The organism is Brevibacillus halotolerans, assembly GCF_026891775.1.
Taxonomy (GTDB): domain Bacteria; phylum Bacillota; class Bacilli; order Brevibacillales; family Brevibacillaceae; genus Brevibacillus_B; species Brevibacillus_B halotolerans.
In genome coordinates this window covers 173,015-230,685 of the sequence record NZ_JAPTNK010000007.1, presented here as the reverse complement: position 1 = coordinate 230,685, position 57,671 = coordinate 173,015, and the positions used below count along the sequence as shown (strand labels likewise).

46 protein-coding genes and 1 riboswitch (2 of these 47 running past the window's edge) are annotated in these 57,671 nt (G+C 40.4%); of the genes, 39 read left to right on the top strand and 7 right to left on the bottom strand.

Annotated elements, in window-relative coordinates; all coding sequences use genetic code 11:
* From O0550_RS11680 to O0550_RS11630, 11 genes are all read left to right on the top strand, one after another.
* Positions 1-3,519, top strand: partial view of a non-ribosomal peptide synthetase gene (locus O0550_RS11680; RefSeq protein WP_258426379.1) — the 3' end only. Its footprint begins 10,782 nt before the window's first position; the window shows 3,519 of its 14,301 coding nt (coding positions 10,783-14,301); its start codon lies beyond the left edge, outside the window; its stop codon occupies positions 3,517-3,519.
* Between the two features lie 77 nt (positions 3,520-3,596).
* Positions 3,597-3,971, top strand: coding sequence for an S-adenosylmethionine decarboxylase (gene speD / locus O0550_RS11675; RefSeq protein WP_022585162.1), 375 nt, complete (start codon positions 3,597-3,599; stop codon positions 3,969-3,971).
* Between the two features lie 112 nt (positions 3,972-4,083).
* Positions 4,084-5,151 carry a hypothetical protein gene (locus tag O0550_RS11670; protein WP_258426378.1) on the top strand — a complete coding sequence of 356 codons (1,068 nt, stop codon included), beginning with the start codon at positions 4,084-4,086 and terminating at the stop codon, positions 5,149-5,151.
* 1,126 nt (positions 5,152-6,277) lie between these two features.
* Positions 6,278-7,663, top strand: a complete 1,386-nt coding sequence (locus O0550_RS11665) for an APC family permease (RefSeq protein ID WP_003339437.1) — start codon at positions 6,278-6,280, stop codon at positions 7,661-7,663.
* Positions 7,664-7,999: 336 nt separating this feature from the next.
* The gene (locus O0550_RS11660) at positions 8,000-9,610 is read left to right on the top strand and encodes a multicopper oxidase family protein (RefSeq protein WP_035318043.1); all 1,611 of its coding nucleotides are present in this window, start codon (positions 8,000-8,002) and stop codon (positions 9,608-9,610) included.
* A 374-nt stretch (positions 9,611-9,984) separates the two neighbouring features.
* Positions 9,985-10,746 carry a response regulator transcription factor gene (locus O0550_RS11655; protein WP_258426377.1) on the top strand — a complete coding sequence of 254 codons (762 nt, stop codon included), beginning with the start codon at positions 9,985-9,987 and terminating at the stop codon, positions 10,744-10,746.
* Complete coding sequence (locus O0550_RS11650) at positions 10,743-12,143, top strand: sensor histidine kinase (protein WP_258426376.1); 1,401 nt, start codon at positions 10,743-10,745, stop codon at positions 12,141-12,143. The genes O0550_RS11655 and O0550_RS11650 overlap by 4 nt, the downstream gene beginning before the upstream one ends.
* Before the next feature lie 2 nt (positions 12,144-12,145).
* Entirely contained in the window at positions 12,146-12,337 is a 192-nt protein-coding gene (locus O0550_RS11645) for a hypothetical protein (protein WP_258426375.1), read from the top strand.
* A 930-nt stretch (positions 12,338-13,267) separates the two neighbouring features.
* Positions 13,268-13,816 carry a sigma-70 family RNA polymerase sigma factor gene (locus tag O0550_RS11640; RefSeq protein ID WP_096885924.1) on the top strand — a complete coding sequence of 183 codons (549 nt, stop codon included), beginning with the start codon at positions 13,268-13,270 and terminating at the stop codon, positions 13,814-13,816.
* Positions 13,779-14,015: a helix-turn-helix domain-containing protein gene (locus O0550_RS11635; RefSeq protein ID WP_003339429.1), complete on the top strand. Its 237-nt coding sequence runs from the start codon at positions 13,779-13,781 to the stop codon at positions 14,013-14,015. Before O0550_RS11640 ends, O0550_RS11635 begins: the two co-directional genes overlap by 38 nt.
* A 126-nt stretch (positions 14,016-14,141) precedes the next feature.
* Positions 14,142-14,681 carry a DUF3238 domain-containing protein gene (locus O0550_RS11630; RefSeq protein WP_258426374.1) on the top strand — a complete coding sequence of 180 codons (540 nt, stop codon included), beginning with the start codon at positions 14,142-14,144 and terminating at the stop codon, positions 14,679-14,681.
* An 81-nt stretch (positions 14,682-14,762) separates the two neighbouring features.
* Here the strand turns inward: O0550_RS11630 and O0550_RS11625 are convergent, their stop codons facing one another.
* Positions 14,763-15,941 carry an RCC1 domain-containing protein gene (locus O0550_RS11625; protein WP_258426373.1) on the bottom strand — a complete coding sequence of 393 codons (1,179 nt, stop codon included), beginning with the start codon at positions 15,939-15,941 and terminating at the stop codon, positions 14,763-14,765.
* A gap of 352 nt (positions 15,942-16,293) precedes the next feature.
* Between O0550_RS11625 and O0550_RS11620 the strand changes: the two genes are divergently transcribed.
* Together O0550_RS11620 and O0550_RS11615 are read left to right on the top strand one after the other, a co-directional pair.
* Positions 16,294-17,034, top strand: coding sequence for a PepSY-associated TM helix domain-containing protein (locus O0550_RS11620; RefSeq protein ID WP_258426372.1), 741 nt, complete (start codon positions 16,294-16,296; stop codon positions 17,032-17,034).
* 39 nt (positions 17,035-17,073) lie between these two features.
* Positions 17,074-17,604: a FixH family protein gene (locus O0550_RS11615; protein ID WP_258426387.1), complete on the top strand. Its 531-nt coding sequence runs from the start codon at positions 17,074-17,076 to the stop codon at positions 17,602-17,604.
* A 234-nt stretch (positions 17,605-17,838) separates the two neighbouring features.
* Here the strand turns inward: O0550_RS11615 and O0550_RS11610 are convergent, their stop codons facing one another.
* The gene (locus O0550_RS11610) at positions 17,839-18,318 is read right to left on the bottom strand and encodes a hypothetical protein (protein ID WP_003337698.1); all 480 of its coding nucleotides are present in this window, start codon (positions 18,316-18,318) and stop codon (positions 17,839-17,841) included.
* Between the two features lie 139 nt (positions 18,319-18,457).
* A complete protein-coding gene (locus tag O0550_RS11605) occupies positions 18,458-18,640 on the bottom strand; it encodes a cold-shock protein (RefSeq protein WP_003337697.1) in 183 nt (60 codons plus the stop codon).
* Between the two features lie 243 nt (positions 18,641-18,883).
* Here O0550_RS11605 and fni point away from each other — a divergent pair, with 243 nt between their 5' ends.
* Both fni and O0550_RS11595 read left to right on the top strand, forming a co-directional pair.
* The gene (gene fni, locus O0550_RS11600; protein WP_068793842.1) at positions 18,884-19,945 is read left to right on the top strand and encodes a type 2 isopentenyl-diphosphate Delta-isomerase; all 1,062 of its coding nucleotides are present in this window, start codon (positions 18,884-18,886) and stop codon (positions 19,943-19,945) included.
* A gap of 99 nt (positions 19,946-20,044) precedes the next feature.
* The gene (locus O0550_RS11595; RefSeq protein ID WP_181748409.1) at positions 20,045-21,283 is read left to right on the top strand and encodes an MDR family MFS transporter; all 1,239 of its coding nucleotides are present in this window, start codon (positions 20,045-20,047) and stop codon (positions 21,281-21,283) included.
* A gap of 157 nt (positions 21,284-21,440) precedes the next feature.
* On the opposite strand, the gene O0550_RS11590 is transcribed toward O0550_RS11595, so the two are convergent.
* Positions 21,441-21,812 carry a YxeA family protein gene (locus O0550_RS11590; protein WP_003339421.1) on the bottom strand — a complete coding sequence of 124 codons (372 nt, stop codon included), beginning with the start codon at positions 21,810-21,812 and terminating at the stop codon, positions 21,441-21,443.
* 175 nt (positions 21,813-21,987) lie between these two features.
* On the opposite strand from O0550_RS11590, the gene O0550_RS11585 reads away from it, so the two are divergent.
* The 5 genes from O0550_RS11585 to abc-f all read left to right on the top strand — a co-directional run bounded on the left by O0550_RS11585 (position 21,988) and on the right by abc-f (position 27,949).
* Positions 21,988-22,956 carry a YbgA family protein gene (locus O0550_RS11585; RefSeq protein ID WP_003339420.1) on the top strand — a complete coding sequence of 323 codons (969 nt, stop codon included), beginning with the start codon at positions 21,988-21,990 and terminating at the stop codon, positions 22,954-22,956.
* 375 nt (positions 22,957-23,331) lie between these two features.
* Complete coding sequence (locus O0550_RS11580) at positions 23,332-24,606, top strand: M20 family metallo-hydrolase (RefSeq protein WP_003339417.1); 1,275 nt, start codon at positions 23,332-23,334, stop codon at positions 24,604-24,606.
* A 46-nt stretch (positions 24,607-24,652) separates the two neighbouring features.
* The gene (locus tag O0550_RS11575) at positions 24,653-25,450 is read left to right on the top strand and encodes an EcsC family protein (RefSeq protein WP_258426371.1); all 798 of its coding nucleotides are present in this window, start codon (positions 24,653-24,655) and stop codon (positions 25,448-25,450) included.
* Positions 25,451-25,559: 109 nt separating this feature from the next.
* Entirely contained in the window at positions 25,560-25,703 is a 144-nt protein-coding gene (locus O0550_RS11570; RefSeq protein WP_003337687.1) for a hypothetical protein, read from the top strand.
* 194 nt (positions 25,704-25,897) lie between these two features.
* The gene (gene abc-f / locus O0550_RS11565; RefSeq protein WP_258426370.1) at positions 25,898-27,949 is read left to right on the top strand and encodes a ribosomal protection-like ABC-F family protein; all 2,052 of its coding nucleotides are present in this window, start codon (positions 25,898-25,900) and stop codon (positions 27,947-27,949) included.
* 169 nt (positions 27,950-28,118) lie between these two features.
* On the opposite strand, the gene xerS is transcribed toward abc-f, so the two are convergent.
* Positions 28,119-29,240 carry a tyrosine recombinase XerS gene (xerS, locus tag O0550_RS11560; protein ID WP_258426369.1) on the bottom strand — a complete coding sequence of 374 codons (1,122 nt, stop codon included), beginning with the start codon at positions 29,238-29,240 and terminating at the stop codon, positions 28,119-28,121.
* Between the two features lie 489 nt (positions 29,241-29,729).
* A riboswitch (cobalamin riboswitch) is annotated at positions 29,730-29,926 on the top strand.
* 199 nt (positions 29,927-30,125) lie between these two features.
* Between xerS and nrdI the strand changes: the two genes are divergently transcribed.
* From nrdI to O0550_RS11535, 5 genes are all read left to right on the top strand, one after another.
* Positions 30,126-30,551: a class Ib ribonucleoside-diphosphate reductase assembly flavoprotein NrdI gene (nrdI, locus tag O0550_RS11555; protein ID WP_003337683.1), complete on the top strand. Its 426-nt coding sequence runs from the start codon at positions 30,126-30,128 to the stop codon at positions 30,549-30,551.
* Positions 30,517-32,571, top strand: a complete 2,055-nt coding sequence (gene nrdE / locus O0550_RS11550; protein ID WP_258426386.1) for a class 1b ribonucleoside-diphosphate reductase subunit alpha — start codon at positions 30,517-30,519, stop codon at positions 32,569-32,571. The genes nrdI and nrdE overlap by 35 nt, the downstream gene beginning before the upstream one ends.
* Before the next feature lie 15 nt (positions 32,572-32,586).
* Entirely contained in the window at positions 32,587-33,579 is a 993-nt protein-coding gene (nrdF, locus tag O0550_RS11545; RefSeq protein WP_003339411.1) for a class 1b ribonucleoside-diphosphate reductase subunit beta, read from the top strand.
* Positions 33,580-33,790: 211 nt separating this feature from the next.
* Positions 33,791-34,465: a GntR family transcriptional regulator gene (locus tag O0550_RS11540; protein WP_258426368.1), complete on the top strand. Its 675-nt coding sequence runs from the start codon at positions 33,791-33,793 to the stop codon at positions 34,463-34,465.
* Positions 34,466-34,492: 27 nt separating this feature from the next.
* Entirely contained in the window at positions 34,493-35,449 is a 957-nt protein-coding gene (locus O0550_RS11535; RefSeq protein WP_003339409.1) for a bile acid:sodium symporter family protein, read from the top strand.
* A gap of 62 nt (positions 35,450-35,511) precedes the next feature.
* On the opposite strand, the gene O0550_RS11530 is transcribed toward O0550_RS11535, so the two are convergent.
* The gene (locus O0550_RS11530; RefSeq protein ID WP_176489388.1) at positions 35,512-35,838 is read right to left on the bottom strand and encodes a sigma-70 family RNA polymerase sigma factor family protein; all 327 of its coding nucleotides are present in this window, start codon (positions 35,836-35,838) and stop codon (positions 35,512-35,514) included.
* A 180-nt stretch (positions 35,839-36,018) separates the two neighbouring features.
* The gene (locus O0550_RS11525) at positions 36,019-36,342 is read right to left on the bottom strand and encodes an NAD-dependent epimerase/dehydratase family protein (RefSeq protein WP_246329060.1); all 324 of its coding nucleotides are present in this window, start codon (positions 36,340-36,342) and stop codon (positions 36,019-36,021) included.
* A gap of 93 nt (positions 36,343-36,435) precedes the next feature.
* On the opposite strand from O0550_RS11525, the gene O0550_RS11520 reads away from it, so the two are divergent.
* From O0550_RS11520 to O0550_RS11455, 14 genes are all read left to right on the top strand, one after another.
* A complete protein-coding gene (locus O0550_RS11520; protein ID WP_258426367.1) occupies positions 36,436-37,911 on the top strand; it encodes a spore germination protein in 1,476 nt (491 codons plus the stop codon).
* Positions 37,908-39,011 carry a GerAB/ArcD/ProY family transporter gene (locus O0550_RS11515; RefSeq protein ID WP_003339404.1) on the top strand — a complete coding sequence of 368 codons (1,104 nt, stop codon included), beginning with the start codon at positions 37,908-37,910 and terminating at the stop codon, positions 39,009-39,011. Before O0550_RS11520 ends, O0550_RS11515 begins: the two co-directional genes overlap by 4 nt.
* The gene (locus O0550_RS11510) at positions 39,008-40,129 is read left to right on the top strand and encodes a Ger(x)C family spore germination protein (protein WP_050816469.1); all 1,122 of its coding nucleotides are present in this window, start codon (positions 39,008-39,010) and stop codon (positions 40,127-40,129) included. The genes O0550_RS11515 and O0550_RS11510 overlap by 4 nt, the downstream gene beginning before the upstream one ends.
* 603 nt (positions 40,130-40,732) lie before the next feature.
* Positions 40,733-41,092, top strand: coding sequence for a PLAT/LH2 domain-containing protein (locus O0550_RS11505; RefSeq protein ID WP_258426366.1), 360 nt, complete (start codon positions 40,733-40,735; stop codon positions 41,090-41,092).
* Positions 41,093-41,492: 400 nt separating this feature from the next.
* A complete protein-coding gene (locus O0550_RS11500) occupies positions 41,493-42,128 on the top strand; it encodes a M23 family metallopeptidase (protein WP_096885776.1) in 636 nt (211 codons plus the stop codon).
* A gap of 117 nt (positions 42,129-42,245) precedes the next feature.
* Complete coding sequence (locus tag O0550_RS11495; protein ID WP_254068697.1) at positions 42,246-42,893, top strand: hypothetical protein; 648 nt, start codon at positions 42,246-42,248, stop codon at positions 42,891-42,893.
* A 486-nt stretch (positions 42,894-43,379) separates the two neighbouring features.
* Entirely contained in the window at positions 43,380-44,045 is a 666-nt protein-coding gene (locus O0550_RS11490; protein ID WP_258426365.1) for an MBL fold metallo-hydrolase, read from the top strand.
* A 368-nt stretch (positions 44,046-44,413) separates the two neighbouring features.
* A complete protein-coding gene (locus tag O0550_RS11485; protein ID WP_003337668.1) occupies positions 44,414-44,812 on the top strand; it encodes an Rrf2 family transcriptional regulator in 399 nt (132 codons plus the stop codon).
* Between the two features lie 419 nt (positions 44,813-45,231).
* Complete coding sequence (locus tag O0550_RS11480) at positions 45,232-45,831, top strand: class I SAM-dependent methyltransferase (protein WP_258426364.1); 600 nt, start codon at positions 45,232-45,234, stop codon at positions 45,829-45,831.
* A 619-nt stretch (positions 45,832-46,450) separates the two neighbouring features.
* Complete coding sequence (locus O0550_RS11475) at positions 46,451-46,780, top strand: thioredoxin family protein (protein WP_258426363.1); 330 nt, start codon at positions 46,451-46,453, stop codon at positions 46,778-46,780.
* 1,455 nt (positions 46,781-48,235) lie between these two features.
* Positions 48,236-49,351: an N-acetylmuramoyl-L-alanine amidase gene (locus O0550_RS11470; protein WP_258426362.1), complete on the top strand. Its 1,116-nt coding sequence runs from the start codon at positions 48,236-48,238 to the stop codon at positions 49,349-49,351.
* A 34-nt stretch (positions 49,352-49,385) separates the two neighbouring features.
* Positions 49,386-49,874: a hypothetical protein gene (locus O0550_RS11465; RefSeq protein ID WP_258426361.1), complete on the top strand. Its 489-nt coding sequence runs from the start codon at positions 49,386-49,388 to the stop codon at positions 49,872-49,874.
* 925 nt (positions 49,875-50,799) lie between these two features.
* Positions 50,800-51,834 (top strand): TauD/TfdA family dioxygenase, encoded by a 1,035-nt coding sequence (locus O0550_RS11460; RefSeq protein ID WP_258426360.1) that lies wholly within the window; start codon positions 50,800-50,802, stop codon positions 51,832-51,834.
* A 13-nt stretch (positions 51,835-51,847) separates the two neighbouring features.
* Positions 51,848-57,671, top strand: partial view of a non-ribosomal peptide synthetase gene (locus O0550_RS11455; RefSeq protein ID WP_258426359.1) — the 5' portion only. It continues 3,623 nt past the right edge of the window; 5,824 of the gene's 9,447 nt are visible here — the first part of the coding sequence; it begins with the start codon at positions 51,848-51,850; the stop codon falls past the right edge of the window.

The window sequence follows — 57,671 nt, the reverse complement described above, 5'->3', positions numbered from 1 at the left end:
GGCGACAAACACCTTACCTACCGGGAATTGGACGAGCAGGCTAATCGTCTTGCTAATCGCCTGTTACAGCAGAGTCAGCATCAGCGTAATCCGTTGATCGGAATGCTTTTGGACCGATCCGAACGCATGATTATTTCCATTCTGGCTATTTTGAAAGCTGGGGGAGCCTATGTGCCAATTGATCCGGAATACCCGGTAGAGCGTATAGCAGCAATTGTTGAGGATACAGGCATGAACATGCTCATCACAGAGTCACAACATGCCGAAATCTATGAGGTTTTTGCCGAAGTCCATCCGATCAATATCGATCAGCTAGATGAGTGGGCAAAGCAGCCAGCCGAATTGCTAACAAAGCCAATTGGAACACAAGATGACCTTGCATACATCATCTTCACCTCTGGCTCTACCGGTAAGCCTAAAGGTGTTATGATCGAGCACCGCAATGTGATCCGCTTGATGACGAATGATCGCATGAGGTTTGATTTTACCGAAAACGATGTCTGGACAATGTTCCATTCTTACTGCTTCGACTTCTCTGTTTGGGAGATGTATGGCGCTCTTTTCTACGGTGGCCGTGTTGTGATCGTACCAAAAGAGATTGCTCGTGTGCCGAAGGATTTCCTCCAACTTCTTAAGCAGGAGCGGGTGACTGTGCTTAATCAGACCCCTACTGCCTTCTACGCGCTGATACAGGAAGAGGCGAAAGGAAAAGAGAAGGAATTGGCTGTCCGTTACGTGATTTTCGGCGGTGAAGCCCTAGCACCAATCCAGCTTCACAAGTTCCATGAAAGATACCCGGCAACTCAACTCATTAACATGTACGGCATTACCGAGACCACTGTACATGTAACGTTTAAAGAAATTACGCTGTCCGAGATGAACAAGAATCAGCCAAACATCGGCACTCCGATTCCAACGCTGACTGTTTACATCTTGGATGAATTCCAGCAACCTGTCCCAATTGGGGTAAAAGGTGAGATATACGTCGGTGGAGAGGGAGTGGCACGCGGATACCTTCATCAACCTGATTTGACTGCGGAGCGTTTTGTACCTAATCCATTTATACCTGATCAAAAAATGTATCGTGCAGGTGATCTGGCACGCTGGCTAGATGACGGTACACTGGAGTATTTGGGTCGACTCGACCATCAGGTAAAAGTGCGTGGCTTCCGCATCGAGCTAGGGGAGATTGAGACTTGCCTTCTGCAACATGATGCCATCAACGAAGCCCTTGTGATAGCTATCGACGATGCTGGCAGCACTGCACTTTGCGCCTACTATATTGCAACCCACGAGCTTAGTATCAGCGAATTGCGAAGACACATTGGTGAAACGTTGCCGAGCTTCATGATCCCAGCCTACTTTATCGGACTCGATACATTCCCGATGACTGTCAATGGCAAAGTAGATCGCAAAGCCCTACCGAGACCGGATGTCTCCACACTCACTCTTAACCGTTATGTGGAGCCGCAGAGTGAACTGGAAGAGAAGCTGGATATGATTTGGAGCGAAGTACTTGGCAGAAGCCGCGTTGGACGGGAAGGAAATTTCTTTGAGCTAGGTGGACATTCTCTTAAAGCGGCATCCCTAATCTCCCTGATGCACAAAGAAACGGGTGTGAAGGTACCACTGAAGGTTCTGTTCCAGACTCCAATCCTATGGGAAGTAGCGGAGTACATCAAAAAACAAGATGCAGGAACCTACATCGCGCTTGAGCTACTGGAAAAACGTCCGTACTATAAAGCCTCTCCGTATCAGCGTTACACTTACGAGCGTGCCGCAGGGGAGATCAGCTACAATATTCCTTTCGCGATGACGTTAGAAGGTAAGCTGAATGTAGAGCGGTTACGCGATTCATTCCAGACGATGATCAACCGTCATGAGTCGCTGCGCAGCTCCTTTGATGTAGTCGATGATGAAGTAGTACTCGTAGTTCATGACGAGCTTTGTTTTGACCTTCCTGTAATGGAAGCAGAGGAGGAGCAGGTGTCAGAATTGGTACAGGCTCAGGTTCGGCCGTTTGATTTCCATGAAGCCCCACTGCTCCGTGCCGTTTTGATTCGTAATGAAGAAGAAAAACACACATTGTTTGTTGACATGCACCACATTATTTCCGACGGAACTTCGCTTAGCGTTTTTATGGATGAACTGATGCAGCTTTATGCTGGCCATGAGCTACCCGAATTGACCGTCCAATACAAGGAATACACCTATTGGCTCGATCAATGGCTAACTAGCGAAGAGGGGAAGAGACAAGAGCAGTTCTGGCTGAAGTATTTTGATGGAGATATCCCACAGTTGGAACTCCCAACTGACTTCCCGCGTCCTGACCAAAAGAAATTCGATGGAGAAAAAATCTTCTTCCAGGTCGATGCCAAACGTACCAAGCTACTTCATGAATTTTCTGAAGCACATAGCGTCACAATTTACATTACCCTTTTGTCCGCTTTCTACGTACTTTTGCAGAAATACACCGACCAAGAAGATATCATAGTTGGGACCTGGCAAGCAGGACGACCACGTGAAGAATTCAACAGGGTAATTGGTTTATTCATCAATACGCTGGCTTTCCGGGCTAATCCAAGAGGGGATTTGAATTTCCAGGAATTCCTCACCGATGTCAAAGAGAACATCGTTCATTGCTATGAGAACCAGCTCTATCCATTTGAAATGATAACGGAAAAACTAGCGATTCCTACCGTTGAAAACCGTACACCGCTCTTTGATGCAGTATTCTCAATGCTCAACTATGAGATGAACGATATCGAATTCGACAGTCTTCACGTCGTTCCTCATCCATTTGAGTTCAAAATTTGTGAATACGACATCTATTTAGAAGCGATTGAAAAGCACGATTTTATCCATTTCTCCCTTGGCTACAGCGTCGAGCTGTTCAAACAGTCGACTATTGAAGAGATGGCACAGGATTACTTGTCGTTACTTGATGAGCTCTTGAACAATGCACAAGCAAAACTTGCAGAGGTGGGGATTACCATTAAAGACAAACAGGCAGTTAAAAATGAAGTAAGGCTGGCAACCTCCGAAGTAGCAATAGCGATGGCACCGGAACTCTCACCTCCATCCACAAATCGTATCTATCCTGAGACAGTGCCGTACCATCCCTTTGAACCAACGAAGGATAGAGTAGAGGTAATTAATAGAGCAGAATTTGGCGACGGAGTGATCTCCAAAACAATCATTCAACCGGGTGAAATAGTCTTCCGTTTTGATGGCCCACAGCTTCCGTATCAAACGCTGTACACCTTACAAAAACATTCGGGACTTTTTGTGGAAGACCCATACTGCATGGGAAAAGTACTTCACTCGTGCGATCCTAACACCGTGGTTGACATGGACACTCAGGTTTTCACTGCTGTCAAAGAAATCAAGCCTGGTGACTACATAACCATGGACTATGAAACCACTGAAGACGAACTGTACCGCCAATTCGAATGCGGATGTGGTGCAAGCAAATGCAGAAAGATCATCACAGGTCGATTCATGAGGGCCAGAAATTAATTGAAGCTTGAAAAATTGGTTATCATCACTATTCATTCTTTTATCGAAAAATAGAAAACACAAGGAGATGTTACAGGATGTATAAACGTATCATGCACGAAGGAAAAGCTTGCTATGGAAAACATGTGTTGGTTCACATGGAAAGATGCAACGAAAACATTCTCAGCATTGAAGTGGTAAAGGATTTCATTACGAAACTCGTTAAAGACATTGACATGGTTGCCTTCGGGGAGTGCCACTGCTATCGCTTTGGCGACGGAGAAGAAATCGGTCTTTCGGCAGTACAATTGATCTACACCAGCAGTATCACTCTTCACACCAATGATCTGCATCGTGAGGGGTACCTAGATGTTTTCTCTTGCAAAGACTTTTCTGAAGAGCAAGTCAAACAAAGCATCATTGATGTATTTGGGCCTGAAAATGTTCAGTACCAAGTGATCATCCGTGAATAAATGGATGATGGCGGCTTAAACAGGGGAGGGGAGGAAAGTGGTATCGTTTATGGCGGTACCACCCTTTTCTTCCTTTTGTTCCCCTACGTAAAAGTTACGATGAGGTGTTCATATGACAACCACAAAAAAGAACCGCTCTGTGGCACTGATAGCCTTCCTGATTTTGGCGGGAATCATCTATGGAGGCAGCTATTATTACATGCACGTACATACAGCCAAAAGTGATATAGTCGATCTATTCGTTACAGTAGCGCTGATGTTTGTGATACCATTCCTAGTCAATCTACTGGTTATTCCCAATAAAATTTCCCTGTTTTTTGCCTTTTTTATTGAGATATTCGTCTCGAAATATTTGATAGCAGCTTCCCATCAGCGTTACTTGGACTATGTGATTTTCTATGTTGCACCTCTGGTTGAAATCTTTTTTCTTTGCTTTATCTTTTTTCAAATTATCCGTCTATACCGGGATAGCAAAAAGCACGCGGATCGAGAATTAAGCTTCTATGAGGCGATGGAAGTGGCACTGACCAAGCTGTTCGGCGATACGCCGCTCAAAAATGTTTTCCTCGCTGAGATTAAGCTTTTTTACTATTCTTTCGGTGTTCTGTTCAAAAAACCGGACATTCGAAAAGATATCTCATATAGCTACCATAAGACCACCATTATTAAAACGATGATGATTGTTTTCGGTCTGTTGCTCATAGCTGAGACCGTATTGCTTCACTGGCTACTCGCAAAGTGGAGCATCATCGCTGCGTGGATTGCAACAGCGATCAGTATCTACGCAGCTTTGTACATCGTCGCCTTCTATAACTCTGTTAAATACCTGCCTTGCACCGTTACTGAGGATAAAGTCACACTCTATGCCGGTTATCAGAGTATTGCTGTAATCGACATTGCTAATATTGAAGCAATTCAATCTCCAAACATGAGCAATGTTGCACTCAATCCGTTTGAAAAAGGAGATTCTGATGTGGTCAATACGACACTAATGATGGACTCTCCATCATTCGAGATCAAAGTAAAAGAATCAGCCATTCATTATGGTGTCTTTGGGATGAAAAAGGAGTTTAAACGCATCATGTTCAAAGTAGACGAACCAGAGTCTTTTGCCCAAGCTATTCGTTCAAGGATGGAAAACCTCCAAGAACAACACGATAAAGAAAACACGAATATGTAATTGCCTGGGAAACAGCAGGAACAGACATAGGTAGACAACAAAAAGACGGCTCTCGATGAAGGGAGTCGTTTTTTTGTATTCATGTCGAAGAAAGACAATCGATTAGTAGCATTGTAGTTCTAGTCATATTCATATAGAATACATACAACTATAAAGAGTAAGTAAACATCAAGAAAGAGAGCAAAACGAATTATGGATTTTTATCGTTTAACTAGCACAAATGATGTTTTATGTAACAAAGCTTTTGATCTATATAAAGCTAGCTTTCCCGAGCATGAACAAAGATTATTTGAAGATCAAATAGTAGCTTAAAATCATTCGGAATATCATTGTGATATTATTTTAGAAAAAGATGTATTTGTTGGCATTATCTTTTATGAGTCTATTTCTATTAGACGCAAGAACTTTTATATGAGGCTTGGCTTTATGGAAAATCATTACCAACATAAACATCCTGCGTATCGGAAACAGAATGTACCACATGAACTTGTCATCGTGAGTTTCCAAGAAGAATTTCGGAATTTGAATATAGCCAATTCAATGAGTACTTGGTAAAAACGATTATGAAGTCTGACATATAGTGAGATTATTGGATTGACACAATAACCAAACACCTATTTTCTTGAAAAGGAAGAAAATAGGTGTTTTTTATTTCTCGATTTGAACAAAAAAGTTTATTGTCTTTACTAATATTTAGAAAATTTTATTAAGTTGATATCATTATATACAAAAATGAAATAGTAAGATTTCGCAACTATACCAACTCATGGCACAAACCCTGTGAACACTTAGAGTAGATCTAAAAGTGGCCTATTTTAGTGGAAATAATTGTAAGATTCATACCCGATTATTTCATTATTAGGAGAGATATCCTGTTACAGCCATGATACAGATATAATTCTACGTTTTTATTGACCTAATGTTATTTTTGCTACAGTCCAAAAAATAATATATAATATATAATTAAAAACTAGTATTATTGTTAACATAAGTTAAAAAACTTACTACAATATTCAGTTTTTTGCCAGAAAGTAAGATGGGGGATCTTTAAAGATAGGTTTCAAAATGAAGTTCATTTCAACACCATTACTTAAATCGTACCTATTAAAAGAAAGAGAGACAAATGATGAGCTATTTATTTAGAAAAAAAGATATTAAGGATATCTCAGATTCAAACCAATCAAAAAAATTAAAAAGGTCACTTGGCGCCTTGGATTTAATACTAATGGGGATGGGAGCAACCATTGGAACAGGTGTCTTAGTTATTACAGGGTTAGTAGCTGCAAGAAACTCAGGTCCCGCTATATCTCTTTCTTTTATTCTCTCTGCAATTGTATGTGGTCTGGTAGCGTTATGTTATGCGGAGTTTTCATCAGCGATTCCAAGTTCGGGAAGTGCCTACGCTTATACCTATGTAGCATTAGGAGAGATAGTAGCTTTCTTGGTAGGATGGTCTATTGTAGGAGGATATACAGTTTCGATAGCATCTGTTGCCGGGGGATGGTCAGCATATTTTAATAGTGCATTATCACTGGTTGGAATTCACCTCCCGAGTAGTCTAGTCACTATTCCTAGCCAAGGTGGGATTATAAATTTACCCGCAGTATTTATCGTAATTTGTATGTCTTATTTATTAACAAGAGGTCTAACGCAAAGTAAAAAAGTCAATAATATCACAGTAGCTATCAAAATTTCTATTGTTTTACTGTTTATTATTATAGGTGCATTTTTCATCGAACCTGAAAATTGGCAACCTTTTATGCCATTTGGAATAAGTGGTGTATTTGCTGGAGCAGCCTCAGTATTTTTCGCATTCACTGGTTTTGACGCTATTTCAACATCTGCTGAGGAAGTGAAAGACCCTCAGAGAAACTTGCCTCGGGGTATTTTAGGATCTTTACTAGCTTGCACTACTATTTACGTTATTTTAGGAACTATTTTAACAGGAATGGTATCCTATAAAGAATTAAATGTTGGAGACGCTTTGGCTTATGCACTTGAAAGTGTAGGGCAAGGGTGGGCGGCAGTTATTTTATCTGTTGGCGCAGTAATAGGAATTATAGCTGTTTTATTTGCTTACATGTTTGCAGTGCCACGTATTCTACTGTCAATGAGTCGTGATGGATTATTACCTAAATTATTCTCGACAGTTAATAGTAAAACTCACGTTCCGACGTTCTCTACATGGATCATTTGTGTATTAGGGGCTATCGTGGCTGGATTAATTGATTTAAAAGAATTAGCAGATATTGCGAATATGTCCGCCATTTTGAACTTTGCACTCGTAGCACTGTCACTCATTGTTTTAAGAAAAACGCAGCCAAATTTAAAACGTAATTTCAAAATGCCTCTTGTACCTATTCTTCCAATCCTGGCAATCATTTTTTGCTTATTTTTAGCTTTTAATTTATCAGCAAAAATATGGATGTACTATCTTTCTTATTCAGCAGTAGGTTTCAGTATTTATTTTGGTTATTCCCGTAATAAAAGTGTACTAAAGCATCGGGAGTAAATAATTCATAATAGAATATACGGTTGTATCTCTTACGATCATTAAATTTCCATTTCCTACAAAAAAGTCCGTTCAAAATCCGAAAAGGTTTGAAAACGGACTTTTTTTTGCCTCAATTGACAGTTCTTGATTGCCATTACATTATGATTTTTAAGTACTAAAACGAAGAATTAATAATTAGATGCGAAAATTACTAAGGATGAAGAAAGACAGTGACTAAGTGTGTTGAAATGAAATTTTCAGATGTAAATAGTTGAAAATTTAAATTTCTTCATCGTTTCCACACATTTTTTGTTTAATCTTATAGGCATCAGAAAATGAAGTGGGGGATAGTAAATGAAAGGAAAAATCAAGCTATTGCTTGCGATTGGTGTGTTAGGAATCATAGTAGTAGGTTGTTCTAATTCCAGTGGTAAAGACGAGTTGAATATGGATAGCACCCAGAAGACCACAGAGATGTCTTCTAAAACCAATCAATCAAGTAATAATATTGTTCTCACAGAAGAAACACAAAGAGTGGATGGAAAAGAATTTACCATCACGGCAAAAGCGAGTAATTTGAAGGTGTCTAATGACTTGACTTTGCCCGTATGGACATTTAACAATTCTGTACCCGGTCCAGAGATTCGTGTCAAAGTTGGAGATACGGTCAAGATTAACTTAAAGAATGAACTCGAAGAACCTGTCTCGATTCATTGGCATGGTTATCCAGTCCCAAACGATATGGATGGTATCCCAGGGGTCACACAAGATGCTGTCGTTCCAGGCAAAATGTTTACGTACCAGTTTAAGGCAACGGTTCCAGGGACGTACTGGTATCATTCTCATCAAGATAGTGTTAATCAACTCGATAAAGGGCTCTATGGTTCATTGATTGTGGAAGATCCAAAAGATAGTTATGATCGAGATTACACGCTTGTACTAGACGAATGGATGAGCTCTGGCAGCAGGGATATGGAAACAAATACGAGTGATTCCAGCCAATCGAATAAAAGTATGCAAGGCATGGATCATAGCAAGATGAACATGAAGGGAATGGATCACAGTCAAATGAGCATGAGTGGTATGAAAGATCACGATATGAGCATGTATGATCTATATACCATTAACGGAAAGACGGGAGATGCTATTGATAAGCTAGTAGTTAAAGAAGGGGAAAAGGTTCGAATTCGCTTGATTAATGCGGGTTATCTAACGCATACAATGCATTTGCACGGACATGAATTTAAAGTGGTTGCCTCCGATGGGCAATCTGTAAATAGCCCTGCTGTTATTACAGATCAAGGGATTGCCATCGCTCCAGGCGAACGTTATGACATAGAGTTTACAGCAAACAATCCTGGTTCATGGTTGCTTGAAGAGCATGGACGTGAAGACAGAGTGAAAAACATGAGAGTTGTTATTTCATACGAAGGGTCTACCCTACAGACTGACTCATCCAATGCATCTGAGCAATTACCACAATTCAATCTCTTGAAATACGGGAAACAAGTTGATACTAAATTTTCTTTGAATCAATCCTTTGATCAGAATGTTCAGCTAAATCTGAATACCGAAATGAAGGACGGAGAGATGGTTTATACTATAAACGGAAAGGTATTCCCAAATACTGATTCTATTAAGGTTGATAAAGGGGAAAAGGTAAAGGTCACCTTTGTGAACCAATCGAAAACCGATGATCACCCGATGCACCTACATGGACACTTTTTCCAAGTTTTAAGCAAAAATGGACAGCCGCTGGATGGAGCGCCTGTTATTAAGGATACCCTCAACGTGAAGCCAGGAGAAGAATATGTGGTTGCATTTGAAGCGGATAATCCAGGAGATTGGATGTTCCATTGTCACGATCTACACCATGCGTCTGCTGGTATGGTTACCGAGGTTATGTATAATGATTATAAAACCAATTATACCCCTGACCCGAGCGTTGACAATAAACCAGAATAACATGAATAAACTCCTGTGGGTGTTTCATAAGCCTTCAGGAGTTTATCCTTTTAGAAACTATTTAAGGGCGTAGTAATTGATAGCCTCAATTCTAGGAAATCTTGTTTGTGTTGTAATCTGATCAAGACACATAGTTCCTACATGGTTTCCACACATTTTTGATCTACAATACAAATAAACAAACGTTGTTGGAAATGGATTAGACATGGTTAATATTATTGGCTTGCCCTCTTATGTCCGCAGGATGAGTTGCAGGCAAAAATGAAAATGCAACTCAAAATGTTTAAAATATCGAACCTATACCATGAGTAACTCTTAAATCAGGTCAGGTAAAAGAGAGTTATCGAAAGTATAAACGCGAAACCTTAAATGAAATGGTTGTAGCTTTTAGATTTGGGGTAGATTTACACATAAAGAAGGTGATTACGATAGCGAATATTCAGGTGCTTGTGGTTGATGATGAATGGAATATGCGGAATTTGCTTCGCATTTATCTGATGAAAGAAGGATTTAACGTCAAGGAGGCTTCGTCTGGTTATGAGGCGTTATCGATGATAAAACAGCATACGTTTGATCTCCTGATATTAGATGTAATGATGCCAGGGATGGATGGTTGGCAGGCTTGTAAGACCATTCGGGAAACAGAAACCATGCCGATCCTTATGCTTACAGCCCGTTCGGAAACCAAGGATAAAGTACACGGGCTTGGCATTGGAGCCGATGATTACTTGACGAAACCTTTTGAACCTGAAGAATTGCTGGCACGTGTATTTTCGTTGCTAAGACGCTCCATGATCAATCAAGCACAAAAGCTTCAAGAAACGATCATGGTATTTCAACACCTTAAAATACATGCAGACGCTCGTGAAGTTCATATTCATGAAGTAAGCATTGATTTTACACCGAAAGAGTTTGATTTGTTTCTCCATCTAGCAAAAAATAGTCAGCGCACGTTTACTCGAGAGGAATTGGTTGAACGATTATGGGGATATGAGTATATGGGTGATGCCCGTGTCGTGGATACCCACATCAAGAATATTCGCGAAAAATTACACCGCGCAAGACTTGGCTATGATCCGATTCAAACCGTTTGGGGAGTAGGGTATAAATTTTCAGCACCAGGAGGAGGAGAATGAGACACAATCGGATTGGGATGAAATTAGGATTAGTCATCGCTGCGATTTTTTTTATCGTCCTCCTCTTTCTTGGTGTAGGCCTTTATCAGATGTTTTCAAGCTTTTATCATGCGGAAATGGGAACAGAGGTTGAAGAGATGACCTCTCATTTTACTACCATGGCAGAGACTGCAAAGAGCTCTTCGGAGGAAATGATCCTGACTTTCGCAGATTTTTCAAATGTAAGCATGTTTTATATCAATGCGACAGGTGAGATTACGCTTCATTCAGGTAGGCACAACGCTACGGATCAGTCGTTTATCCGGCCAGAAGATCTAAAACAGATCTTTTCTGGAAAGACCATTCACTTAGAACATGAAGATCCATTAGGTAATCGCTATATGGTGATTGGTCAACCGATCTACCAAGATAATCAGATATCTTCTGCCATTTATGTAATGGCATCTACGCAAAGCATGGATAAGTCCCTTGCTGCAGTGCGAAATCTGTTGATTCTCTCTGGAGTAGGAGCTTTTTTGCTTGCAATGGGGATTACCTGGATTATAGCATTACTTTTATCTCGACCGCTTATCATGATGCAACTAGCGACGAAGAAAATTGCTAGAGGAGAGTTAGAAACCCGACTAGACATTCGCAGTAAAGATGAAATTGGTGATTTGGCAGCAGCGATCAATAATTTAGCCGCTGACCTAAAGCGGTATCGAGATACACGACAAGAGTTTTTCGCAAATATCTCTCATGAGCTACGAACGCCAATCACATACTTGGAAGGTTATGCGAAGGTCGTGAAGAATCGTTTGTATACGACCGAGGAAGAGAAGGATCGCTATCTGGACATTATTTATCAAGAAGGTGTACGAATTCAGCACCTGGTGGATGATTTATTTGAACTTGCCAAGATGGAAGAAGGTAAGGTTAGTCTGTCCATGGAATGGGTGGATTTGAAGAATGTTGTAGATCAAGCAGTACAGACGGTTTCGTTGAAAGTAAAGGAAAAAGGTTTAGAGTTGATTGTTCATTCCTCTGAAGATATACCGTTGATTCGTGCGGATGGAAAGCGCATGGAACAAATTATCCTCAATCTGTTGGAGAATGCGATCCGCTATACCGAGAATGGTCACATTGATGTTCATCTTCATTGTACATCTAGTACTCTCTCTCTTTCGATTAAGGACACAGGCATTGGGATACCAGAGGATGAGCTACCTTATATCTTTGACCGTTTTTATCGGATAGAGAAATCAAGATCACGGACAACGGGGGGTACTGGACTCGGTTTGTCAATCGTGAAGAAATTAGTCGAACTGCATGGTGGATCTATTGAGGTTAGCAGTACGAGGGACATTGGTACTTTTTTTACGGTTCAATTCGTTCTTCCGACGATGCAGGAGGAATAGACATGAAAAAATCGGACTGGCTCATTGCTTTGATTTTTATGGTAATGGGGTTAATGTGTTTATTTATTTCAGCTTCTTATTATCGAACTGACTCGTTTTCGAGTGGATTCAGTATTTCCAACTCAGCGTGTATTTGGATGGCCATAATGGGTATTATCATTTACCTCATATATCGGTTTGTTCGCTTCAAATAAGGGAAAGGAATGAAAGGGTGACTTCGCGGTGTGGAGTCACTTTTTTTGTTATTTAGAAAATAAAAGGTTTACTTTATTTTTTTCAAGTTATCAGTTGTTATTGATGAGGAGCTATGGCTTGGATTTAAAAGAATATGGCTAACGAAAAGGAGGGGAAATAAAACAAATAAGCAAGACAAGGTTACCTTTATTGGTGGTTTCCAAAATCTACGTGTCACAATTTTTCATAAATTCAGAAACGACCTTCATTATTTTCATCAAAAAAGAGGGAAAAGACTGAGAGATCCAAATGGTTGAGTAGATCCGGCACGTGAAGAGAAGCTCATATAGAACAAAAAGAGCGAAAGATAATGTAAGTGGAAAGTCATGTAGCTACTCAGCAACAGATTGAGTGTATTTTATATCGCCTAGTGAATGATATTTAAGTACGAAAAGAAAAAGTAGGTAATTGAAGATAAAAAACTGGGTTCAGTGATGCAGTAGGAATGGCGTAAGCAGCCTGTTTGAAAAACAATGGTATCGTTTCTTCAAATTACATTCCACTCGCTATCGCTGTAATGATAGTAGCCTATAATGCAATTACCGCCTTGCTGAACGAAGGCGAACTACAACAAGCAGAAGATCATATTTATTGAGGAGAAAACGGCTTTTTTTGATGTAATCAGGAGTAAAAAATTTTAGAAGGGAGGGTGTGTAGATGGATCACATGATTTTATAGGTAAGATTCAACTCGTGCTGTAGCTGGCATGTAGAAAGAAAGGTAACCTACATTTTTCACCATTGTTCAGGTTAAATTCCAAGATACAGATGCCTTTAATGGAGTCTGAAAATAAATATTTTTCCTAAGAGTGTATCAGCTCGTAGCTGGCAGATGATGTTGCTATTTGGAAATAAAAATGTATGATCCTGCTTGAAGGGGAGGCATCTTTAGTGAATTCTATTGATCTAGCAGGTACAAAATTATTCAAAGCTTTTCTCAAACAAGAAGACAACTATAACCTTTATCAGAAAGTGATAGCTCATCCGGAAGATAGAGGGATATCCCAGAAACTAAAAAAACAATTTAATGACTTCTATGAAGAGGTTCTACTTATCAAATATATTTCTTCAACGATACACTACACGGCTATTGAACTTTCTATTCGAAAAAAAAAGCTAGACAAGGTAATCCAGCCATTAAAGTATGAGAGTGAAGGTGTAGCAGAAAATATCACTAATTTTCATGACAAGGATTGGAAAGAGGCCATTAGTGATGAGAAATTACTACATTCCATAATGAAATTGACAGAAAATGAAAGGGGAATTATTACATATTATTATTTGCATGAATGGAAGGAAAAAGAGATAGCTCGTCTCTTAGATATCACTCAACAGGCTGTTTCTAAAACGAAAAGAAAAGCATTAGAAAAATTAAAAAAAGAGTTGTCACAGGGGGGATTCCATGAGCCTGCTCGCTCTTGTAAGAAAAGCAAAAAATAACGATGCAGACGCTATGCAAGAAATTATCCAAAGGTTTGAACCGAAAATTAGAAAATCTCTGAGATGTACAGATAAAGCCTTTCGAGATGATGTACGTCAGGAGATAGCACTACGAGTAATAAAGGTGATAAAAGACTATGATTCTGAGAAACTAGCAAATAAATATATTTTTTCAAAAGGTGACCCTTTACAAAAATAAAATGAAAAGGCAGGTTGTATTTATTAAGCCCTTCATCACTTTACTTTATGAAGCGAAAATCAAGCGTGAAAACGGGAGAGAATTCTACATTTTCGTTTCGAAAAAAGTAAAGAGAGAAGGATGTATATGTCAGATATACTAGTAAAGATTAAAACGTTTATTCCTGAAGAGAATGTAAAAGATCCTTATGGAGATGTTTATGAGGGCGATAATCGAGGATTTCATTTTTCAGGTAATTACAGAACATTACAGGAATTTGCAATTGATTTTAAAAAGAAAACAGTCAAGCATACGAAACGTGTAGGTAAAACTTGTCGAATTAATCCTGATGAAGACCCAGTTTGTAAACGAGCAAGTGATAGTGAATTGAAAATGTCCGAGCCTACTTGGAAAAAAGACAGTGTCAAATTCACTGCAAGTTGCGGAGTCAGTAATCCCCTTAGTAGTAATGCTCCAGCGATCGATTATGAGTTTAAAATTACAGCCTATAAAAAGGACGGAAAAGTGTGTATTAGTGGACTTCACGATGGTTTTCCCAATTATGAAATCTGGAAAAAGGTGGGGAATGAGGCGCCGATGCCATTTTACTTCTTTGATCATGGGGATAATACTCTATTAAGCCTATTTCCGCCAATGGATACGAGTGTAAGTCTTAGATGCTTTTAACGTTTGATGAAGAAAACGAACCAGTTAGAATGAGAACTGGTTCGTTTTATATTTCACTTATAGTCTTGGATAACACGAGGATTAATCGAAGAGATTAATAGTTTCTATTTTAGCAGGATACATTTGTTTTTTGGAATGACCTAGACCTAGTTCACCATTTGAATTAAAGCCCCAAGACCAGACTGTCCCATCTTTTTTGATTGCATGTGAGTGAAATCCACCTGCATCAATTGCAACAATTTGGTTGAGTGGTTCTGTTGACTCTAAAAATACTTGATTCGGAGTCATTGAATAATTGACAGGAGTACCATATCCTAACTGACCATGTGTATTAGTTCCCCAAGCCCAAACAGTCCCATCTTCTTTTAATGCTAAGGTATGTTGTTTTCCTGAATCCACCGCAATTACATCATAGATTCCGTCGATTATTACTGGTGAATTACTGCTTTTCTTTGTTCCATCCCCAAGTTTACCCTGATTGTAACCCCATCCATATACATCTCCATTTGATGTAACTGCGTAACCTTGTTTTTCACCAGTAGAAATAGCTATTACATCTGTTAGTTCAGAGACCTGAACGGGTTGTAAAGCTTTTTCTCTTGTCCCATTTCCCAATTGACCTACGCTGTTATTACCCCAAGCCCAAACAGTGCCATCTTCTGAAAGTGCTAAAGAAAATTCTTCACCAGCATCAATAGCTACGATATCCGTTAACCCTGAAACCTGAACAGGCTTTACTCTGGTCTCAGTAGTGCCATCTCCAAGTTGTCCAGAGCGGTTTTTACCGAAAGCCCAGACAGTCCCATCTTCTTTTAATGCTAATGTAAAGTTTTCTCCAGCACGTACTTGTTTTACATCAGAAAGCCATTTCACATGGTGAGGAGTCTTTTCAGTAGACTTTGCTTTTTCATTTCCTAGTTCACCATAAGCACTCCATCCCCAAGTCCAAACAGTCCCGTCTTTTTGTAGAGCGACAGTATGAGATGTCCCAGTATCAACCATCAAAACATCTGATAGATCATCAACAGGAACGGGGCTCGTAGTTTTTCCTTTTACAGAAGAGCTGCCTAATCCGCCATTAGCATCACTTCCTGTTCCGTATATGACAGAACCATCTTTTTTCACCATAAAGGTTCTATTATTGTCTGCTGAAAGTAAATGATCATAATTAAATGAATCTTGAGCATGAGATGCAACAGGGCTAAACAAACTTGCAAATAAAACCGAGGAAAGTATGAGGGCGCTAAATTTTTTTTGCATAGACTAACTCAACCTTTCTATTTATGTAATATGCTACCAGTATTTAACCTAACATTTTACAATAATTGTGTAAACTATTTTATGAATTTTTGAACTTTTGTTCATTTTTAATAAACATATTCCTTTATAGATTCGAGGCCAGACTGTTTTGGCTTCTGGTAAAGCGATCATACAAGGGGCGATGGAATAAAAACGTAATAAAAAGATGAAATACAACAAGCAATGGCAGCCCTGTTTTTTTCAACATTTTTTCACATTTTATATCAAATATTGCTTGTCGACACCGTTCAAATCAAATAGGATATGAAAGCAATCCCTATACTATCGAATGGTGGGATTTCATTAAATTCTTATGCTCATTGTTACTGGACTCCCTTGGTCAGGTGTAATGGGGGAAGGGATCAATCAGCTTGCTACCTCTACGAAGACTGGTTATCCTTCCTATGCATTCAGCTTTGGGGAGAAGCCTGAATCTATAGTGAAAACAAAGGACGTAGCAAAGGATGTCCCTTGGGCTACAGAAAATTTGCCAGTACCGCAATCCTTGTATAATCAATATATACCGTTGTCACTAGAGGATATTGTGTGGGTGGCCGAGCAACAGAAGATAACAAAACCATACACCATTTCATTGCCTCAAGGTGAAAAGGGTGTATACACGTTAACAACAGCACATTCAATACCAGGGCAGGAAGCAACCATGCATATTGATCAATATACGGGAATGGTTTTAAGCGAGGTTCGTTATAGTGACTATGGCTTGTTGGCCAAAGGAATTACGTTAGGCATTGCATTACATGAAGGGCGATTATTTGGTGTGGCAAATCAATTCATTGGTTTAGTGGGCTGTCTAGGATTGATCGGAATTGTGGTTAGTTCCTTTATCATGTGGTGGAAACGCAAGCCTGAAGGGAAATGGGGGGCACCCTCGAAGCCTAAACAAGCAAAAGTAACAAAAATGATATTCTTCCTGATAGTCATTATGGGACTTTGCATGCCACTAGTAGGAATTTCTCTGATTGTAGTATTCTTGTTTGATCGTTTCATTTTCCCTCGGGTTAAGGGAATAGCAAAGAATCTGCATTCCGAATAGCTGACAGCAAGCAGAGAGGAGGGTTTAAGCGTGCGCAATATGATTACCATCTGCATCATTAGTAGTGGCTTCCTTTTATTACCTGCATGTTCTGCTACAACGATTACCCAAGCGGAAAACACACTAAAACCAGCGAACATCAATGTAGACGTTGCCATTCCTGAACATGTGAAATCAGAGCAAGTAAGCTTGCTACAAGTGAAGCTAACACAAAATAACCAGCCCATATCGGATGCAGAAGATGTACATTTAAAAATCTGGAGGGCGAATCAAGAGCAAGAGAGCAAGCAATATAAAGCGGTATTAAAGGGAGAAAAAACAGACCATAACCATAGAGAAGGAAAGGTAGATCATCAAGAAGATTCGAATGGTGTCTATGAAAGTAACGTAATCTTTCAAGAGGACGGCGTATATTACGTACAAGCCTATGTCAAAGCACATGGGGTAGACTTACTTCCTACTAAGCGTGTCCTTGTGGGTAGCCCGTCAAAAAAAGAGCTACAAGACTTTGAAAAAGAAAAGGGACAGCAGGGAAATCAAGATCAGCATGATCATTCGCACCACCATTGATACCAATGCTGAGGTAGTACTTACGAATAGAAGCAATTGAAGAGGCGTTTGCCGAATAAACAGGTTAATTAATGTCCGTAGCTATGAATGTAACGAAATGCGAAGACAGTAAAGAGTAAAGAGCAAAAAGGCTTTCCAGATATCTTTCGTGGAAAGCTTTTTTGCTCTTAAAAAAATCGAATCTGATCAAGACGTTGAATGGAAGAACAAGTCCTTCATTAAGAGTCTTCAACCCTATTCTTGGCGTGTAAAGTCTTCACTTTGCAAATACGTTACTGCACCTTTATAGGAGTTATAGGAATCCTCCAGATTGTTTCCTGTATAGATGTTAAACAATTCATCCTCCTGTACCAATCGTAGCGTATCGCCTTTTTGGTTTACCCAAATCTCTTCAATAGGATCAACTGAATCCAAGGTGTTGTCGTTTGCTTCTTGTTCTGTTGATAGATACGCGATGGAGTCAGCGATTAAGCTGCGCAACTGCTCCTCGGAATAATCGCGGATATTGACCATACCTTTTGGGCCAGTCTTTTTTTTCGGCAGGTGACCCGCATAGACAAAGCCATTTCCATTTGGGTGAAGGTGATTTACCACAATCTTTTTGTCATGTAGACTTCCCTCAAAATGATAGTTTAAGCGTCCTAATGAGACCTCTTTTTTTGTTAGTTCTGGGAACGATTCAATAATCGCTTTTTTTTGTTCAAAAGTTAGCATGCAATCCTCCGTGGTTCTATATCTTCAAGATATACTATACATATCAAGAAAAAGTATACCATAAGCTTCCTGTGGATGAAATCATAGAGAAAAGGAAGCCTGCCTCTCTTTGATGAGACACGCTTCCCATGAACAACGCTTAAGCAATAGGGGGGAGCATTTTAGAATCCTTAACCATAGAGGAGCTGCAGATCGGACAAACCGGTATTTCGTCAAAGGATAAGTTTTCTCTCATCCAGCAGATGCAATCATCTTTGGTACATGCCCAGATTGAGGTTTCCACATCTTCTACCGGCTCTTCTTGTTTGCGAGAATAGTACATTGCAAAACACCTCCAAGCTTCATTTCGAAACTCTATGCTGTTTATCCTAAACCTTCCAGAGGTCTTTTTATTCAGAAATGAAGAAAGAAGTACAAGTCTTACTACGTTGAAAAGTTAGGCAACAAGGCAAAATGTTTTTTCTGACAGGAAGCTTATTTTTTTACAAGATAGAATTAGAGTAGTAGAATGGAGTATGGCAATGCAGGATTAGACATAGAATGACATGCAGGAAGGTGATTGTTAGTGACGCATCCGTCAGAGATTGAAAAACGTAAATCAGAGCATATTGAGATTTGTTTACATAAAGAGGTATCTAATCGACTGACCACAGGTCTAGAGCAATATCATTTTTTACATGCGGCCCTTCCAGAGATTCATTTTGCTGATGTTTCGTTACATACGACTTTCTTAGGAAAACATATGGGAACCCCTTTTCTTGTAAGCTCCATGACAGGTGGGACGAAGAATGCTCAGCAAATAAATACCAAGCTTGCGATTGCGGCAGAGGCTAGAGGCTGGGCTATGGGGCTTGGCTCCGTACGTGCAGCATTAGAAAGCGAAGAGCTTGCTCGAACTTTTAAAGTCAGAGAATATGCCCCGTCTATTCCAATCATCGCAAATCTAGGGGCTGTTCAATTAAATTATGGCTATACCGTAAAGGAATGTCTTCGCTGTGTAGAGCTTGTTGAAGCTGATGCACTGGTATTACACGTAAATAGTATGCAGGAGATTTTTCAACCTGAAGGTGATCAGGATTTTAGGCATCTTTTGCCCAAAATTGAGCAGGTTTGTAAGGCAAGTCAAATTCCCATCGGAGTAAAAGAGGTAGGCTTTGGGATCGATTCACAAACAGCTAGACGGCTTGTGGATGCTGGAGTTTCCTTTATTGATGTAGCAGGAGCAGGTGGAACCTCTTGGATTGAGGTGGAAAAGCATCGATCTCATGAACCCATGAAGCAAATGGCCGCAGAAGCATTTCGAGATTGGGGGATTCCAACATCTGTTTCTTTACAAACCATTCGAGAAGAGCTTCCTTTCTTCCCTTTAATCGGAAGTGGAGGAATTTATAACGGAGTCGAAGCGGCGAAAGCGATTGCTTTGGGAGCAGATTTGGTTGGATTGGGTCGTGCGTTACTTGAAGCGGCTACAACATCAGTTGAGGAGGTTGTAGCACTTATGGAGCGAGTTGAGTTTGAGTGCCGTGCAGCGATGTTTGGAATAGGTGTAGCAACAATTGAAGGTCTGTCAGCTACAGATCGCCTCTTGTCAAAGGCTGAAGCAAAAATCAATCGGAGTAAACGATGAAAAATGAATTGACCAAGACGAGGTCTTCTGCTATTTTATTTGGTTGTATTCATTAACTTGTTTCGGCAGATTGTGACAGCATGAGAGGGGAGTGCGACCGTGTTATCCAAAATGTTATCCACCTATCCTCGAACCTTGTGGATTTTGGCGATTGGGGCCATTATTAATGTAACGGGGATGTCTTTTATTTGGCCGCTAAATAATATTTATATCACTCAAATATTGGGGAAACCAGCAACGGTAGCTGGACTCGTCCTGATGCTCCACGCTGGCATGGGAATTATCGGGAGTATGGCAGGTGGCATTCTGCATGACAAGATAGGCGGCATAAAAACCATTTTTGCTGGGGTGCTTATCTCGGCTGCCTGTGTTACCTCACTCGCTTTTTTTCGCGTATGGCCATTTTATGTTTGTATGATGGGCGTACTTGGCTTTAGCAATAGCATGGTGTTCCCGGTCCTCAATGCAATGGCCGGAAGTATTTGGCCTGAGGGGGGACGACGCGCATTTAACTTGTTATATTTGTCGCAAAATTTAGGTGTAGCAGTTGGCTCTGCGCTGGGTGGAGTGGTTGCTAGTGTATCGTTTATGTTTGTTTTTTTAGTAAATGGTGCAACGAATTTGATCTTTTTAGCTGTTATTGGCTTCGGCCTAGATTTAAAGAAGATTGCGGCAGAGACTGCTGCTAGAAATCTGCAAAGAAAGACAGAGAAAGCTACTAATAAGGCTTCCAATAATGAGACCTCTATCTGGAAAACACCCTCAGGTCTATCCTTATTAATTCTGTGTTTAGGCTTTGCGATAACCTGGATTCCTTATGTGCAATGGTCAACCAATCTATCCTCTTACATGACAAAATTAGGATACTCATTATCTCAATATAGTTTATTGTGGACGATTAACGGAGCATTGATCATTTTAGCCCAGCCGTTGTGCGCTTACGTCACACGTCATTATTTATCTAATCTTCGTTCTCAAATGATCGGTGGATTGTTTATCTTTGTTTGTGGAATGGGTGTTTTAGCATTTGATCAGGCGTATAGTCATTTTGTGTGCGGTATGATAATTGTGACTTTAGGAGAAATGCTTTTATGGCCAGCAGTGCCAGCCGCGGCGGCAGAGCTTTCGATTACCGGTAAAGAGGGATTGTTCCAAGGGGCTGTGAGTGGTGCTGCGACTGCCGGGCGGATGATCGGTCCATTCATCGGGGGGCTTTTATACGAAAGCTTTTCACCAGTCTTTATGCTGTACGTGATGATTGCTATTTGTGTGTTACCTCTGCTTTGTTATGTATGTTATGATCGCCCGTTATACGGCAGTCTTAGAAATCGAATATAAGCAATAAAGGAAACATGAATATGACGAAAATAGGCTGTTTCGTGCTAAGGAAGAACCCGGCAGGAAGCAGCCTGTTTTTATATCATTAGGATAGAGACCAAAATTACGGATAGAGCAAATGCTTCTAAGAGTTTTCTACATTGTGTGAACGATATGCTTAAGACTCTTGAGGGGAACTTAATTTTATCTGTGCTTTTTCAGGAATGCCTGCTGGAGTTATCTCCGTCCAGCCTTTTCCATTTAACCCCTTCGCATAAACCTCTAAATATGCCCCTTTACGCAGGTTTTTAGAAGCAATCATAATAAACGTATTTTGCTGCCCTTCATCATCATACCCTACAAATTGATATTCCCACTGTGTATCGCTTAGTTTTTTACCGTCCGTTTGCACTATCGTATAGTAAGGCTTGACTGGAATAATAGGGTTGAGGCGATCAAGCATAACCGATTGACCTTTCAAGGCAAATAGAACGAAGAGTATACCAGCTACAATGGCTGCTAGAATGATTGCAAATTTGTTGATAGACACAAAATACCTCCTAAGCTTTCCTAGTAGTGTTGCGTACAAGTCTACTAGGTTAATGAATATAACAAAATGCATCAAGCTTACAAGCAGCTTACACTTCTGTAAGAAAGAGCTGTTCGTATAGTGTAGAGGTAAATGGATAAAATAAAGAAGATTTCCAATAAGTGGAGGGGCAAGTGTGGAGATAACAACCAAGCCTATTGTTGTTGTAAGTAAATGTTTAGAGTTTGCAGAGTGCCGGTACAATGGAGATGTGCTTTCAGATCAAACCGTTCGAAGCTTGGCTCCCTTTGTAACCTTTATACCTGTATGTCCCGAAATAGAGATTGGCCTGGGTATCCCCCGTGAAACGATTCGAATCATCAAAGAAGGCGAACAGCATCTGCTCGTCCAGCCTTCAACACGAGCAGATCTTAGTCAGCAGATGAATAGTTTTGCCGATGCTTTTTTACAAAATGTAGGAGAAGTGGATGGTTTTATTCTGAAAAGTCGCTCTCCAAGCTGCAGTGTAAAAGATGTCAAAGTATATAGTGGATGGGAAAAAGCACCCGTTGTAGAAAGCGCTCCTGGTTTCTTTGGTGCGAAGGTAAACACGTATTTTCCTTATGCGGCTATAGAAGAAGAGGGTAGGCTAAAGAACTTTACCATTCGAGAGCATTTCTTTACAAAGCTGTTCACACTAGCGTATTTTCGCCAATTGAGCTTGGACCCTACTATCCGAAATCTAATTCAATTTCATGCTGAGAATAAATATTTATTTATGGCATACAATCAAAAACTTACAAAAGAATTAGGTAAGATTGTTGCAAATCATGAGAAAAAAGAGAAGCAACAGGTCTGGAACGAGTATGCTGCCCTTTTACCTAACATGTTTAAGCGTGTAGCCCGATATACCTCCAATATTAATGTTTGTGAACATATTATGGGCCATTTTAGTACAAGGCTTTCTACAAGGGAAAAGGATCACTTTAAGCATTTATTGCATCGGTATCGAGAACGAAAATTGCCGCTGAGTAGTATGACCAGTCTGTTGAAATCGTGGGTATTTCGATATGAACAAGAATATTTGTTACAGCAACGCTTTTTTGAGCCTTATCCTGAGGAGTTAATTGATTTGGGGGATTCCGGGAAGGGACGAGATTATTAGGAAGAATGCTTTTGCAAGGCGTTCAACAGGTGGTAAAGCCATAGGATAAGGAATTTCAAACAATTTTTGCATTGACAAATAAACGGACAGCAAACCCAGGATATGTCATGGTGTTTGATGAAAGTAATGAAGCTGCCGCCAAGACTGTCAAGGAAGGTCTTGCTATTGAAATTACATATGAACAAGCAAACATAGCATGCCTGTCTTTGTAGGTACAGAGAATAAACAATATATCAATGCAAAAAGCCGTTTTCCTGTTCTATAAGGGGAATCGGCTTTTCGCCTTTTTCTGGATAGTAAAAAAATCAATTCCATGAAATAATAGATTACTAACTACTGCATACGATTTCATCTAAATAGAGGAGATTTGGTGTTATGGACAGTTATAAAAAACAGAAACAGGTTGCTGACTTACACGTACAGATAAAAGAGCAAAGAATTGACAGTAGGTTGCGACAATTAGGTGAGATTGGTATGACACAGGAACAGGGTGTTACTAGATTAGCATTGACGGCTGAGGATATGGTGGCACAACGTATGGTTTCCGGCTGGATGAAAGAAGCAGGAATGTGCGTTCGCAAGGATTGCTTCGGGAATGTAATTGGAAGGAAAGAAGGAAATAATCCATATGCGCCTGTTGTAATGCTTGGTTCTCATATCGATTCGGTTCCTAATGGTGGTAGATTCGATGGCACGGTCGGAGTCATTGGGGGAATAGAGGTTGTTCAGGTTTTACATGAAAATAAGATTTTGCATGAACACCCAATTGAAGTAGTTGCTTTTTGCGACGAAGAAGGAGTTCGTTTTTCAGATGGTTTTTTTGGGAGTAGAGGGATGTGTGGTAAGCTTACCCCAGAGGATATGATGAGACGCGACAATCAGGGTGTAACTAGAATAGAAGCTCTTCAGCAGTGTGGCTTTCCTGCTCTAAAAGATGCATCAAATATACGGAATTCTGGGGAGATCAAGGCATATTTAGAGCTACATATTGAACAGGGTCCATATTTACAAGCAGTGAACGAGCCGGTTGGAATTGTTACCAGTATCATGGGTGTGAAATTATTGACCATCAAATTAATAGGGAAGTCTGGTCATGCAGGTACAGTACCGATGAGCATGCGCAACGACCCGATCATGGCAGCGGCCGAAGCCATTTTAGGAATAGAAAAAATATGTAGCTCTGATCGTAGCAAGCCTACGGTGGGTACTGTGGGTACTTTTGAGGTAGAACCTGGTGCTTGCAATGTTATTCCGGGTTCTGTTTCATTTACAGTTGATATTCGAGATATAGATGAAACACGGTTGTTGCATATCTTAACAGATATAGATGCCCTTCTCTCAGAAATATCCTTGCGACGCGGGCTAACGTATCAGCTAGAGAATACGTTGGCGATCAAAAAGGCAGATGCCGCGACTGAACTTGTACAGATGTTTCGTCAGATCGGCCTGAGAAGACAGAACGAATTGCCACTGATGCATAGTGGGGCAGGTCATGATGCGATGATTTTGTCTGAGGTAACGCAAATGGGGATGCTATTTGTTCGTTGTAAGGATGGGATTAGTCATCATCCTGACGAGTGGTCCCATGCTTCAGATATTTGTATTGGCGTAGAGTATCTGTATGAGGCGGTTTGTCGATTAGCTACCTAATCGTGAATGCGAGACAAGAGGTGTAGTGGTGAAAGGGGTATAATTCATGGAAAGCGTAGAGGAATTGCAACAGCAGTTTCGTAGCATTGAGATATGGGAACAAGAGCAGAAAGATTTATGGTTCTGGGAAAAAATAGGTCGCCTTCCGTTTGTATACTTAGATCGAGCTGTCCCGAAGTCTTTAAAAGAAAAGGTGGGTGATTTGTTAAACGAATTGGGGGCCTATATCCAGACAGGCGGGAAATATCTAATCAGGAATCAAGATGTTTGGAGCCGTTTTAGCAACCCACCACATACACTTGAACAAGTGCAAATGAGATCGTTGCAGGAGATGGATCAGGTAGCGCTTCAATTAGCGGAATCGCGTACGAATGTTGCAATGGTTCAAGGGGCTACCACAGGCTTTGGCGGTATGTTTACACTTGCGATAGATATACCAGTTATCATAGGGCTCTCCTTAAAAGTATTGCAGGAGATGGCACTTACATATGGTTTTGATCCGCATAATAAGGTGGAGCGTATTTTTATCATCAAATGTTTGCAATTTACCTCGGCAGATGTTGTTGGCAAAAAGGCTATTTTAGCAGAGCTATCCGCCTTTGATGAGGGAGAAAAACATCAAGAAATCATTGCTCAGCTACAAGGCTGGCGTGAGGTGAGCTTGACATACATGGATAGTATGGCGTGGAAGAAGCTATTTCAGCTAATCCCGATCGTAGGCATGTTTTTTGGTGCATTTACGAATCGTACACAGATTGCGGACATAGCAATGACGGGGCAGATGCTCTACAAGAAAAGAAGAATCCTACAGAGACTAGCAGAACAAAACGGCGAGAAGCTATAATCAATGAAAGAATGATATCAAGCAGCAGGTAAGTCATCGAAAATCAGCTTTACAAGTGATAAAACGTCCGTTATACTATGGAAAAGTTTACTAAAGGAGGTGCAGGTACATGTCAGGAGCTGTTCAAGCGTGGTTTGTGGTAGAAATGTCCAGTCAAACACATGATTTCGTTAACAACGGGAGAAGTCTGTCCATTTTTCAATCTACTAATAAAACCGAACAGTTTCCTTTAACGCGTACCATGCATACATAACCTCTCTTTCACTTTTTCATAATCCTGATTGGATTTAGTAGAAGGAAAAACGATGCTACAGGAGGTAGGTGCCTGTGGCTTTTTGTGTTTTCAAAAAAATGTGTAGGGGCCAAATGGCATGAAATGATTCATGGGGTATGTTATCGCTTGTGTAACGCATGAGAGGGACTGATTTCCAAGGAGGAAATGAGATCATGATCGTTCTTGCTGCTAACTCTCTTTCAAAATCATTCGGAGCTACTATGGTAATAACCGAGATTACTTGCGAAGTGAACCGTATGTCAAGAATAGGGATTGTAGGCCCAAATGGTGCTGGAAAAAGCACCCTTTGCAACTTATTACTGGGCTTGGATTCTCCAGATTCAGGAACTGTTTTTCGAGCGAAGGATGCTACATTTGCCTATTTACCACAACAACCTGTGTATCCGCTGGAGTGGACGGGGCGTCATGTTATTGAAAGTGCCTTTGCTAAGGTGCAGGAAATAGAAATATCTATGCAAGCGTGCCAAGAGCTAATGTCGAATATCGATGAATATCAAAAATTATCAATTGAGGAACAGGAAAAGTTATTATTTCGTTATCAACAATTGCAGGATAGCTTTGAGCAATTAGACGGTTATATGGTGGAAGCGAGGATTCAGAAGGTAGTAGATGGTCTGCGATTGTCCTCGTCGCTACTTGAGACTCCTTTTTCTTTGCTTAGTGGGGGAGAAAAAACCAAGATTGGCTTGGCAAAAATGTTATGCGAAAAAAGTGATGTTCTCCTACTAGATGAACCTACGAACCATTTGGATGTAGAATCAATGGAATGGTTAGAGCAATTCTTACGTGAATATCCTGGGACTATTTTACTCATTTCTCATGATCGTTATTTCTTGGATGCAGTGGCCAAAAGTATATGGGAAGTGGATAGTGGAGAGTTGCAAGTATATCAAGGGAACTATAGCCAGTATGTACAGGAAAAGGAGGAGCGTCTCCTACGGCAATTCACGGATTATCAAGAACAGCAAAAGAAGATCAAGAAAATGAAAGAAGCAATTAAGCGACTAAGAGAATGGGGAAACCAAGCGAATCCTCCTAATGATTCCTTTCATCGCCGAGCCAAAAGTATGGAGAAGGCTTTGGAACGTATGGAAAAAATCGAACGTCCGCGTCTTGAAGCTGACAAAATGGATTTGTATTTTCGCAGGGCAGAGAGAAGCGGTCAAGACGTAATAAGAATGAATGATGTGACGAAATCCTTTGGGAATGTGTGTCTCTTACAAGAAGCGGATTTTACTTTGCGATATGGGGAGCGGAAAGCTTTGCTTGGTTCCAATGGCAGCGGAAAATCTACGCTCCTTAAAATGATTTTAGGGGAGCTAGAACCGGATGCAGGTACGATAGCACTTGGAAGCCAAGTAAAGATCGGTTATTTATCACAACAGGCTTTAGAAGGAGATCCCAATCGGCGTGTGATTGATGCGTTTCGAGAGATCGCCATTGTAACAGAAGCACAAGCACGGCATATTCTGGCAGGTTTTTTGTTTTATGGAGAGCAAGTTTTTAAAAAAGTGGGTCAGCTCAGTGGTGGGGAGCGGATGCGACTAAGGCTGGCACAGTTAATGCAGCAAGACATCAATCTATTTATACTAGATGAGCCTACAAACCATTTAGATATTGAAGCGAGAGAAACAGTAGAGGCGGCCCTGCTTCACTATCAAGGTTCACTTCTCGTCGTATCTCATGATCGGTATTTCTTGCAAAAAATGGTAGATGGCGTTTACTGGATTGATAATCAGCGTCTAATCCATTATGAAGGAACTTATGAGGAAGCGAGAGAAAAGCGCAGAAAGCACCAATTCGTTCACAATCATACAATAGGAGTGGATAAGCAAAAAGACAGGATTGTAAAAGGGATACAAGACAAAACGCAGAGTCATACTGATCGGGAACAAAAGGGACGATGTGACCAGACTGAAACGGTAGATCTTGTACTTCAAACAAATCAAACAGAGAATGAGAAGTTGGTACAATGCAATTCTCTCCCTAAAGCGAAAGTTTCTAAAGGGAATGCATATAAGCTTCAGCAATTGGAAGCAGAGATCGCTCGAAAAGAGGAGCAATGTATGGAGTGGCAGCGAGAAATGGAGCAAGCGAAGGATGACTATGTTCAGTTAGTTCACTACCAGAATCAACTAGAAGCACAAGAACAAGAGATCAGACAGCTCTATGAAACGTGGTACGCCATGCAAGGGGAAGAATAGATTGGACCCAGCATAGTACGTAAATAGGAACAGGCAGCTATCTTTCAAAAAGAAGGATGCTGCCTGTTTTTTTGTATGTCTTAGCATAACGGGAGGATCGTGTAACGAATAAGATTGGGTGTAGCTTTGACGTTGTAGGTTTTTCCATGTAACGAAGAAGGGCATTTCCTTACAATTTACTGGTTGTTCGATTGACTGCTTGACTCAATGCATCATCGAGTACATGGGCGTATTGCATCGTCGTATCTATTTTGGAATGTCCTAATTGAGCTTGAAGCTGATGAGGATCAGGGTTTAAGCGCAAAAATTGGGTAGCAAAGCTGTGACGTAATTTATGTACAGAGATGTCTGGCATTCCGAATGCACTTCCATATTTTTTTACTAATTTTTGAACGGAACGTAGATCGATGCGGTGTCCGATTGGGTTCGTAGGCGATACCGTGAGAAATAAAGCGTCCTCATGAGCAGGCGGCTGATACTTTTGGCGTGTATTCAAATAACGAAGCAAATATTCCTTACCCCAATCACTGAAGAATGGAGCATCCTCTTTTTTGCCTTTTCGAATCATTAAGACCTGATTTTTTTCCAAGACCACATTTTGAAGGTTCAAATTAACAATTTCAGAGACACGAAATCCGCCAGAAAGGATTAGTGCGATAATGGCTACATCGCGATCCCGATTTCGATAGTGAAAATGTAGCTTTTTCTTGGTATCACAAAAATCTAAGTAGTCATGATATACAAAATCGACAAACTTTTGGATTTGGTCATCTATTAAAATCTTAGAGCGGATAGCGTTTGCACGAGCAAGCGGTGTAACCTCTTCTACATGTAACTCAATTTTTGCCATGACGTTTCGCTTCAAGTAAGATTCACCGTGTTCATCCTCTGAGAGGGCAGATAAATAGTAAAACAGGGATTTTAAACTTGACAGCTTGCGAGATATTGTCAAATCACTGTATTCCTTTTTTGCACTTTTAGTGGGTTTTGTTAATAGCAGCGAACGCTCAAATAAGTGAGAGTCCTGTAAGTAGAGAAGATAGGCTTCGACGGTTTCTTTACGTAGTCCCTCTAATTCATCGAGTGTAATTTCGCTCATTTCCTGGGCGGTGGAAAGTCCCTCTGCCATTAGCCAACGAAAAAAGAACTCAAAATCACGTAGGTAGCCGAGTAAAGTGGAGACCGAAGCGCGCTTTGATCTTTTGTGATCCACATATTTTTCAACAAACCAAGGAAAAGAAGGGATTTTCTCAAGGAGTTGCAAGGAATCCCGTTGTTTTGTAATAGACATGAGAATGACCACCATCCTTTGCTCAACTTCGTCTATTAAAATAAATACATATAAACATGTTATCAAAATGACTTTATACTGGTACAATGATATATCTGTAAGGGATGTAGATAGCTTACTTAAGTATAGAACATTCGTTCTTATGAAACAAGCTAAATATGGTTAATTGTGTTAGCCCCTACGCCTGTTTGTCGAGGTCTAGTTATGAGTTTCCCAGTAATAGTTACGTTACTAGATATGCTGTAACAGTCTGAGCTGATGCTCTGTTATACAAGAATAGGAGTGTAATTATGAGCTGGAAAAACATATAAAAGAGGCAGTTTTGCATGAAATCTAGCCTGTTTTTCTGTCAATTTATGAGTCGAGTTTTAATTTAACTCGTAGGCATTTTGTATCTTGCTCTTTTGATAGAAACATTGTATGCTAGGTGACAAGACTACATTTAGTGTCTCATATGAATGTTATATACTACATACTGATAAAAAGTTACTTTACCGCCGAGAATTAGGTGTCATTTTGCGACTTAATAGGGAATCTGGTGAAATTCCAGAGCTGTCCCCGCAACTGTAAGTGTGGATGAAATGAGCAAAACCACTGTATAAGCATGTCTCAGGCGACTTATATGGGAAGGGCTCAAAGTAAAGTGAAACACAAGTCAGTAGACCTGCCCATTCTCTTAGTTTCGCATCTTCGGGGAGTGGGAAGTTGAAACGGTACGGGGATTAAATAGTAGCGGCTATTTGCTTTGCTATTCTTTCTTTGTTGTGCCGTTTTAAAGCTCACCCATGAAGGGATGAGCTTTTTATGTTGGCAAAAAGCGGCATTTATCAGCAGTCAGCTTGGCTACCATCTTATGTCCTTTATACATGAAAGGGGGGTGTATCGATGCTGATCGTATATGATTCCAAAACAGGAAATGTGAAACGCTTTGTCCAAAAACTAGATTTTCGCTGTATACAAATTTCCGATGATATCGTCATAAACGAACCTTTCATTCTGATTACATATACAACGGGATTTGGACAAGTTCCTGAAACGACACGACAATTTCTAACGCAACACTCTCAATGGATGAAGGGAGTTGCAACTAGCGGGAACATGAATTGGGGGACTCGCTACGGACTTGCAGCTGACCAGATAGCCGAACAATACAATGTACCATTGGTCATGAAATTTGAATTGAGCGGTACCAAACGAGATGTAGAAACTTTTAAGCAGGAGGTATTTCACTTTGTCCACGCAACTACCACAATGGATCACGTTGAACAACGAAATTATGGTGAAGAAAGACGGGAAATTTCAGTTTCATAAAGATTTAGAGGCAGCGAAGAGCTATTTCGTTGATTTCGTAAATCAGAATACGGTCTTTTTCCATAACTTACGTGAGAAGATTAACTATTTAATTGAAAATGACTACTATGAAGCTGAAGTGTTTGAAGGCTATGAATTCGCCGATATCGAACGGGTCTATCGCTATTTATATGATAAAAAATTCCGCTTCCCATCCTTCATGAGTGCATTCAAGTTTTATAATAATTATGCGATGAAAACGAACGATGGAAGCAAATTCCTTGAACGTTACGAGGATCGAATTGCTGTAGTTTCCTTGTTCCTAGCAAAAGGGGATAGCGAAAAAGCACTGCAATATGCAGACCTGTTAATCTCACAAGAATATCAGCCTGCTACTCCTACCTTCTTGAATGCAGGTAAAAAACGTCGCGGGGAGCTAGTTAGCTGTTTCTTGCTTGAGGTAGATGATTCAATGAATTCGATTGGGTTCTCTATTAATTCAGCTTTGCAACTAAGCAAAATTGGCGGCGGTGTAAGCTTGAACCTGAGCAAAATCCGTGCCGCTGGCGAGCAAATCAAAGGACTAGATGGTAAAGCAAGTGGGGTTCTTCCTGTAATGAAGCTGTTTGAGGATGCGTTCTCATATGCAAATCAGCTTGGTCAACGCGATGGTAGTGGGGTTGTTTATCTCAATATTTTCCATGCCGACATTCAAGAATTCTTAGATACCAAAAAAATAAACAGCGATGAGAAAATCAGAATTAAAACCTTATCACTTGGCGTTGTTACACCTAATAAATTCTTTGAGCTAGTAGAAAAAGATAAAGACATGTACTTATTCTATCCTCATACTGTGTTCAAAGAGTACGGGCAGCACTTAGACGATATGGACATCACCAGCATGTACGACGAGCTGGTCAATAACCCGCGTGTACGTAAGAAAAAAATCGGCGCGCGTGATCTGATCATGAAATTAGCTCAAATCCAGATGGAATCTGGTTACCCATATATTATGTATGTTGATAATGTTAATGAATATCACGCATTAAAAGAGATTGGCCGAGTTAAATTTTCTAATCTGTGCAGTGAAATCGCTCAGCTTAGTGAAGTTTCCACCATTAATGATTATGGGGTGGAGGATGTTATTAACCGCGATATCTCGTGCAACCTTGGCTCGCTTAACATTGTAAATGTAATGGCGAATAAGAGAATGAGAGACACGATTCATCTAGCAATGGATGCTTTGACAGAGGTGAGTGACCGTACAAATATTTCGATCGTTCCATCTGTGGCAAAGGCAAACCGAGAGCTTCATTCTGTTGGCTTGGGAGCTATGAATCTACACGGATACTTGGCTAAAAATAAGATTCCTTATGAGTCAAAAGAAGCGATTGACTTCTCGCGTACATTCTTTATGATCTTAAATTTTTATTCATTAGAACGTTCTATGCTAATTGCAAAAGAGCGAGGAACTACTTTCCAAGATTTCGAGCACAGTGAATATGCATCCGGTAGCTATTTCGAACGTTATCAGCAGCACGATTATTCACCAAAAACCGAAAAGGTTCAGCAATTGTTCGAAGGTCACCATATACCTACGAAGGAAGATTGGGCTCGCTTGCAGGATGAGGTACAAACCCACGGACTTTACCATGCCTATCGGTTGGCGATTGCTCCAACGGGCTCGATCTCTTATCTACAGTCCTCTACGGCATCTATTGCACCTATTACACAGCGTATCGAGGAACGCGAATATGGTGATTCCAAAACGATTTATCCGATGCCGTTCTTAGATGATGACAATTTCTTCTACTACAAAGAAGCTTATGACATGAACATGTTTAATGTGATTGATCTCGTAGCAGAAGTTCAGGTGCATATCGACCAGGCGATTTCTACTATTCTGTATGTAAAAGATGACGCAACCACACGGGATTTGGCTATGTATTATATCTATGCTCAGAAAAAGGGCTTAAAGACGCTGTATTATACCCGTACAAAGAAAAAAACCATTGAGGAATGCGTTAGTTGCAGCGTATAAGAGAGGAGCATCGCAATGTCTAAATTTGAAGCAGTCAACTGGAATGAACCGGAAACCCAGTATACCGAGATGCTATGGACGCAAAATACATCTCAGTTCTGGCTAGATACAGAGATTCCAATTTCGAAGGATTTAAAGTCATGGACGAATCTAACGGACAATGAACGAGATACGTACATGAAGGTATTAGGTGGGCTAACCTTGCTTGATACAGAACAAGGAAATGTTGGCATGCCCATGATTGCCCAGCATGTTAAAGAGAAGCAAAAGAAAGCAATTCTAATTTTCCAGGCAGCGATGGAAGAGATTCACGCGAAGAGCTACAGCACTATTTTTACAACAGTAGCAAGTTCTGAGCGGATTCATGAAATTTTCCAGTGGGTAAAAGAAGATAAACATCTGCAGTATAAAACAGAAGTTATTGATGAAATCTACAGAGGTATCAAAGATGGCGACGATATGAGCCTGTATAAAGCGATGGTAGCTTCCGTATTTTTGGAGAGCTTCCTGTTTTATTCCGGATTCTTCTATCCACTATTTTTAGCAGGTCAAGGGAAAATGGTAGCAAGCGGTGAAATTATCAAGCTAATTATCCGTGATGAAAGTGTGCATGGTGTATTTGTCGGCTTGCTAGCCCAAGAGGTTTTTGCTAGATTAACAGAGTCTGAGCAGGAGCAAGCAACAGTGTTTGTTGATGAACTTCTCCAAGCTTTATACAAAAATGAATTAGAATATACCGAGACACTCTATGATTCCATTGGGTTAACACATGAAGTGAAAAAGTATATTCGTTATAATGCAAATAAAGCACTAATGAACCTTGGGCTCGAACCGATTTTTGATGAGGAAGAAGTTCACCCTGTTGTATTAAACGGGATACGTACAGAAACGAGCACGCATGACTTCTTTTCCACAAAAGGAAGCGGTTATCAAAAAGGGAAAGTGGAGCCGCTCCATGATCAAGACTTTGATTTCTTGAACGAGCGCGTAAAGGATACCTCATTCTAATAAGAGATGCTAATAGCGGCCAGCGAGCCTTGCATACAAGCGACAACCAAATTATGTAGTTTGTAAAAGGAAAGCTAACGAAAAGGACCGTGGTTGGGATAAAGCCCAGCTACGGTCCTTTTGTATAATTTGGAAGTGTAAATAGATTGAAAATTCGGTTGAATGTACAAGCTGTATGCGATATATTACATATTGAATAAGGAGGGAAGACATGCCAATTCCTAGTAATTACGTAGCACCTATTCGAGTGTCAGCCAAAGACCATGCCTTCTCTCATATTCAAAGATGGATCATAGATGGGACACTAGAGCCAGGAGAAAAATTGGTGGACAATCAACTGGCGGAAGCATTAAACGTGAGTAGAACACCTGTAAGAGAAGCTCTTCAATTACTTGAAGTACAGGGATTGGTCCATATGCAACCAGGGAAAGAGACGAGAGTGACCAGTCTTGAGAAGGAAGATATCTTAAAAATTTATCCCACACTTGCAACATTACATGCACTGGCAGCCGAATTTGCTTCTGTGCACATCTTGCCTCAGCATATCGAACAATTGCAAGAATGGAACAAAAAATTTGCAGGAGCGATTGCTAGAGAACAGCCTTTCCAAGCGATGGAGTATGACGAGCAATTCCATAATCTAATAACAGATGTTGCCGATAATCCGTATTTGAGCAAGTTTCATGTTTCTTTGCAAAATCATATTCGTCGTTTTAAATATGTATTTTTGAAGCAGCCGTGTGAAATGAATCAGGCTTCCATTCATGAACATGAGGACATTATTCTTGCGTTACAAACTGGGGATAAAGAAAAGCTTGAAACAAGCATTAAGCAAAATATACTCAGGCCTATGCGAGAAATATATGCACTTATGCAGCAAATATAGATAGAGAAATCACAGGGGGGCTTTATGATGGGATTTGTGGAGAGAGTCAGTTCGTTTGCAGGCAAGACATTTACCGTGTGGGTTCTGTTATTTTCTGTAATTGCTTATATATTTCCTAAGCATTTTACATGGATTGGAGCTTATATAATACCATTGCTTGGCATCGTGATGTTCGGTATGGGCTTAACGATTTCAGCGTCAGATTTTAAAGAGGTATTTCGCCGTCCAAAAGATGTGACGTTAGGTGTCATTGGCCATTATCTTGTGATGCCGCTATTGGCATTTATCTTAGCTTATGTCTTAGATTTGCCACCAGAAATTGCAGTTGGTGTTATTCTGGTAGGGTGCTGTCCAAGCGGTACTGCTTCTAATGTGATGGTATTTTTATCAAAAGGAGACGTAGCTCTTGCTGTAGCGATCGCTTCTGTATCTACGCTACTTGCACCTATTGTTACACCGTTTTTAATTTTGCTACTTGCAAGTAAATGGGTCGATATAAATATCTGGTCCTTATTTTATTCCATCATTCAGGTGGTTATCATTCCACTCATTCTAGGGCTCTTGGTGAAAAAGTGTTTTGCAAGACAGGCAGCCGCAAGCGTGAAAGCATTACCGCTAGTATCGGTAGTTGCCATAGTGATGATTATCTGCGGTGTAGTAGCTGGGAATCAGGAGAAACTAGCTTCAGCGGGATTGATGATTTTTGCTGTTGTCGTCCTTCATAATGTCCTTGGTTTTCTGCTGGGCTTCCTGTTTGCCCGTCTTTGCGGAATGGATCTAGCCAAACAAAAGGCTGTCGCTATGGAGGTAGGTATGCAGAACTCTGGGCTGGGAGTCGCAATTGCAACCGCACATTTTTCTCCTTTAGCAGCAGTACCAAGTGCTATTTTTAGTGTTTGGCATAATATTTCAGGGTCTGTATTGGCGTCTATTTTTAGTAGAATGAGAGAGAAGCATGAAGAGGATATGGACCAAATGACATAAGGGAAAAGAAGAGCCGATTGTTGCCTCAAAAAGGATCGATCAGGCTCTTTTTTTGTTATTTTTCAATTGATGGTGAAGAGAGGGGCAGAGAGTAGAGATAGATCGATCTTTTGGAATTTATCAGGATTTACCACATAAAACAACTGGCGGATTTTATGCGTAGTTGGATGCCAAACAAAACTAAATACCCCGATTGGCTTGTCATCCTTTACAATCAGAATGCCTTTTTGATTATTTACATGTACGACCTGTGCTGTTTTACCAACAAAAAACTTGGTGGCAATCGCATGTAGCAAGGTTACGACACGGTCCTTACTCACGATTTCATTAATAGCAGTAACAACCTTGCCACCTCCATCTGCAAGTAAGGTTACATTTTCAGCTAACATATCCGTAATTTCTTGAATGTTCCCTTTTGACAAAGCGGTGATAAATCGATCTGTATGCTCTTCTTGAATTTCATAGGGTATTGTATTTACTTCAGAAAGGTCTTGTATTTTTTTCTTTGCTCTACTAAATATTTTACGGCAATTACTTCTGAGATAAAACCTCTTTATACATAAAGGTATTTATTTTAAAGCTTTTTTGAAACCCTCACGCCAAGTTGGATGAAGAGGTGTCCAGTCATAATGCGTACGTGCTTTAGCATTTGATGCACCGCGTTCTCCGCGATTGCTCTCTGCTAGGATTGTGGGCTGAGGTGCGCCTATTATAGAGGCATAAGCGGGGAGCCACACAGATCCTGCAACTGGTTCGTCATCCACTATATTAACTGGACCAGATGGCCAATCAAGTGCTAGGAAAGCCGCTCTAGCCGCATCTTCAACATGAAGGAAGGAGCTTATTCCCTCAGTTCCCATCATTTCTTTTTTATGTACCCGCTCGGTAATCATTCCATCTACATCATACATTCCCATTTATAAAGAATAAAATGGAAACTTGTGAGGCAGACTTCACTCATATGAACAATCGTGAGGGTGAACAGAATGCCAGAACAGTACGGTAAAGTAAGTGAACAGCTGTCAGATAATATTCAACGGCTGAAATCCATTTTCTCTGACGCTCCTGATCTGGTCTACCGGAGTATCGAGTCGCCGCACGCAGATGAAACTATGCTTGTCTATTTCGAAGGCTTAATCGATATGAACTCAATCAATAATGATGTCCTTCGTCCGCTTATCGAATCACTGTCAATGACGGAGGGCTCCCTTCCTATTAGCGTGGGCAAAATCGAAACAGAGTCCGATATGGTACAAATTGAAAAGCTACTCCTTGATGGCAAGAGTGTGCTGTTTCTTTCTGGTTCTATGGAAGCTTACATCCTTGATACAAGCGGATGGCCGCAGCGATCGATTGCCGACCCAGCGATCGAAACGTCTATTCTAGGCTCACATCAGGGATTCGTCGAAACGGGCTCACAGAATATCGCCCTAATTCGGCGTTATATTCCTAACCGTGAACTTAAAATTAAGCAGGTTAAAGCAGGGGCGCGTTGTCCGATAAACTTATCTATTATGTATCTACAGGATGTGGCCGCTCCAGAGGTTTTACAGGAGCTTGTTCAACGCATCGAAGGACTGGATATCGACTGCATTATCAATACAGGTGAACTGATAGAGCTAATCGAGGATAGTGCATTTTCTCCGTTCCCTCAGCTATTGGTGACAGAGCGAGCTGACTCTGCTGCTTCTCATATTTTGCAAGGCCGATATGTCGTCATTGTTGACCGTTCGCCGAGTGTGCTTGTCGGACCGGTGTCGTTTGTATCATTCTTTCAAAGCGTAGATGATTATAGCATGCGGTGGATCTATGCTTCCTTCATTCGCTTGCTCCGTTTCTTTGCTTTTTTTGTCGCACTATTTTTACCGGCGATCTACATATCTTTCATTACTTTTAATTATGAGGTCATTCCTATTAAGTTAATTCTGTCAGTCGCAGAATCCAGAGAAAGAGTTCCGTTCCATCCGCTTCTAGAGGCATTCATTATGGAAGTAACACTGGAAATGATGCGAGAGGCAGGAATTCGGCTACCGGCTCCGATCGGACAGACCGTCGGACTTGTTGGCGGTATAATTATCGGGCAGACAGCCGTACAGGCGGGAATTGTCAGCAACATCATGGTTATCGTTGTTGCCTCTACGGCAATTGCATCCTTCATTATGCCTAATTATGATATGGGAACTGCGATTCGCTTCCTGCGTTTTCCGATGATGCTGATTGCTTTTTTATATGGCTTTATTGGCATTGTAAGCGGTGGCATGCTTCTTGTCTCTCATTTGACTTCGCTAACATCACTTGGAGTCTCATATGGTACCCCGTTAGCTCCTATCCGTTTTCCCGATCTGAAGGATACATTCGTACGCTTTCCATTGTGGTTGATGAGAAGACGTCCAGCTGGATCTCACCCTAAACAGCTTCGACGGCAAGCTAATAATAAGCCGGGAGGAGGCAATTCATCTTGAGTGGACATAGGAAATACCGCATCAGCTTTATGCAGTACACCTTGTTGATTCACGGTATTCAAGTGGCAACCAGCGTCCTGTCCTTGCCACGTCAGCTTGCGGAGATAGCCTCGACGGATGGCTGGATTGCGCTGGTGCTGTCTTGGCTGGTTAATCTGATATTAAGCATCATTATGGTTGCTGTAATGGCGCAATACCCGGAAGATACTTTTTTTCAATTGTTAGAACGACTCTTTGGAAAAATCATCAGCAAGCTACTTATTGCGCTGGTTACTTTACATTTCACATTTTCGGCATGGTCTACATTTATCTCAACTATGCTGTATACAAGGGCATGGTTCTTGCCCATGACGTCGATTCCGTTTATTATGCTACTGCTCGTTATTCCTGCCTACATAACAGCGAGGAAGCATATTCTTGCTATTGCTAGATATTGTGAAGTTGTGTTCTTCCTAACAATATGGATGGCTCCTGTATTGCTGATACCACTGCGTGAGGGATATTTCATTCACCTGCTTCCTGTTATCAAGGAAGGCTGGGAACCGATCCTGCAGGCGATGCCGACAACGACGAAAGCCTATCTTGGATTTGAAATATTATTCATCATCTATCCGTATCTTCGCCGCAAGGATCTGGCAGTCCACGGTATCGTGTTGGGCAATACCTTGACAATGCTTATTTATGTGTTCAGTACACTTGTTTGCTTTATTTTTTTCAGTCCAGAGGAGATTCTGGATTACAATCAACCTGTTCTCAATCTGCTGAAGCTCATCGAATTCCGCTTCTTGGAGAGATTTGACATCATTTTCCTGGCGATCTATCTATTTGTTATTTCGACATCGTTAATTCCATTTATCTATTGCGCCTCCGTCAGCGGAGCAAGTCTATTTGGTACAAAAAACCACGGCCCGTATGCACTCGCAATCTGCATCGGAACAGTCTTGATTGCCTCGTGGCTGAAGCCATCTTGGATTGAATCGTTGCGCTGGAATCAGTGGGCAAGCTATCTCGGCCTGATCGTTTCTTATCTCCTGCCCGTTCTACTTTATCTATACATCAAGGTTTACCAGAAGTGGACACCGAGGGAGGCGAGTCGATGATGCGCCAGATATTGATAATCGTAATGATGCTGTTCGCCCTTTCTCCCATCTCGGGCTGTGGCTATACGACGATCGAGAATATGACATTGACACTGGTTATTGGGATTGATCTGGATGATGACGGGAATTTGGTATTCGGGATCTCAAGTCCGGTCTTCTCGAAAGAAGCGAAAGATAAGGAAGAAGAGTTCGAGGTCCGTGCAACTACCTTGCGACATTCACGCGAAGGCTTCGATAAGCGGGCTTTGGGCTTGACTACGGCAGGCAAGACACAGATCGTGATTATTGGAAAAAAACTCGCCAAGCAAAAGGATTGGTCAATACTACTTGATCCGTTCTATCGAGACCCCAAAAGCACGGCCACGGCCCGTGTTGTCTATTATGACGGTTCCATTGACGAAATAATGCGCTATACGCCTAAAGACAAGCCCCGTTTACCATTGTATTTGTCAAACCTTGTGGAGACAGGTCTGTTTCGAAATGAGACGACCAAAACCACCATACAGGAATTCCATCGTCAATTGAAGGACGATGGCATTACACCAAGCATTACGGCACTTCGCAAGGAACAGGAGCTTCTCTTGGTCGGTACGGCGTTATTGGACAAAGCTTCCCGCGTCAAAATGTTAGTTGATTCAGATGAAGGAAAGCTGATCTATATCTTGCGAAAAAAAACAAGGGGAGAATTTCCTTTTACGTTACACCTGCCGAATGCTCCAGGACAAGCCATTGATAAAGTGGACACGAAACGAATTAGCGTCAATCTCCATAGCATCAAGACAACAACGCAAGCTCGATATGAAAGGGACCGCTTCATATTTGATGTGAATGTTCATTCCACTGCTACTATTTCAGAGCGTCTATTCCCATTCAATGTGATGGAATCACCAGAGGAATTGGAGAAAATGATTGAAGAAAATCTGGAACAAAAATTCTCTAAAATGATTCGCAAACTGCAAAAAGCGAAAATTGATCCAGTAGGATTCGGTATGTACGCACGAGCTTATACCTACCCCCAATGGAAAAAGGTGAAAGAGAACTGGCTGGACAACTTTCAGAAATCGAGAGTAAATATTAAGGTGAAAGTAAAAATCATTGGTATGGGGTCTGTCAAATGAGCAACGCTAGATTATATAAATAGTCGTACTGTCGATGATTCGCTTGAATACTATTATGGGGCCGTATGTAATGGCAGGGGGACAAGCGGGAATTTGCTCCTATAAGTTGGAGTGGAACAATAAACCGCTGAGCTAATCAATGTCTATGAAAATGGAAGAGTCCAGACTAGCTACTATAAAGAAAAAGAAGCTCTTTTTTTGAAGAGGGCTTCTTTTTTATCCTTTTAAGTGAGTGACTAGGGTGATTGCCTATTAAAAAAAGGTAGATACGTTATGGATTGTTTTAGCACCTGTCATGAGCAGAAAGAGTAACAATCAAGACGATTGATGCTTGTAACCCTAAATTTTATATTATTCTAAATTTTCATTTCACTAGTAGATAACTAATGCGTGAAATGTTTTTACAAAAATGAAAAAATATTGAAAATAGTAAATAATTCATAGATCATTTTACAAATATGTGATATTTTGGTATCGAACTAGTTCATTCCATATGAAAGGAAGATAAAAAATGAAAAATTAGTCTCAGTAGTTTGTCTATCTGTTTTTACACTCTATTTCCCCATCGCATCACTTGCTGCACCTATCGAAGTTCAAGCAAAAGTGGCAGCCTTTTCTGAAAAAACTAGTATTTCATACGATGATGGGTATAAAAATACTGTCATTATAGAAACCGATTCAGAAGCGGATTCTGACACTGATGCCAATATTAGTATCGCACTGTACGGGTATAAATATCGTACCGATGCTATAGCACTTCAAGATAATTTCGAAGCGGGGGATAAGGAAACGTTTTATCTATTTACAGAGAAACCAATGGATGGAAAGGGGTATGGTTTATTTTGGGAGAAAGACGAATGGAATCCAGCTTGGAAAGTCAAGTCTGTCACTATTAATGGCACGTACTACAAGATAGATGAATGGATGGGTTTAAAAGGTTCACACGATTCGATTACAAGATAAATGCATGGATGAGTGTAAATGATAAAGGACAAGAGTTGATTGTAAGATGAATATGTAGCGAAGTAATATTACCGTTTTAGTTCTTAAAGGGTGCCCTTCTATCAGAGTATACTTTCTAATCATAATTTTTCAGTCCCATTTCTTATATGAAAAGTTTATGGATACGAGGATCGTACTAAAGATAAGTAAAGTAGAGAATTTTTGTTTTTTGAGGGAGTATAAATATGCACGCATCATAGAATATCTTGTTGTTGTTTATGACATAATTAAGATAAAGTATTTAAATTTATAATATTTTAAATAATCTAAATTAAATAAATAGTTTATTGGAAAATTATTGATATAATGGTAATTTAATATATAATGAACTTATGATTTGAAAAATAGAGTTAAGGAGTAGATGAATTTGAAAAAGCAAGCAATAGCACTGGTTACAATTCTATCACTAGTAGTTGGAGTAAGTTCTGCATACGCCAAAACGTTGCCAACAGAATCAAAAACACTATCCCGGGGCTATAGTGACAAGCATAAAGGACTCGATATTATTCCTAAGAGTGGTACAAAGGCTGGAGATAAAATTATGGCAGCCTATGATGGAAAGGTAGTTCAAGCAGGCTTCCATAGTAGTAAGACAAAGGGTGCAAGCTATGGTTATCTAGTTGTCATTGATCATACTGTTGACAAAAAGAAAATCCAAACATGGTATGCTCATCTAGATAAAGAACCACTAGTTTCTACTAACGACAAGCTTAAAGAAGGTGATCAAATTGGAGTAATGGGGACTACTGGTGATTCAACAGGCGTTCATTTACATTTTGAAGTGAGAAGTGGTTCTGGTTTTAATCATTCAAATGAGCGTTTGAACCCATCTGATTATTTCCCAGAATATAAAGTAAAGAAAAGCCTTATTGGAGATTTTGAAGAAATAGAAGATCATGGTGAACTTGATTTAAGTGAAGGAACTTTTTACAGCATTGAGGAGATTAGAGAAATGACCCCTGAACAACGGGAAGAACTAGGGATTCCTCTTGAATAGTTAAAAAATGTATTTTTTGAATTTTTGTAATATAATAAGTGGTGTATGAAACTCAGGTTAGGATTAACCTGAGTTTTTCCATAACAAGAAGTAAGGAGGATAACTTTTGTGAAAAAAATGTTTTTGACGCTTTTCCTTTGCCTATCAATACCAATTAGTGGATGCGGTTCTAGTCAACCTGCTGCTAAGCCAGAAGGGAAGGACGCACAGCCTGTCCCTTCCGCAACAAATCCTACCCCTGAGTCTAAAGAGGGATTTTTAACAAAGGACAATGTTAGCTTAGTCATATCCTTATTAGAACCGTATTCCCCACCAATACTAGATGATCATGTGCTAAAAACGAAGGATGATATCTCCAAGTGGATCTGGTTTAATAAATTACAAACATGGACAGATGATCTTACTAGACTGCTTAGCTCGAACACCAAGCTGGACGAAACAGCGAAGGAAATCATTATTGCCCGACTCAATAAATACTTTGTACCAGAAGAATCGGAGGCTATTTTTGCAACCTTCTTTAGCAAGGAGTCTGATGGGACCTATGCTTCAATCCCCACAGAAAGATTCGGAAGTGGGACAAGTAGCATCGATGAAGATTTAAAAGTTATATTGGACAAAAAGGACTCTAAAATGATTGTAAGGGTAACGGGCACAGAATATGATTACCTAGATCCCAAATCGAAACAGAAAAATAAGGTGGATGTAGAATTTAGTTTAGTTGAAAAGGATAATCACTTTTTAATTACTGGAATTGAACACCACTGATTCATGCAACATCCCTTATTTAGGGAGGATAGGTATATAAATAGTGTCCCAGATTGTCTATATTTCTAATATAGAACGAAACGCCTGAATTTTTGGATTCGGGCGTTTTCTAAAGAATCAATTCAATTAGGGAAATGAATAAAGGTTCTAAGAATAGAATCTTGATTAGGAAAATTAGTAAAAATAGTCAGCGAAACCATTATACTTTACATATTAATTATTACTGTAAGGCTTTGATCCATTCTGTCTTTCAATTAATAGACTACATGCTATACGCGTAAGGTCATTCATACATGGTGTTCGTTGTAAAAAGGTAAGTTATTCAACTAACGGGCAGTATCGTGCAAATCAATAGACATCAAGTAAGCGGCAGGGAACCGTTCTGTTATGTCGAGCGATTTATAGAGAAGATGTTGACAACTACTAAACCTACAAAATAGTATTGCATTTTTGCGTAAAAATTTAATTTTACGGAGGCCCGATATTATGGAAATTTCAAAGGGAGTAGAAATGCTTCATCTAGATTTTCATGGGAATATTATTCACCCAATTCTTTTGTGGGATCGAGAAATGGCTGTTTTAATAGACACAGGATTCCCTGGGCAAATTGAAGATTTACGCGTGGCTATGGAAAAGGTAGGAGTGTCGTTCGACAAACTAAAAGTTGTGATTTTGACGCATCAGGATGTGGATCATATAGGCTGTCTTCCTGAGATTTTGCAGGAGTGTAGTACTAATGTTAAAGTTTATGCGCACGAACTGGATAAGCCGTATATTCAGGGGGAAATACCACTTCTAAAAGACGGGCACCTTGATAATCCCCCGAAAGGCAGAGTGGACGATATCTTGATTGACGGTCAGGAACTGCCGTTTTGTGGCAGGATTCGCGTCATTCATACTCCAGGGCATACTCCCGGTCATATCAGCCTTTATTTAAGGCAAAGTAAGACTCTCATCGCCGGGGATTCGATGTACAGTGTAAATGGGATTCTCGCAGGAATTCATGTCCCGACCACACCGGATATGAATGCAGCTCGTCTCTCTTTAAAAAAGTATGTAGACCTCGACATTGCATCCGTGGTTTGTTACCACGGGGGATTAAGTAATGTAAATGTTAAAGATCAGATAGTAGGACTTAGCCAAGGATACTAAGGGTAAGGTTTCAGCGATGATCTTTGGTGAAACGACGTTGTTACGCTAACGGGTTCAATACTTGAATAGTGGTAGACAATCAACTTTTTTTCAACGAACACGTGGTTCAGATGCCCCTTTCGTGTGAGCTAGGCATTTTGGAGGACGTAGCCCAATGGAAGGTGTCGCAGGCTTGTACTCTCATTGCAGTAATAGGTGGCTTCAACGAATTAGTCCCTATAATTACGAGCTAATGAACTAAACAGAGTAATGTAGTGCCTCCAAGCCATCAATGCTAGACAATATGAATTGATGAAAAGGTACAGCTTGACACACCATTGATTTCAAGGATATTATGGATACAATAAATCCGTAATTGAGGTGCGTTCATGAGATTCACGAAAGCAACAAACTATGCTCTGCACACGATGCTTGCGCTCGTTTCCGATTCTCCGGTAAAGCCGGTAGGAGTTCAGCAGTTGGCGGAAGCCCAAGGCGTCTCACCAACCTATCTTTCCAAAATTTTAACAAGGCTCGTGAAAGCAGGGATGATCGAATCAGTTTCGGGAGCTAACGGAGGGTATCGGTTATCTCGCAAAAAAGACGATATTACCTTTTTGGATATTATCCATGCTATTGAAGGCACCAGTTCTTTATTTGAATGTGACTTTCTCCACGGTGACGAATGCCTGATTCAAGCTGTTATGATGGAAGCGGAACAGAAAATGGAGTCGCACCTCAAAAAAATGAAATTGTCTGACCTAGCTAAAAAGCAAACGCAGGTGTAAGCAAGTCACTTTACAATGAAAGGAGGCGAACAGTTGGCCACCTATAAAAGAGCTTTTTTTAACTTAATTATAGACATTATGAGTCTACAATATCTAGTTATATGCAGATGAACGTTTTGCCTTACATTTCACAATTACTTGCGATGAATTTTTTCCACATGACTAAGATGCAGAACGTTGTTGTGACTTAAAGGCTTTTCCGGCAAAAAAATAGCAACAAGAGGGAGAACCAATGAATGAGAATGAGAGGGGTTCTGGTAGAAAATCTACCTGATCGGCAAGGAGGATATGCTTGTTTGGCATTGGATACATACCGATCATCTTACCGCGGATATTTCATTACATGAAACCCTTGACAGAAGTCTTAGGCAGCGAAAAATATATCGCTAACATAAAGGAATCACAGGAGGCTAATTAATATGGAAAGTACATGGAATGAGCGGTTTCGTTCAGAGGAATATATCTATGGAGAAGAACCGAACGTGTTTATTTATCAACAAGCCTTTCGATTAAAAGAATGCCCAAGGGTTATTGCCTTTGCAGAGGGAGAAGGTAGGAATGCTGTTTTTCTAGCAAGCAGAGGTCATGAAGTGACCGCCATTGATTATGCAGAGAGTGGTCTGCAAAAAACAAGAAAACTAGCTCAGAAGTATGCTGTTGATGTTCAGACAAAAAAGGTAGATTTGCTGGTAGATAACGTACCAAACGAGGAATATGATGCCGCAATCATGGTATTTGGACATTTTCATAAAGATGCGCAGGAAATGATCTTTCAAAAAATGAAAAATGCTAGTAAGCCTGGTGGAATTATTATGCTTGAGGTGTACTCCAAGGATCAATTACATTATGGAACAGGTGGGCCCGCAGACGTTACTATGCTATATGAGCCACAGGAAGTTCTGTCTTGGTGTGAAGGTTATGAGGTGATTCATTTCTTCTATGGAGAACAAGAGAGAGTGGAAGGAAAATTGCACACTGGATTGGCCCATGTCATTCAGCTTGTAGCAAGAAAAAAGTAGATGAGGGGAACAAAATAGCCCTATTGCCAACTACATGGTATGGTGCAAAAGTCTCTCTAAAGTAGATGAATGGGGGATTCTCGATAAATGACTTGAAATATGATGTCAGCAGGAGTGAATCACTTTCACATAGCATAATTCGAAAAGTATAATCGATGTGCTTTCATCTATGAAGGGGGAAAAAGAGAGGGTCTCGACATTATTCGAAGTAGACGTGCATATCAGTCCTATGGGCGAGAAGACTGGATGCTGTAGCTATACGTTTACCGGGAAAGCTTGCTACTTATTCGTATCCTGCATTGCTTATAGGGAGGTGATGAGATATACGCCGGTTCATCATTGTCAGGAGAAATGAAGAGGAATTAGGAAGGAGCAAGGAGGCAAGAAATTGTAAAATCTTGATACCAAACCTGTGCTGACATGACTTTTTTCAACTGCACTGTCATTGTCGGATGGGTATGAAGCACAAGTAATGGTAGAGATCGTACGGTTGCAATGCTTGAAGACTTGAAGCATGCGGCATTGTAGCATTGAAACATTGCAGGCTATCCACTATACCAATCGATTGTTTAAGGTGTTATACATCTGTAAAAAAACTATGAAATGGAGGAAGCTGCAAATGACCATTTGTCATTCAATGGATCTTACCTTTAAAGAAGACATAAAGAGCGAGGGCTTTACATTGGTTAATTTTTGGGCACCTTGGTGCGGACCCTGCGACTTTTTTGGTTCAGTGCTTGAAGCGTTTGATCAGGAAGCTTGCAACGAAGTGAGGCTCCTCAAAATCAACGTAGATGAAGAAACCAATACTGTCAGTCATTTTGGAATTATGAGCATACCTACTACTATCTTGTTTAAAAATGGTGAGCCAATCGACAAAATAGATGGAACTGTTTCGGTCGAAAGATTAAAACAATTCATCGCCGATAAAAAAGATAGCACGACGTAAGTGCAAAAAATGTTCTGTGCTGGCACAAATTAATCAATATCAAACCAACATGGTTGGATTAAATAAGGTTTCTGTAAACAGAAACGCTTCTAACGAAAGCCGCCGATTTATGATGAGGCGGCTTTCGTTGCGTTATGGAGGTAAAATCTTCTTATCACGTTTGAGCAAAACAAAATGTTCAGCCATGGTGGCGACTCTTGTAATGAAGAATTTTTGGTTTACGTATATCTAACTTTAACCATATTTGCAACATTATGTAAGATGAATAAGTAAGTATTGGTAGAACAAGCTACATGAAAAGATGAAATACAGCATACTTTACTGGAAATTGTTTGTAATGGGATTCTTAGTAACAAAATCTCATTTGAAGAAAGCAAGGTTGGAATCATCCTTGTTACAAGTGGCATCCAGGTCGTATGGGGTTATATGGAAATAAGCTTTTATTTATATGGCACTCAGTATAAATATTAAAAATTACCGTTGATAACGGCATTATTTAATATTTCTATTTCCGAAAATCTATATTACATTTGATGGCGATGATCTAGACATCCCTAAACAAACAGCTTCAGAACTTAACTCTAAGTAGTTATGGTTAAAACATTACCGGTAATTATTCAGCATGTAAAAGATGAAAAAAGAAGTGAAGTGATAATGGATCTTGGCGAAAAATTCATGCTAAAAATAAAAAAACATATGTAGATTTACGAAGAGCTACTAAGATTTACGAAGGCATATATAAATAAGAAAAGCTTTCATACGGAATTTTGGATGGGTAGTAAGTGAATAAAAATAATGCTATCAAGCACTAGTTACTAGTGAAAAGCGGTGACGAGGAAGAGTTCGACTCTGTGTTTCATATTGTAATACAAGGTCCAAATGTGAAAACCATCATTAAAGAACAGATATTCAAGGAGATATAACTGTAATCGACGTATCATCATGAAAGGTACAAGAACAAGGTTACAGCGATCAGGACATAATCTAAAACCTGAAAAGCTTTTGATATAGACGGGGGTTTAAGCCCATTGCTAAGTTTGTATCTGTTGAATGAAAAGCCATGGGATATTTTGAAGTAGACAATGACAATGTTGTTAACCAAAAATTAAAAAAGATTGCGTTTTTCCAAATAAGAAGATACTGTCAATTTATATGGGAAACATGAGATTTCCTATCGTTTTTAATGGCTACCAGACTAGTTTTTGAGGGGAGCAAATAGGTTTATCTTCGCTTTATAAACGGAATATCCGCATGTATTTTAGCAATATTCCAAAAGTTAATCATCCCACACTCTGCTTACAGTAAAAATGTCAAAATCAGAGAGCTTTACGAATTCAAGAGTCATAGTGCAACCTATAACAAGAAAATCAAGGCTGTGTAACTCCAAAATGAAGGTCTGCTCGTTGAAAAGATGAAGGTTTTTTTCTTTGGAATACGAGAAAGGATGTTTCGTTTTTGAAAAGGCAAGCTATTAATCTCACTATTTTATGTACCCTATTATCTACGTTATTATCGAGCATACCTTCATTTATCACAAATCCAACGGTAGTATATGCTTCTCCACAAAGCCAACAGGAATTAGTTAAGTGGTTTAAAGAAGCCGCAGATGAATACAATGTTCCTATTACATTACTTATTTCCATAGGCTGGATTGAGTCGATGCTAGATGATCACGACGGAGAGCCTAATAATATGAATGGATATGGATTTATGAATTTAATGTCAAATCCAAAAAGAAAAACACTTGAAGAGGCTTCAGAAATAACTGGAATTAGTACAGACGTATTAAAAACATCAACTCAATCAAATATTAAAGGCGGAGCCGCCATATTAGCAAAATATCAGCAAGATATTACAAAGAACAAGAATCATTCAAAGGATTATAAAGATTGGGTTGAAGCAGTAAGGTTATATAGTGGTGCTGATTCTGATGAGGTAAGGACGCATTATGCTGAAGATGTTTTTAGTTTAATTGAAAATGGTTTCATTGATTTATCCAGTGAAAAATTAATCAAGTTGCCATCAGAAAATTCAAAAGAATATAAAGAAAAAAAAGTCCTGCCTCAACTTGATATTAAATGGATTTCAGCCCACGAATCTAATTATGATTCTACAAGACGATCTGCAAAAGATATTACGCATCTAGTGATTCACGTAATGCAAGGCACATATGCTGGCTCCATTGATTGGGCACAAAGAGATCATGGGAGTATGGGTGCTTCTTCTGCTCATTATTATGTGAGTGATGATGGCGATATCACCCAAATGGTCGATGACAGAAATGTAGCTTATCATGCAAGAAGTGCAAATCCCTACACAATTGGCATTGAACATGAAGGATATATTGATGATCCAAAATGGTTTACCAATATTATGTATAGAGAATCTGCAAAGTTGGCAGCAAAATTAGCCTATACTTATGATATCCCCATAAGCAGAAGACACATTAAGGGACATAGCGAGTATCCAAATCAAACACATACGGATCCAGGGGGATATTGGGATTGGGATTACTATATGAAAAATATAAAAGTGTATCATGATAAATTTGTAAATGATGGCCGGAAATGAAATATAACTGCCATTAAATAAGGAGGCTTACAAATTGAAGAATTTGTTTTATTTGCTGGCAGTAGTAATGTTTCTTTCAGGCTGTGCACAGGATACGAAAACATCTCAACAGGAGTACAAATTACAATATAATGGATTATCAGTAGGAGATTCATATCACAAAGTGGTGCAGCAATACGGAAAGCCAGAGTCAGAGGATAACAAGGGAGAAACAAAATTACTGGCATATCGAAGTCAAAAGGGATTGTCACATACTCTGATTTTGCAAAACGAGAAGATAATAAAAAGCACCTTTTATATGGAGTATCTTGAGGGAGACAATTTGCCAAAAACAAAGGAAGAGGTCTTCAAAACGTATGGGACAGAGTATCAAATGGAAGTAAAGGCTTGTTATGAATCCGCTACGTGTGAAAATTATGTTTATACCTATGGAAATGAGGTACTAACATTTTTAACCTCTTGGGATAATCAAAAAATTGATGTAGTAACCTTACAAGCAAAGGAATCTGATACTGTTCAGTAGCAGTACGATGCTTTCGTAAATAAAATGTAGCAAGTAAAATTATGACAGACCGAATTCGTAAAGGGTGCCCTTATATAGGAGCACCCTTTATATATGTAAGCCTTCCAATTACGAGAACTCTAGTTGAAAGTAAGAGAGGGCGAAATCGCTAGAATAACGTAGGACTCGAACCCAAAAAATCCAATATTTTTTGTGAAGAATACCTCTATATCACGGAAAGTAGGAAAAAAGATTCAGTTTTACATATGTACGAATAGTATAGATACAATCTAGTGACACTAATACTTTACATAATATTTATTAAGTAAACACAGCTCCGTTAGAGCAGGCAAGCTTCTTTTCATGTATGACTAGTCTAGCAGTTTTATATCTACTTATGTTGTTACTAGCATTTTTGGCTATCTTTCTGATAGATGGCTATGCATTGGGGGAGTGTTTATTGCAAGATGTTTAGTTCAATCTGACAAACGTGTAATGTAGAGCCATTTGAAACAAGGACAGTATGCAGAGATACACAGTCCTTGTTCATTTTTTTGAACACGAACCATACGACCATCATCTCCGTCTTATTCGTGTTGTAGGAAACCCCAAGAAATTTTGCACGCTAGTGTTGCTGATTTAACTTTTATGTTTTCGTTTATGAATTTGGAAAATATATGGAAATTATTCCATTTATTGAATATACTATTAGATATTATCTCGATATAACTGAATTTTTTAGAAAAATGACTTTTCTATCTATTACAACGCTAGAATTAGCGGAATTTCAGGGAGCAATTTCACGACTTGGTTATACACTGTCAGGAACAGGACAAGGCAGGTATCGCCATCTGATTTGAATCTACCTCTTTGAATCAAAAAGCGTTGATTAGTAGAAATAGGAATAAAAAGTTTATAAATAGTAATGAAGAAAGTGGGGATTAAGATGCAAAAAGAAGTGGTAGCGATTCAGGAAACGATGTTTGATCAGAAGGTAAGAGTAGAGCTATTGCCAAATGCACAGGGGACGCTTCCGCTCGTTATTCGACCAATAGATGAACAGCTTGATTTGCATGCATGGGTAAAGGAGCATGCTGACAAAATCGAAAAAAGCTTGCTGAAATACGGTGGTATTCTTTTCAGAGGTTTTGACGTACCGACCATTGAGAGCTTCGAAAACCTAACGAAGCAATTCGCTCCTGAGCTTGTAGAGTACGGTGAACGCTCTACTCCACGAACAGAGGTGCAGGGAAGAGTGTACACTTCGACGGAATATCCAGCGGACCAGAGCATTCCGCAGCATAACGAAAACTCATATGCCCACCAATGGGCGATGAAAATCTGGTTCTATTGTGCACAGCCGGCTCAACAGGGAGGAGAGACACTGATTGCTGACAGCCGAGAGGTTTTATCGCTGCTTGATCCTGCTATCGTAAGGCGTTTTATGGAAAAGAAAGTCATGTATGTTCGTAATTACGGCGGAGGGCTCGACTTGCCATGGCAAGATGTGTTTCGAACAGAGGATAAAACAGTAGTGGAGCAGTACTGCAAGAAAATGGGGATAGAATATGAGTGGCTAAACGGCGATTGCCTACGAACTCGCTCCCTGCGTCCAGCCGTTGCGAAGCACCCAAAAACGGGCGAATGGGTTTGGTTTAATCAAGCTCACCTATTCCATGTAACCAACCTGCCAGAGGAAATTCGCGACTACATCATGATGGCCGTACCAGAAGAGAACTACCCACGTAATACATACTTTGGTGATGGGCAGCCGATAGATCTAGCTATTCTTGAGGAAATCCGAAATGTCTTCGAGCGCACATCCGTCTATTTCCCTTGGGAGAAGAGAGACGTTCTGATGCTAGATAATATGCTTGTATCACATGGCCGTGCCCCTTTTGTAGGCCCTCGGAAGGTAGTGGTTGCGATGGCTGATCCATCGACTAACTACACATTTGAATTTGATTCAGCATTAAACTGAGGAGGGTGTATCCATGAGTCGAGTAGTCACATTGGATCGGAAAAATGTTGAGGATATTCTAGGTCTGACTCCGCTTCAGGAAGGCATGTTGTTTCATTATCTGGAACATCAGAATTCCAGACAATACATAGAACAACTTTCGCTAACGATCCGTGGAATTATTCGGACAGAGCTGTTCGAACAGGCGTGGAACATCGTTGCCAAGCAAAATGAGATGCTTCGCACGATTTACCGCTGGGAAAAAACAGGAAGTCCTGTACAGATTATTTTGAAGGAGCATCCCATTCCTTTTCGAGTTTTTTCACTTCAAAACAGGGATAGGGAAGAACAGGCAAACGAGCTAGAAATCATCAAAAGCAATGATCTGGACCAAGGGATTGATTTAAGTTCAGCCCCTTTTCGTATTACCTTTGTCCTCTTGAATGAACAAGAATGTGTGTTAATGATTACGAACCATCACATTTTATTTGACGGCTGGAGTACAGGGATTTTGCTTCAGACATTTTGGGATGTTTATCAATCGTTACTGAATAATGAATTAACGGAATATAAAGAAAAAACGAAATATAGAGAGTTTATCCAATGGATACAAAAGCAGAATAAAAACAAACAAGCTACTTATTGGCAAGAGTATCTGGATGGATTCGATTCAAAAACAATGTTACCCCATGATTACAATAGGGACGAAGTGGATAGCGCAGTTGTAAGTACCCGGCAGTTGATGCTACCTATACGGACGAAAGAGAAAATTGAGATGCTTGCCAAACAGCATGGGGTAACATTCTCGGCTTTTATGTACAGCGCGTGGGGGGTATTGCTGCAAAAATTCAACCGATGCGAGGATGTCTTGTTTGGCGTCACCTCTTCGGGGAGAAACGCTAAAATTCCCGGTATCGAGCAGATGGTTGGACTGTTTATTAATACGCTACCGTTGCGGGTGAGAGCCAGTGAACAGCTTCCGATTCTTGATGTAGTAAAGCAAGTGAACACGACCATGATGGGGCGGGATGACGCTGAGTTTACCTCCTTGGCAGAAATTAAAGGCTACAGTCAAATAGCCCATGTCCCGTCGTTATTTGACTCAATTGTGGTGGTAGAGAATTATCCACTGGATCAACAATTAGGAAACACAGATGCTCTATCGCTTCAGGAGTATTCTATTTTTGAAATGACAAACTACGATCTCACCTTGGTCATTTCTGAATATGAACAGGTAGAGATAAAGGCTATATACAGTTCCGATCGTTTCTCTAATGAGACAATTGGTAGATTGCTTACCCTATATGAACGGATTATTGAGTGTATGACAGAGGATGTGGAACAGAAGGTATCAAAACTTTCGTTGCTGACATTGCAAGAGGAGAAACAGATATTAGAAGAATTTAACGATAAACAAGATGAATTCGTCCTCTATCAATCCATACCGCTCATGTTTGAACAACAAGTAAAGGAACACCCTAATCATGTTGCATTAATTCATGATGATCAAAGTTTGACCTATCAAAAACTAAATGAACAAGCAAATCAGCTAGCATGGAAGCTGATCGAATTGGGTATATCACGAGAGAGTGTGATTGCGGTTCTCGTGGAGGAGCCAATGCAATCTATTATCGCCACTCTAGCCATCCTAAAGGCAGGCGGGGCGTATCTGCCTATTGATCCAAGTTTTCCATTAGAACGAATTCAATACATGCTCAACGATAGTGGCGCCAAAGTAGTAATTACGCAGACCGGCTTTACGTCTTTGCTTCAGGAGTACAACGGCTGCATATTCAACATCCAGAATTCAGCATTGGGCTCCTATTCTAAGGAAAACATGATTTATTCTGTTAGTCCAAAAGATTTGGCTTATATTATTTACACGTCCGGTTCTAGTGGTTTGCCAAAAGGGGTCATGGTGGAGCATCGTAATGTCATCCATTTGGTGCAAAATCAACAGACTGTTCGGATTTCAGCACAGGATTGTCTATTAAAAACAAGCTCGCTTGTCTTTGATGTCTCTGTATTTGAGATTTTTGGATCGCTGTTAAATGGTGCTACGCTTTGCTTACTTACAAAAGAACAGCTTTTAGACGTCGATCATTTTAGACAAACGTTACAACAAAATAAAGTCACACTACTATGGCTGACTAGTCCGCTGTTCAACCAGTTTGCTATGGAGAATCCATCCCTCTTCTCGGATGTACATACATTGATTGTAGGTGGGGACACAGTTTCTCCCATACACGTCAACCGAGTTCGTCAGCAATGTCCACAATTATTGATCGTGAATGGATATGGTCCAACAGAGAACACAGTGTTTTCAACCTTTTTCCCCGTCACCTCGGATTATGAGGTGAATGTTCCGATCGGCAAGCCTATTAGTCATACGAAAGCCTATATTGTGGATAAGAATTGCAAGCTAGTTCCCATCGGCTTTCCTGGAGAGCTGTGTATGGCTGGAGATGGTGTATCTCGTGGGTATTTGAATCGACCTGAGCTGACAGAGAGTGTGTTTGTTGCTAGTCCTTTTGCTGATCATGAAATGATGTACCGGACAGGAGATTTGGCCAGATGGTTGCCTGACGGTAGCATTGAATATTTAGGGCGAATCGACAATCAGGTGAAAATTCGCGGATTCCGCATTGAGCTAACAGAAGTCGAACATGTATTACTTCAGTACGAATCGGTACGGGAAGTATGTGTAATCGTAAGAGAAGACGAGCAACAGCAAAAATATTTGTGCGCGTATTATGTGGCAGATCAACTACTGGAGTCTTCCATTCTACGAAACTACTTGTCGCAACGTTTACCGGCATATATGGTTCCTGATTGGGTTGAACAAATAGAGAAGATGCCATTAAACACAAGCGGAAAAATCAATAAAGCTTTGTTGCCTAAGCCTACTATCATTTTTGAACAAGCCGTTTCTTATGAACCACCGAGTAATGAGACGGAGGAAACGTTGCTCGCGCTTTTCCAAGAAGTGTTAGAGATCAATAACATCGGCGTTCTAGATCATTTTTTTGAAAGGGGAGGTCATTCGTTAAAGGCAATGCAGTTGGTCGGCAGGGTTCACCGGATGCTGAAAATGAAACTGAGGATTTCGGCACTCTTTGAAAACCCAACGGTACAAAAGCTGGCACAATATGTTATCACGCAGCAATCAGCTAACTCATCGCTCATCCCAGTGGTAGAGAAGCGTTCGTATTATCCTGTCTCATCAGCACAGAAACGATTGTTTTTATTACACGAAATTGATGGAGCCAGCGTCAACTACAACATCTCGGCTGTGATGCAAATCGAGGGAAAATTAGACAAGGAGCGCTTGGAGAAGACTTTTGTACAGATTTTACAACGTCATGATATATTACGGACCTCGTTTGAATGGGTTGATGGGGTACCTGTTCAGCGAGTGGAACCAACTATCACTCTCTCCCTCCAGTCGCTTTCTCTTGATCCGTCGTTTGACCTAACAACCGTCGATGAGATAGCCGACCGATTTATACAACCATTCGATTTGACAACAGCTCCCCTTCTGAGATTGGGACTGGCAAAGGCGGCTGAAGATCGACATCTGCTTTTCTTTGATATGCACCACATCATTGGTGACGGTGTAACGATTTCTAATTTCATTCAGGAAGTTGTCAAGATATATCAAGGAATAGAGCCACCAGCACTGCCAGTTCAATATACGGATTATGCTGTCTGGCAGAGTGAATGGCTATCATCAGAAGAATGCAAAAAACAGGAAACATTTTGGCTGGAAAGCTTTGCTGGTGAGATCCCGATCTTACAATTGCCTACTGATTATCAGCGCAGTGCCGTTCAAAGCTTTGCTGGGGGTCTTGTCAAGATGGTTTTGGATCAATCGGAGGCTGAGACACTGAACCGACTTGCATTACAAAATGGGACGACCTTGTATACGGTATTGCTAGCTAGCTATTATGTATGGCTCATGCATATCTCTGGACAGTCCGATATTGTGGTGGGAACGCCTGTGGCGGGAAGGCGCAATGAGGAGTTGGACAATCTACTCGGCATGTTCGTTAATACTTTGGCGTTGCGCAATTATCCGTCGGGCGAGAAGTTATTTAAAGATTTCCTGGCAGAAGTGAAACAAAACATGCTTCTGGCTTTGGAAAACCAAGACTACCCATTCGAATTGCTGGTCGACAAGGTATGCGTAGAGCGTGACTCCAGCCGAAACCCTCTGTTTGACACGATGTTCACATTAGAATCTGCGCTTATCCATTCGTTTTCGATTGGCGAAGAGCTATCATTCCGGTCGGTTGAATGTAAACAGCAAGTGGCTAAATTCGATTTGTCAGTCACCGCCCGAGAGGAAGCAAACGGCCTGTGCTTTGAATTTGAGTATGCTACCAAATTGTTTACAAATGAAACAATTGTCCGCCTAGCTAAGCAATTTATTAGCGTGCTGAAGCAGATTGCTGTGTCCCCAGATGAGCAACTGTCGGCAATCAGTCTGTTGTCCAAACAGGAGCAACAGCAGATACTCGACGAGTTTAATACGACGACTTCTACATATAGCACGGAGAAATTGGTACAAGAGCTATTTGAAGGACAGGCAAAACGACAACCAGAAAAAACAGCTATCATCGCGGACGGAAAGTCGTATACCTATGGGTTCCTAAATGGATATGCAAATCGTTTGGCTAGCAGATTGAAGAAAAAGGGAGTAGGCCCAGACACGGTTGTCGGTTTAATCGTAGAGCGTTCTGCCGACATGGTAGCAGTCATTTTGGCTGTGCTGAAAGCGGGCGGAGCTTATTTGCCAATTGATCCAGAGCTACCGATGAACCGAATTCGAGCCATTTGGGAAGACAGTGGTTTTCCATTGCTCGTGACCAAATCCCGTATCGCGGAACAACTTGATTTTATTGAAGACATACTTTCTTTGGATGACCCTTCGCTTGCAGAGGAGGACATTAACCCACCATGTGTTAATAAGCTAACTGATTTGGCATATGTCATATACACATCAGGCTCTACAGGACAACCAAAAGGGGTAATGGTGGAACACGGAAATCTGCTTGCGTATCTGCATGCTTTTGACAAAGAGTTCCAAATAACCGCTGATGACGTGGTTTTGCAGCAAGCATCGTATTCGTTTGATGCATTCGTTGAGGAGATGTATCCGACTCTCTTGAATGGTGGCTGCATGGTAATTCCACACCGTGAGGAAATCCGGGATGTGTCTGCTTTGGCTTCCATTTTGCGTGAACATCAGGTAACTGTCATTAGTTGTTCACCCCTACTGCTAAATGAACTAAATAAATACCCGGTTATCCCGAGTCTTCGATTGATCATCAGTGGCGGAGATGTGCTAAAGCCTGCATATTATACCAGCTACGCAGACCGAGTAGCGATTTACAACACATACGGGCCAACAGAGGCAACGGTGTGCGCTACCTATTTTCATGTTCAGGGTAGAGAAGAGCGAAGCATTCCTATTGGAAAACCGATAAGCAATTATCACGTGTATATCCTTAATCAGGAAGGAAGACTGCTGCCGATTGGCGTTCCAGGGGAGCTATGCATTGCTGGACCAGGCATAGCTAGAGGATATGTCAATCGGCCAGAATTAACAGCAGATAAATTTATTCAAAGTCCGTTTGTTTCAGGGGAGAGGTTATATCGAACAGGAGATTTAGCAAAATGGCTACCTGATGGAAATATAGAGATTTTGGGCAGAATTGACCAGCAGGTGAAGATACGGGGATTTCGAATGGAGCTAGGAGACATTGAAGCTGTCCTCCTAGATCATCCGGCGATCGCTGATGCTTGTGTGATAAAAAGAGAGGATGCAGAGGACGAAGCTTACTTATGTGCGTATA

What these genes read in the sequence shown, in the direction of transcription:
- speD (WP_022585162.1), top strand. Translation starts at nt 3,597, where the DNA reads ATGTATAAACGTATCATGCACGAAGGAAAAGCTTGCTATGGAAAACAT.
- O0550_RS11670 (WP_258426378.1), top strand. Translation starts at nt 4,084, where the DNA reads ATGACAACCACAAAAAAGAACCGCTCTGTGGCACTGATAGCCTTCCTG.
- O0550_RS11665 (WP_003339437.1), top strand. Translation starts at nt 6,278, where the DNA reads ATGAGCTATTTATTTAGAAAAAAAGATATTAAGGATATCTCAGATTCA.
- O0550_RS11660 (WP_035318043.1), top strand. Translation starts at nt 8,000, where the DNA reads ATGAAAGGAAAAATCAAGCTATTGCTTGCGATTGGTGTGTTAGGAATC.
- O0550_RS11655 (WP_258426377.1), top strand. Translation starts at nt 9,985, where the DNA reads ATGGTTGTAGCTTTTAGATTTGGGGTAGATTTACACATAAAGAAGGTG.
- O0550_RS11650 (WP_258426376.1), top strand. Translation starts at nt 10,743, where the DNA reads ATGAGACACAATCGGATTGGGATGAAATTAGGATTAGTCATCGCTGCG.
- O0550_RS11645 (WP_258426375.1), top strand. Translation starts at nt 12,146, where the DNA reads ATGAAAAAATCGGACTGGCTCATTGCTTTGATTTTTATGGTAATGGGG.
- O0550_RS11635 (WP_003339429.1), top strand. Translation starts at nt 13,779, where the DNA reads ATGAGCCTGCTCGCTCTTGTAAGAAAAGCAAAAAATAACGATGCAGAC.
- O0550_RS11630 (WP_258426374.1), top strand. Translation starts at nt 14,142, where the DNA reads ATGTCAGATATACTAGTAAAGATTAAAACGTTTATTCCTGAAGAGAAT.
- O0550_RS11625 (WP_258426373.1), bottom strand. Translation starts at nt 15,941, where the DNA reads ATGCAAAAAAAATTTAGCGCCCTCATACTTTCCTCGGTTTTATTTGCA.
- O0550_RS11620 (WP_258426372.1), top strand. Translation starts at nt 16,294, where the DNA reads ATGCTCATTGTTACTGGACTCCCTTGGTCAGGTGTAATGGGGGAAGGG.
- O0550_RS11615 (WP_258426387.1), top strand. Translation starts at nt 17,074, where the DNA reads ATGATTACCATCTGCATCATTAGTAGTGGCTTCCTTTTATTACCTGCA.
- O0550_RS11610 (WP_003337698.1), bottom strand. Translation starts at nt 18,318, where the DNA reads ATGCTAACTTTTGAACAAAAAAAAGCGATTATTGAATCGTTCCCAGAA.
- O0550_RS11605 (WP_003337697.1), bottom strand. Translation starts at nt 18,640, where the DNA reads ATGTACTATTCTCGCAAACAAGAAGAGCCGGTAGAAGATGTGGAAACC.
- O0550_RS11580 (WP_003339417.1), top strand. Translation starts at nt 23,332, where the DNA reads ATGGACAGTTATAAAAAACAGAAACAGGTTGCTGACTTACACGTACAG.
- O0550_RS11575 (WP_258426371.1), top strand. Translation starts at nt 24,653, where the DNA reads ATGGAAAGCGTAGAGGAATTGCAACAGCAGTTTCGTAGCATTGAGATA.
- O0550_RS11570 (WP_003337687.1), top strand. Translation starts at nt 25,560, where the DNA reads ATGTCAGGAGCTGTTCAAGCGTGGTTTGTGGTAGAAATGTCCAGTCAA.
- abc-f (WP_258426370.1), top strand. Translation starts at nt 25,898, where the DNA reads ATGATCGTTCTTGCTGCTAACTCTCTTTCAAAATCATTCGGAGCTACT.
- xerS (WP_258426369.1), bottom strand. Translation starts at nt 29,240, where the DNA reads ATGTCTATTACAAAACAACGGGATTCCTTGCAACTCCTTGAGAAAATC.
- nrdI (WP_003337683.1), top strand. Translation starts at nt 30,126, where the DNA reads ATGCTGATCGTATATGATTCCAAAACAGGAAATGTGAAACGCTTTGTC.
- nrdE (WP_258426386.1), top strand. Translation starts at nt 30,517, where the DNA reads ATGGTGAAGAAAGACGGGAAATTTCAGTTTCATAAAGATTTAGAGGCA.
- nrdF (WP_003339411.1), top strand. Translation starts at nt 32,587, where the DNA reads ATGTCTAAATTTGAAGCAGTCAACTGGAATGAACCGGAAACCCAGTAT.
- O0550_RS11540 (WP_258426368.1), top strand. Translation starts at nt 33,791, where the DNA reads ATGCCAATTCCTAGTAATTACGTAGCACCTATTCGAGTGTCAGCCAAA.
- O0550_RS11535 (WP_003339409.1), top strand. Translation starts at nt 34,493, where the DNA reads ATGGGATTTGTGGAGAGAGTCAGTTCGTTTGCAGGCAAGACATTTACC.
- O0550_RS11530 (WP_176489388.1), bottom strand. Translation starts at nt 35,838, where the DNA reads ATGTTAGCTGAAAATGTAACCTTACTTGCAGATGGAGGTGGCAAGGTT.
- O0550_RS11525 (WP_246329060.1), bottom strand. Translation starts at nt 36,342, where the DNA reads ATGATTACCGAGCGGGTACATAAAAAAGAAATGATGGGAACTGAGGGA.
- O0550_RS11520 (WP_258426367.1), top strand. Translation starts at nt 36,436, where the DNA reads ATGCCAGAACAGTACGGTAAAGTAAGTGAACAGCTGTCAGATAATATT.
- O0550_RS11510 (WP_050816469.1), top strand. Translation starts at nt 39,008, where the DNA reads ATGATGCGCCAGATATTGATAATCGTAATGATGCTGTTCGCCCTTTCT.
- O0550_RS11500 (WP_096885776.1), top strand. Translation starts at nt 41,493, where the DNA reads ATGAATTTGAAAAAGCAAGCAATAGCACTGGTTACAATTCTATCACTA.
- O0550_RS11495 (WP_254068697.1), top strand. Translation starts at nt 42,246, where the DNA reads ATGTTTTTGACGCTTTTCCTTTGCCTATCAATACCAATTAGTGGATGC.
- O0550_RS11490 (WP_258426365.1), top strand. Translation starts at nt 43,380, where the DNA reads ATGGAAATTTCAAAGGGAGTAGAAATGCTTCATCTAGATTTTCATGGG.
- O0550_RS11485 (WP_003337668.1), top strand. Translation starts at nt 44,414, where the DNA reads ATGAGATTCACGAAAGCAACAAACTATGCTCTGCACACGATGCTTGCG.
- O0550_RS11480 (WP_258426364.1), top strand. Translation starts at nt 45,232, where the DNA reads ATGGAAAGTACATGGAATGAGCGGTTTCGTTCAGAGGAATATATCTAT.
- O0550_RS11475 (WP_258426363.1), top strand. Translation starts at nt 46,451, where the DNA reads ATGACCATTTGTCATTCAATGGATCTTACCTTTAAAGAAGACATAAAG.
- O0550_RS11460 (WP_258426360.1), top strand. Translation starts at nt 50,800, where the DNA reads ATGCAAAAAGAAGTGGTAGCGATTCAGGAAACGATGTTTGATCAGAAG.